54 protein-coding genes, 1 pseudogene and 1 riboswitch (1 of these 56 running past the window's edge) are annotated in these 57,671 nt (G+C 39.7%); of the genes and pseudogenes, 12 read left to right on the top strand and 43 right to left on the bottom strand.

Annotation, left to right across the window (positions count from 1 at the left end; all coding sequences use genetic code 11):
• The 21 genes from AX662_RS06310 to AX662_RS06410 form a co-directional block, all read right to left on the bottom strand.
• Positions 1-279 (bottom strand): hypothetical protein (locus tag AX662_RS06310; protein WP_156430699.1); only part of this gene is annotated, 279 nt, incomplete at its 3' end.
• Between the two features lie 684 nt (positions 280-963).
• Positions 964-1,425 carry a GNAT family N-acetyltransferase gene (locus tag AX662_RS06315; RefSeq protein WP_060971933.1) on the bottom strand — a complete coding sequence of 154 codons (462 nt, stop codon included), beginning with the start codon at positions 1,423-1,425 and terminating at the stop codon, positions 964-966.
• 38 nt (positions 1,426-1,463) lie between these two features.
• Positions 1,464-2,249 (bottom strand): ABC transporter permease, encoded by a 786-nt coding sequence (locus AX662_RS06320; RefSeq protein ID WP_060971934.1) that lies wholly within the window; start codon positions 2,247-2,249, stop codon positions 1,464-1,466.
• A gap of 1 nt (position 2,250) precedes the next feature.
• Positions 2,251-3,069: an ABC transporter permease gene (locus AX662_RS06325; protein ID WP_060971935.1), complete on the bottom strand. Its 819-nt coding sequence runs from the start codon at positions 3,067-3,069 to the stop codon at positions 2,251-2,253.
• A gap of 1 nt (position 3,070) precedes the next feature.
• On the bottom strand, positions 3,071-4,063 hold the full coding sequence (locus AX662_RS06330; RefSeq protein ID WP_060971936.1) for an ABC transporter ATP-binding protein: 993 nt from the start codon (positions 4,061-4,063) through the stop codon (positions 3,071-3,073).
• Positions 4,064-4,481: 418 nt separating this feature from the next.
• Positions 4,482-4,724, bottom strand: coding sequence for a hypothetical protein (locus tag AX662_RS06335; protein WP_060971937.1), 243 nt, complete (start codon positions 4,722-4,724; stop codon positions 4,482-4,484).
• A 117-nt stretch (positions 4,725-4,841) separates the two neighbouring features.
• Positions 4,842-5,111: a hypothetical protein gene (locus AX662_RS06340; protein ID WP_060971938.1), complete on the bottom strand. Its 270-nt coding sequence runs from the start codon at positions 5,109-5,111 to the stop codon at positions 4,842-4,844.
• Positions 5,112-5,321: 210 nt separating this feature from the next.
• On the bottom strand, positions 5,322-6,329 hold the full coding sequence (locus tag AX662_RS06345; protein ID WP_060971939.1) for a helix-turn-helix transcriptional regulator: 1,008 nt from the start codon (positions 6,327-6,329) through the stop codon (positions 5,322-5,324).
• A 232-nt stretch (positions 6,330-6,561) separates the two neighbouring features.
• Entirely contained in the window at positions 6,562-8,646 is a 2,085-nt protein-coding gene (locus tag AX662_RS06350) for a DUF262 domain-containing protein (RefSeq protein WP_060971940.1), read from the bottom strand.
• 2 nt (positions 8,647-8,648) lie between these two features.
• On the bottom strand, positions 8,649-10,187 hold the full coding sequence (locus tag AX662_RS06355; RefSeq protein WP_060971941.1) for a DUF262 domain-containing protein: 1,539 nt from the start codon (positions 10,185-10,187) through the stop codon (positions 8,649-8,651).
• 171 nt (positions 10,188-10,358) lie between these two features.
• Positions 10,359-10,961 carry a response regulator transcription factor gene (locus tag AX662_RS06360; protein WP_060971942.1) on the bottom strand — a complete coding sequence of 201 codons (603 nt, stop codon included), beginning with the start codon at positions 10,959-10,961 and terminating at the stop codon, positions 10,359-10,361.
• Positions 10,958-12,052 carry a sensor histidine kinase gene (locus AX662_RS06365; RefSeq protein ID WP_060971943.1) on the bottom strand — a complete coding sequence of 365 codons (1,095 nt, stop codon included), beginning with the start codon at positions 12,050-12,052 and terminating at the stop codon, positions 10,958-10,960. Before AX662_RS06365 ends, AX662_RS06360 begins: the two co-directional genes overlap by 4 nt.
• Positions 12,045-12,782 (bottom strand): ABC transporter permease, encoded by a 738-nt coding sequence (locus AX662_RS06370; RefSeq protein WP_060971944.1) that lies wholly within the window; start codon positions 12,780-12,782, stop codon positions 12,045-12,047. Before AX662_RS06370 ends, AX662_RS06365 begins: the two co-directional genes overlap by 8 nt.
• On the bottom strand, positions 12,779-13,660 hold the full coding sequence (locus AX662_RS06375) for an ABC transporter ATP-binding protein (protein ID WP_060971945.1): 882 nt from the start codon (positions 13,658-13,660) through the stop codon (positions 12,779-12,781). Before AX662_RS06375 ends, AX662_RS06370 begins: the two co-directional genes overlap by 4 nt.
• Complete coding sequence (locus tag AX662_RS06380; RefSeq protein WP_024009968.1) at positions 13,653-13,832, bottom strand: hypothetical protein; 180 nt, start codon at positions 13,830-13,832, stop codon at positions 13,653-13,655. The genes AX662_RS06375 and AX662_RS06380 overlap by 8 nt, the downstream gene beginning before the upstream one ends.
• A 10-nt stretch (positions 13,833-13,842) precedes the next feature.
• Positions 13,843-14,052, bottom strand: coding sequence for a hypothetical protein (locus AX662_RS06385; RefSeq protein ID WP_014632978.1), 210 nt, complete (start codon positions 14,050-14,052; stop codon positions 13,843-13,845).
• Between the two features lie 219 nt (positions 14,053-14,271).
• Positions 14,272-15,216 (bottom strand): 3-oxoacyl-[acyl-carrier-protein] synthase III C-terminal domain-containing protein, encoded by a 945-nt coding sequence (locus AX662_RS06390; RefSeq protein WP_060971946.1) that lies wholly within the window; start codon positions 15,214-15,216, stop codon positions 14,272-14,274.
• A gap of 14 nt (positions 15,217-15,230) precedes the next feature.
• Complete coding sequence (locus AX662_RS06395; RefSeq protein WP_060971947.1) at positions 15,231-16,493, bottom strand: F390 synthetase-related protein; 1,263 nt, start codon at positions 16,491-16,493, stop codon at positions 15,231-15,233.
• Complete coding sequence (locus AX662_RS06400; protein ID WP_060971948.1) at positions 16,471-17,286, bottom strand: MBL fold metallo-hydrolase; 816 nt, start codon at positions 17,284-17,286, stop codon at positions 16,471-16,473. Before AX662_RS06400 ends, AX662_RS06395 begins: the two co-directional genes overlap by 23 nt.
• Positions 17,261-18,241, bottom strand: coding sequence for an NAD-dependent epimerase/dehydratase family protein (locus AX662_RS06405; RefSeq protein WP_060971949.1), 981 nt, complete (start codon positions 18,239-18,241; stop codon positions 17,261-17,263). Before AX662_RS06405 ends, AX662_RS06400 begins: the two co-directional genes overlap by 26 nt.
• Positions 18,238-19,512, bottom strand: coding sequence for a glycosyltransferase (locus tag AX662_RS06410; RefSeq protein ID WP_060971950.1), 1,275 nt, complete (start codon positions 19,510-19,512; stop codon positions 18,238-18,240). Before AX662_RS06410 ends, AX662_RS06405 begins: the two co-directional genes overlap by 4 nt.
• A 261-nt stretch (positions 19,513-19,773) precedes the next feature.
• Here AX662_RS06410 and AX662_RS06415 point away from each other — a divergent pair, with 261 nt between their 5' ends.
• Genes AX662_RS06415 through AX662_RS06430 form a run of 4 tightly spaced genes read left to right on the top strand, consistent with a single transcriptional unit; the run spans position 19,774 to position 23,581 of the window.
• Positions 19,774-20,550, top strand: a complete 777-nt coding sequence (locus AX662_RS06415) for an SDR family NAD(P)-dependent oxidoreductase (RefSeq protein WP_060971951.1) — start codon at positions 19,774-19,776, stop codon at positions 20,548-20,550.
• Positions 20,547-21,689, top strand: a complete 1,143-nt coding sequence (locus AX662_RS06420) for a glycosyltransferase (RefSeq protein WP_060971952.1) — start codon at positions 20,547-20,549, stop codon at positions 21,687-21,689. The genes AX662_RS06415 and AX662_RS06420 overlap by 4 nt, the downstream gene beginning before the upstream one ends.
• On the top strand, positions 21,682-22,338 hold the full coding sequence (locus tag AX662_RS06425; RefSeq protein ID WP_037600960.1) for a hypothetical protein: 657 nt from the start codon (positions 21,682-21,684) through the stop codon (positions 22,336-22,338). The genes AX662_RS06420 and AX662_RS06425 overlap by 8 nt, the downstream gene beginning before the upstream one ends.
• A complete protein-coding gene (locus AX662_RS06430) occupies positions 22,298-23,581 on the top strand; it encodes a glycosyltransferase (protein ID WP_037600963.1) in 1,284 nt (427 codons plus the stop codon). Before AX662_RS06425 ends, AX662_RS06430 begins: the two co-directional genes overlap by 41 nt.
• 90 nt (positions 23,582-23,671) lie before the next feature.
• On the opposite strand, the gene AX662_RS06435 is transcribed toward AX662_RS06430, so the two are convergent.
• From AX662_RS06435 to AX662_RS06500, 14 genes are all read right to left on the bottom strand, one after another.
• Entirely contained in the window at positions 23,672-24,157 is a 486-nt protein-coding gene (locus AX662_RS06435; protein ID WP_060971953.1) for a hypothetical protein, read from the bottom strand.
• Positions 24,158-24,160: 3 nt separating this feature from the next.
• Positions 24,161-25,516, bottom strand: a complete 1,356-nt coding sequence (locus AX662_RS06440; protein WP_060971954.1) for a J domain-containing protein — start codon at positions 25,514-25,516, stop codon at positions 24,161-24,163.
• A 10-nt stretch (positions 25,517-25,526) separates the two neighbouring features.
• A complete protein-coding gene (locus AX662_RS06445; RefSeq protein ID WP_060971955.1) occupies positions 25,527-27,296 on the bottom strand; it encodes an Hsp70 family protein in 1,770 nt (589 codons plus the stop codon).
• A gap of 345 nt (positions 27,297-27,641) precedes the next feature.
• Positions 27,642-28,580 carry a bile acid:sodium symporter family protein gene (locus tag AX662_RS06450; RefSeq protein WP_037602152.1) on the bottom strand — a complete coding sequence of 313 codons (939 nt, stop codon included), beginning with the start codon at positions 28,578-28,580 and terminating at the stop codon, positions 27,642-27,644.
• A 142-nt stretch (positions 28,581-28,722) separates the two neighbouring features.
• Positions 28,723-29,172, bottom strand: coding sequence for a cytidine deaminase family protein (locus tag AX662_RS06455; RefSeq protein ID WP_004182315.1), 450 nt, complete (start codon positions 29,170-29,172; stop codon positions 28,723-28,725).
• A 10-nt stretch (positions 29,173-29,182) separates the two neighbouring features.
• On the bottom strand, positions 29,183-29,920 hold the full coding sequence (locus AX662_RS06460) for an ABC transporter permease (RefSeq protein WP_004182313.1): 738 nt from the start codon (positions 29,918-29,920) through the stop codon (positions 29,183-29,185).
• The gene (locus tag AX662_RS06465) at positions 29,917-30,798 is read right to left on the bottom strand and encodes an ABC transporter ATP-binding protein (protein WP_004182312.1); all 882 of its coding nucleotides are present in this window, start codon (positions 30,796-30,798) and stop codon (positions 29,917-29,919) included. Before AX662_RS06465 ends, AX662_RS06460 begins: the two co-directional genes overlap by 4 nt.
• A gap of 71 nt (positions 30,799-30,869) precedes the next feature.
• A complete protein-coding gene (locus AX662_RS06470; protein ID WP_004182311.1) occupies positions 30,870-31,547 on the bottom strand; it encodes a hypothetical protein in 678 nt (225 codons plus the stop codon).
• Between the two features lie 136 nt (positions 31,548-31,683).
• Positions 31,684-32,349, bottom strand: a complete 666-nt coding sequence (locus AX662_RS06475; protein WP_004182310.1) for a hypothetical protein — start codon at positions 32,347-32,349, stop codon at positions 31,684-31,686.
• 12 nt (positions 32,350-32,361) lie between these two features.
• A complete protein-coding gene (locus tag AX662_RS06480; protein ID WP_004182309.1) occupies positions 32,362-32,856 on the bottom strand; it encodes a YkgJ family cysteine cluster protein in 495 nt (164 codons plus the stop codon).
• Between the two features lie 84 nt (positions 32,857-32,940).
• Positions 32,941-34,941, bottom strand: coding sequence for an ABC transporter permease (locus AX662_RS06485; protein WP_060971956.1), 2,001 nt, complete (start codon positions 34,939-34,941; stop codon positions 32,941-32,943).
• A 1-nt stretch (position 34,942) separates the two neighbouring features.
• Positions 34,943-35,701, bottom strand: a complete 759-nt coding sequence (locus tag AX662_RS06490; protein ID WP_060971957.1) for an ABC transporter ATP-binding protein — start codon at positions 35,699-35,701, stop codon at positions 34,943-34,945.
• A gap of 144 nt (positions 35,702-35,845) precedes the next feature.
• Positions 35,846-36,820, bottom strand: a complete 975-nt coding sequence (locus AX662_RS06495) for a sensor histidine kinase (RefSeq protein WP_155124408.1) — start codon at positions 36,818-36,820, stop codon at positions 35,846-35,848.
• On the bottom strand, positions 36,810-37,490 hold the full coding sequence (locus AX662_RS06500) for a response regulator transcription factor (RefSeq protein WP_060971958.1): 681 nt from the start codon (positions 37,488-37,490) through the stop codon (positions 36,810-36,812). Before AX662_RS06500 ends, AX662_RS06495 begins: the two co-directional genes overlap by 11 nt.
• A 205-nt stretch (positions 37,491-37,695) precedes the next feature.
• Positions 37,696-37,791, top strand: a riboswitch (purine riboswitch).
• A gap of 147 nt (positions 37,792-37,938) precedes the next feature.
• Here AX662_RS06500 and AX662_RS06505 point away from each other — a divergent pair.
• From AX662_RS06505 to AX662_RS06515, 3 genes are all read left to right on the top strand, one after another.
• The gene (locus AX662_RS06505) at positions 37,939-38,520 is read left to right on the top strand and encodes a xanthine phosphoribosyltransferase (protein ID WP_004182304.1); all 582 of its coding nucleotides are present in this window, start codon (positions 37,939-37,941) and stop codon (positions 38,518-38,520) included.
• A complete protein-coding gene (locus tag AX662_RS06510; protein ID WP_060971959.1) occupies positions 38,520-39,788 on the top strand; it encodes a nucleobase:cation symporter-2 family protein in 1,269 nt (422 codons plus the stop codon). The genes AX662_RS06505 and AX662_RS06510 overlap by 1 nt, the downstream gene beginning before the upstream one ends.
• A gap of 127 nt (positions 39,789-39,915) precedes the next feature.
• Positions 39,916-41,265, top strand: coding sequence for an MATE family efflux transporter (locus AX662_RS06515; protein ID WP_060971960.1), 1,350 nt, complete (start codon positions 39,916-39,918; stop codon positions 41,263-41,265).
• 882 nt (positions 41,266-42,147) lie between these two features.
• On the opposite strand, the gene msrB is transcribed toward AX662_RS06515, so the two are convergent.
• From msrB to manA, 3 genes are all read right to left on the bottom strand, one after another.
• Complete coding sequence (msrB, locus tag AX662_RS06525; RefSeq protein ID WP_021143950.1) at positions 42,148-43,098, bottom strand: peptide-methionine (R)-S-oxide reductase MsrB; 951 nt, start codon at positions 43,096-43,098, stop codon at positions 42,148-42,150.
• 126 nt (positions 43,099-43,224) lie between these two features.
• Entirely contained in the window at positions 43,225-44,553 is a 1,329-nt protein-coding gene (brnQ, locus tag AX662_RS06530) for a branched-chain amino acid transport system II carrier protein (protein ID WP_037601016.1), read from the bottom strand.
• 212 nt (positions 44,554-44,765) lie between these two features.
• Positions 44,766-45,707, bottom strand: a complete 942-nt coding sequence (gene manA / locus AX662_RS06535) for a mannose-6-phosphate isomerase, class I (protein ID WP_013990384.1) — start codon at positions 45,705-45,707, stop codon at positions 44,766-44,768.
• Positions 45,708-46,082: 375 nt separating this feature from the next.
• Here manA and AX662_RS06540 point away from each other — a divergent pair, with 375 nt between their 5' ends.
• The 3 genes from AX662_RS06540 (at position 46,083) to AX662_RS06550 (ending at position 47,425) form a co-directional block, all read left to right on the top strand.
• Positions 46,083-46,535 (top strand): DUF3290 family protein, encoded by a 453-nt coding sequence (locus AX662_RS06540; RefSeq protein ID WP_002885310.1) that lies wholly within the window; start codon positions 46,083-46,085, stop codon positions 46,533-46,535.
• Positions 46,532-47,164, top strand: coding sequence for a DUF421 domain-containing protein (locus AX662_RS06545; protein WP_002885232.1), 633 nt, complete (start codon positions 46,532-46,534; stop codon positions 47,162-47,164). The genes AX662_RS06540 and AX662_RS06545 overlap by 4 nt, the downstream gene beginning before the upstream one ends.
• A gap of 66 nt (positions 47,165-47,230) precedes the next feature.
• Positions 47,231-47,425, top strand: a complete 195-nt coding sequence (locus tag AX662_RS06550; RefSeq protein WP_013990383.1) for a CsbD family protein — start codon at positions 47,231-47,233, stop codon at positions 47,423-47,425.
• A gap of 66 nt (positions 47,426-47,491) precedes the next feature.
• Here AX662_RS06550 and AX662_RS06555 read toward each other — a convergent pair whose 3' ends face one another.
• The 3 genes and pseudogenes from AX662_RS06555 to AX662_RS06565 all read right to left on the bottom strand — a co-directional run bounded on the left by AX662_RS06555 (position 47,492) and on the right by AX662_RS06565 (position 52,158).
• The gene (locus tag AX662_RS06555; protein ID WP_060971961.1) at positions 47,492-50,137 is read right to left on the bottom strand and encodes a carbohydrate-binding domain-containing protein; all 2,646 of its coding nucleotides are present in this window, start codon (positions 50,135-50,137) and stop codon (positions 47,492-47,494) included.
• Between the two features lie 119 nt (positions 50,138-50,256).
• Positions 50,257-50,699: pseudogene (locus tag AX662_RS06560) on the bottom strand (ASCH domain-containing protein).
• Positions 50,700-50,772: 73 nt separating this feature from the next.
• Positions 50,773-52,158, bottom strand: a complete 1,386-nt coding sequence (locus AX662_RS06565; protein ID WP_037601034.1) for an amino acid permease — start codon at positions 52,156-52,158, stop codon at positions 50,773-50,775.
• Between the two features lie 326 nt (positions 52,159-52,484).
• Here AX662_RS06565 and AX662_RS06570 point away from each other — a divergent pair, with 326 nt between their 5' ends.
• Both AX662_RS06570 and AX662_RS06575 read left to right on the top strand, forming a co-directional pair.
• Positions 52,485-55,634, top strand: a complete 3,150-nt coding sequence (locus AX662_RS06570) for a KxYKxGKxW signal peptide domain-containing protein (protein WP_060971962.1) — start codon at positions 52,485-52,487, stop codon at positions 55,632-55,634.
• Between the two features lie 138 nt (positions 55,635-55,772).
• Positions 55,773-56,255 carry a glutathione peroxidase gene (locus AX662_RS06575; protein ID WP_060971963.1) on the top strand — a complete coding sequence of 161 codons (483 nt, stop codon included), beginning with the start codon at positions 55,773-55,775 and terminating at the stop codon, positions 56,253-56,255.
• Between the two features lie 105 nt (positions 56,256-56,360).
• Here the strand turns inward: AX662_RS06575 and AX662_RS06580 are convergent, their stop codons facing one another.
• Both AX662_RS06580 and AX662_RS06585 read right to left on the bottom strand, forming a co-directional pair.
• Positions 56,361-56,621 (bottom strand): SemiSWEET family transporter, encoded by a 261-nt coding sequence (locus AX662_RS06580; RefSeq protein WP_002885327.1) that lies wholly within the window; start codon positions 56,619-56,621, stop codon positions 56,361-56,363.
• A 295-nt stretch (positions 56,622-56,916) separates the two neighbouring features.
• On the bottom strand, positions 56,917-57,671 hold the 3' portion of the coding sequence (locus AX662_RS06585; protein ID WP_060971964.1) for an FtsX-like permease family protein. It continues 391 nt past the right edge of the window; the window shows 755 of its 1,146 coding nt (coding positions 392-1,146); its start codon lies off the right edge, out of view; the stop codon is at positions 56,917-56,919.

The raw sequence follows: 57,671 nt of genomic DNA on the forward strand, positions 1-57,671 counted from the left end.
GCTAGTGTTATTGTCTATCACAGGATTTTTACTAACAACTTCTTTTTCCTCAATAATTGTTGTTTTCTTTTCTTCAGTATCCTTTGAAGTTTCTATAACATTATGAATATCTTCAAGTTTTTCTTTGTTTTCGTTTTGTTTACCTACTACTGTTTCTTTATCAGATATTTTTAAAGAATCTTCAGAACTAGGTGTATCTGCTAGGATTACCTCATTAGGGACATATGCTGCTAAAATAACTGCAGCTGTGGTTAATGACAATACTGTACTTTTTTTCATTTTAATTCCTTACATATTTATTTAACTTCCAATAGATAGTAAACTTTAACTTTGCTAGCATTTGTTATAAAAAGTTTTACTAATACTCTTCGAAGATCGCATCAAACCGCGTCAACGTCGTCTTAGCGTATGTATGGTTACTGACTTCGTCAGTTCTATCTACAACCTCAAAGCAGTGCTTTGAGCAACCTGCGGATAGTTTTCTAGTTTGCTCTTTGATTTTCATCGAGTATAAGTATTATCTAGGAAATAGAGTAGTACATTTATATATAATTGTTAGCTCTCCAGAAAAATAGTATATCATTTAAAAAATTTAAGTCAAGAAAAATTAACCTACATTAATTTATTTTTTAATAAGCGTTAAAAACATAGAGTCAAAAACTTTCGTAGTTAGCTGGGGTACATTATCAGAACATTCACACCATCAAAAATAGTAGCAATCAACTTAAAGCACTAGCAACATCACAAAGTCAAACATCATTAATGAAATATCAGCGCTATTAAACAATATAAAAAACCGCTAAGAATAAGACTTAACGGTTATCTTCTACATATCTATTTTTTCAAATCCTCAGTCGTTTATCTACCTATAACCTAGACTTTACGAGTGCCTTGCTCTACCAACTGAGCTAAATTGGCTAACACTTTTATAGTATGGCACTCTCAATTTTTTGTCAGGAAGTTTTAAACGATTTTCTTTATCAAAATCTGGCAAGGATTCTGGGGATCCCAAAGTTGAGGAAAAATCTCTAATTTTTTAAAACCAACACTTCGATAAAAGACATTTGTTCGATCATAATCTTTATTAGAGCCTTCTGCTACTGTTTTTACCTGTAGGTAGTCTACTTGTTTGCGTGCTTCACTTTCTAAAGTAGCAAGCAATTGACTCCCAATTCCTCTACCTTGATGAGCTTTTTTTACGCCGAGACAATCAATCTCTGCACACTCTTCACTAGAATAGGACAAGCTTACAAATCCAGTCAAATTACTCTCCTGATAGGCTGCCCAAACTTGCAAATCTTTGGCTCCTTCGATGTAGGCTTGCGTGCTTTCAGGTATTCCAAACCATTCTGGCAAATCCTTTAAAACCTCATCAACAACTGCCATTTTTTGATCTTCATCCTTGACTTCTTCAATTGTAAACATCATAAGTTCCTTTCTTGATTTTAGTCTTACTTTACCTCTTACGAACCAGCACTTTCGTAGGCATCCAAGCCCCTATCCCAGAGTTTGAGGGAAATGAAAAAGAAGACAAGGGAAATCAGGATCAAACCACCGATATTAAAGAGCCCATTCTTACCCTGCAAGAAATAACTGGCAGGATAGTAAGCCGTAAAGGCAAATGGCACGATAAAACTGATCAACCAACGAAGGAGCGAATTGTAAATGGAAATCGGGTACTTGGCAAAATCATTGAACATATAAAAAATATAAATCATGGCGCCTGACTGTTTGGTCCAAAAAGCGATACTGGCTGTCGCAATTTTCAAGGAAGTATAAATCAAGGTCGCAAAAGGAATACAGACTAGGAAAAGCAGGAATTTTGGAAGGGTCCAAGCAATGCTTGATACTGTTGTTCCTAATAGAATGCCACCGACCAAAAGTTCGCCTAAAGCATCAATCTGGAAGGTCTCAACGAGGATATGAAAGAGAGGATTGATAGGACGAGTCAGATACTTGTCAAACTCCCCTTTTCGAACTAGGCGTTGACCTAAAGCCCAGAGGTTGTCAAAAAAGAGATGGTCCAAGCCCTTGGGAATCAAGGAAAATCCATAGATAAAGGCAATTTCTTGAAAGGTCCAACCTTCTAGGGATGGGATATGTTGAAAGATAACATTGAGAAACAAGAGGTTCAGACCTTGAGTCAGAAAGACTCCCAAGACACCTACTACAAAATCAACCTTGTATTCCATGATTTGCTTGATGTATTGTCTGATAAAAATCAGATGCATGCGTTGATATTTTTTCATACTAACCTCCTTGAATAGTGATAAATGACTGGACTCGTTTCCAAATCAACTGAGACAAGCCCACCATCACTATAAGCCAGAAGAACTGGAGCAAAAGCGCTTGAAGAATCTGACTGGCATCGTATTTCCCAACAATGATCATAACCGGAGTGTAAATCAAGGATGAAAAAGGCAAGAAGGAGAGAATAGCTGAAACCACCTTTGGAAAGAAAGCCAAGGGAATCAAACTTCCAGACATAAAAGCCACTATGGAAGTCTTGAGTAGATTGGAACCCCAAAGATTTTTAAACACAAAGGCTGAAAATCCAAAGCAGATATTAAAGAAAAAGTTAATCAGATAAGCCAGAGTTAAGCTAAAGAGATAAAGGACAGTTAATCCCAGCACTTCTACAATCCCTTGCCCAGACAGGATTTTCATCAAAACAATGACACTTAAAAATGGCAGTCCAACAGAGATAAAAATCAACCACTTGGAGCCAAGTTCGGTAAAAAGGTAAGAGGCCGCAAAATGAACTGGTCTCAGCAAGCGCATGATAATGGAGCCATCCTTGACCTCCTCCCCAATCATAAAGGAGCTATCAGACCTGGTCAAGAGATTGGTCACAAAACTCATGATGATGTAGAGGGTGATATCTGCCATGCTAAAGCCCTGAATCAAAGGCTCCTGGGAGGAGTCAAAGACAGCCTTCCAGAGATAAAAGGCCACAAAAGCTCCCATGACATCGCCAATCCGATAGAGAATAAAGTTGACTCGATAGGTAATCAACTCCTGAATCCCTGCATTGATAAAGGGTTTATAACGTCTCCACAATTTGACCATCTTAGAGCTCCTTTCGATAGAAGCGACGGATAATATCTTCAATATCTGTATCTACCATCTTCAAATCACGGACTTCAAAATCAGACAGGGTTTGCTTGATAATATCGGCCGACTGGTAGCGGGAACTATCGAATTCAATATTGAGAGTATTTCCTTGTCTATCAATGGACATATCAGGTAAGCCTTCATAATGAGAGACAAAATGACCTTGACCTGGTACCAGTTCAAAGGAGAGAGTCTTCATCTTGCCAAAGGTTTCCTTGAGCTGGCTAACCGTTCCATCAAAAATCTCTTGCCCCTTGTCAATCATAAAAATCCGATCACAGAGTTGCTCAATGTCACTCAGATCGTGAGTGGTCAAGAGAATAGTTGTTTCTTCTTCCTGATTAATCTGAGAAATGGCCCGACGAATGTTGTCCTTGACCGACACATCCAAACCAATGGTCGGCTCATCTAAAAAGAGAACTTTGGGATTGTGAAGCAAGGAAGCCGCAATATCCGCCCGCATCCGTTGACCTAGCGAAAGAGTCCGCACGGGATCCTTGATAAAGTCCTTCAAATCCAAGACTTCATTCAAAAAATCCATGCGCTTGTGGAAGAGCGAATCTGGGACATCGTAAATCTCCTTCAAAACCGTGTAAGTCTCTTGCAGGGCCAAGTCCCACCATAGCTGAGTTCGTTGTCCAAAAACAACCCCAATATCCTTGACATAATCCTGGCGATTATCCTGTGGAATCTTGCCATTAATCCGACAAAAACCAGATGTCGGTTTCAAAATTCCTGTCAGCATTTTAATGGTTGTCGACTTCCCAGCACCATTTGCCCCGATAAAACCTAGAATCTGCCCCTTGGGCACCTCAAAGGTCAAATCCTTGACCGCTTCAAAGGTCTGCTTTTCAGGATGAATAAAGGAACGCAAAGCCCCCTTCAACCCCGGTTCCTTGACTGTCTTCACAAAATTTTTCTGAAGATGTTTCACTTCTATCATTGCCATATCTATCTCCTACAGTAAAAAATCAACAAACCGTGTCCTCTAAACACAAAAAGCCAATTTCTCATCTCCTAAAATCTGCCTTCTTTATCACAGCAGAAGACCTTAGTATTACTCTATTATAAAGCAGTTAAAAAAGGAAACCAAGTGTTATTCTCGAAAAAGAGAAAATAGTTTTGATACTTGAAAAAATCAAAACCACCCGTCTAATTCACTAAACAAAATGACACAATTCAATAATTCATCAAAGCCTCTACATATTCCTGTAGAGGCTCATTTCAACTTCTCTCATTCTTGCTTGTGAATGTTTAGATAGATTATAAGGTACAAAAAAGCCACCATATGGTGACTTAATGATAGACAATCTAAAAAGAATTGGAAATAATTCCTTTTTTGAGTGCTGTAAGTATAAATCCCTACTTTACACACTAAGTTCATTTATCACATCTAACAATAACTCTTTGTCATTCTTCATAATGGCTAACAATGCATCCTCGTCATCTTCCAAAATGGCTAAATATATCTTTCTTCGAGCTTCAAACTTTTCGATTTCTTTTTCAATCTCTTTAATCCGTCGAGTTTCTCTTAATTTCATAGAAAAAAGAATTCCCAAAGCCATAAAAGTTAATACATCAATTGTAGCGAAAAATATGATAAGATTCATGATAATTACTCTCCCTCTAAAATAAATTTTCTTAGTTCTCAACTAATGAATGGATTTCAACACTTCACTCTGAAAAGATGAGTTTTCCTTGTTTATGTTCATTATTAGTGTTAACCATTAACAAACATATGCTCTCGCAAACATATACAAATCATCTAATTCATCATGTTCAGGTCTTGAGGTTGTATGAAATCCTGCACAATAATGACAATAATAAGTACGAATGGTTTGATCCTCACACAACATGACTGCACGAAGTGCTTTGGCATTAGTCTCATAAACTATTTTATTTTTTTTAGCTCCATGACAGTAAACACCTTTTGTTGAGTGTCTGTTCTTCATAAGTTTCATTTTGTTTTTATAGATTATCTTTCTAATTTTAGACATTTTGCTTTCCTCCTTTTGGTAATAAATGCTGTACTTTTGTTTTGCATTATTTCTTTATAACTATATTTTATCACCAGAAACACACAATACAAGTACCTTAAACACATCATTGTCCATCTGTTTTATACTTTCAAACAATACAACAAAAAAAGTACGTATAAAACGTACTTCTGTTTTTTTGTGAAATGCTATTAAAAAAAAGTGTCAATTTTACTTATTTATTTTTTTTAGTTCAAGTATAGTAAATACCCCATTAAATCGATCAATATAACGTTGAAAACTATCTCTGCCATAGGTTTCAATTTCATATATTACCCTAGGAACTGTACTCCTTGTATCTTTCTCGATAACTTTAAGTGCAGGGACATCATCTTCAAGTACTTCCCAAAACTGACCAACATATCTGAATCTAATCCGAAATTTTTCCGTATCTGAAAACATCAAGAAAGTATAATAACGAACATCACTATCTGACAAAATTTGAGTTAATTCCTCAGAACTTAATATTAGTTCTGTATTATACTTCGAACGATGAACAGTTTTAAAACGATCCAGTCTGAAATTACGAAGACTCCTTGTATCTATTCTTAATCTTCCATCCTTTTCTTCAACTTTATATGCCATACAATAAAAATAATGATCATTAAACATAATCGAGACCGGTAACACATCATAATCGGCATCCTTTCCTTGGTATTTCGTATACTTAAAAGAAAGAGGCTTCTGATTTTCAATTGCGTCAAAAATAGCGGATAGATGAGGTAAGATAGATTTACTCTTATTGTCCCTGTAAATCGATAATTCCTTATACTCCTCTAGTTCCCGTTCCGTAAAGTTTCTAATACGCTGACGTTCCCTATCATCAACAGCTCTCTCTACAAAAGTATCAATGATTTCTCTAACTTCCTCAACACGTAGTGCTCTACTTTCTAAAAGAATCTTAGACAAGATGACGGCCTGGTTGTACTTTAAGTTACCATAACCATGGTTATATTCTGCCTCATAGGTTCCTGCAAGTCGAGAATACTTTATTTTCATATCATCTCTAAGTACTTTTAGATTTTCCTTTAATTCCCTTAAATCATCTTTAAAGGTTCGCTCGGCGATATTAAAACGTTTAAGGTAATCAGTTTTATTAACCTTATGCCCCTTTTCCAATTCAGACATAAAATATAAAAGACGACTGGTTTTCCCTTGCAAATTATTTTCTTCTTTCATTATTCGACCTCATGCTTGATTATAACTTATAGAATATAATATCATTATCCTCTACGTTAGTATGCTTTTACTTTCAATACTTATCTAAAAAACTCAAAGTCCCTTTGAAAATTGAAAAATTATCCTAATTCTGTTCGTAATAATATCTAGTCTTTTTTGTACTAGCTTACAATAAAAATAGAGATTTAATACACAAAGGCCAGTGTGAATTTCACTAGCCTTTGTGATAATATTAGTGCAATTTATTATTCAAGTATTCTGCTATATCCAAAAATGATAGCGTAGAATCAAAATGTTCTTCCTCTGCTTCTTCGCCACCTATTAAATTAAGGCTAAAATGATTTCCTCGAAATCTGACTTCATATACTTCATTTATATAGAGTATCCTATTGGTACTTTCAATCCCTTTCTCACTTTCATAACAAGATTGTATTCCTAATTCCTTTAGTTTTTCTTCTAGTGCTATCAAATGAATATCATAATTTTTAGCACTAGAGCTCTTATTGGGAATTAACAACATCTCCTCTGAACGATTAAGCCAGAACGGAGATTTCATTCTATATTGTGAAGGAGTCATTTTACTAAACATGGTTTCATAGTAAGCAATGAAGGCATAACGCCATTCTTGAGGAGCTATATTACTAATATTTTCTTGGATAATACGACGATACTCAACATCTAGCGGCTTGTTCATATCGAGTTCATCAAGTAGTTTTTTGACATACTCATTTCGAGATGAAAATAAACTTTTGAGGCTTGGTGCAGACCCAGAAGACTCATTTGAATTATCCTGATACAGCGTTTTATAATTATTAGCTGTAGTCATTGTATAGTCTCCTAGAGCTAGCAAAGCTGCCCGCATTAATAGACCTTCTTCAGGCTTTGTTTCAGTAAACATTTTTGATATTTTATTCCAATAGATTGAAATAACATCAATCTTTCTGCTTGGCAAATCATCCGCTTCGAAGTAAAAGCAACTTCGAATCTGACCATCAAAATAGGGATGATTTTCAGCAACTTCTATAATCTCTCTATAGGAATCATCTGCAGTTATCAATTTAGCTTTTTCAATCTCTTCGTCAACTTGGTCAATACTGAAACCATTAATTCTATTTCCCTCGGCTAGATATTCTAGCAGGTCTGAAGTATGTTCGATTTGTTCATTAATCCCCTTGATTGCCCGTTCATATGACTCTTGAGAATCTATAACTGAGTTATTAATCAAGTTCCTAAAGATACGATACCAATTTTTATAGCTAGTATCTAATGAATCACCGTGATGTTCTAAGAATGTTGAAATAACGTGAAAATAAACCCTATCCTTCAGTTTTTTGTCGACTATTGAACCTTCTAAGATAGATGAAACCTCAGGCACTTTATTCTGAGAGAGAAAGTCAAGAACAGATACAATTATTTTTATATGACTTATTTCTACAGTTTCAAAGTCGATTTCAAGAGTCCAATTGTCGCGTTTAGAATAATCAAGGCTATCTAAATTATTGATAAGCACAATTTCAAATAAATTTAAAAAGTTGGTGTCAAAGGCATTTTTATCAATATTCCAAATAACATCAGTCCATTTTGTATCAATATTTTGGGAAAATTCCCTTTCTAAATGACTATCTATTTTCTTTATTCTATCAATTAATCTTGCTTTAAAATTTTCAAAGTCAGTTAATGGGCGCCCTCTAGAATTCAGTTTGATATAGAGCTCATCTTCTGAACCAAGTTTATCAATATCTAGAAAATTGAAGACAAGTTTTTGGTTATTAGAATCTGATAAAACTGAAACATAATCAAACCCATAATCAAAAGAATCAGAAATGTCATCTAGTGTTTTCAAGGCACCTTGTACAGTTGGATCTAACTGCCATGAATCTGCAAACCATGGCTGATCTGTTATGATTTCTGAAGAACTTTCTGTTTCTGTAAAGATATTCTTTCTGTTCTCAAATAGACTCTTGAAAAATTGTGTAGAAGACTTTCTAGTTTTATAAGAAAAATTACCTAGAAAGTCACACTCGTCATTATCTCTATAGGCAAAAAGATAAACCAGAAATAAGGTTGTCAGACGTTGTTGCCCATCTAATGGAATAAACTTCCCATTAATTGATTTTCCATAAATAAAATTCAAATCGAGTGGTCCAACGTTTGTGTCAAGTAAGGCAGTATTTATATCCTGGAGTAATTTTTTTCGAACTTCTGTGGTTCTTTTATCCTTTCTTCCTTGTGCATAGTCTCGCTGAATCAATGGAATTACGACTCGATAATTTTCTAACAATGATTTTAAGTTATATTTTACATTAATCTCTTGCATGACTACTCCTCATAATCTCCAAAAAATTGGTTGAATTCCTGTTTTATCGCTTGAATATAACTGTCTTTATCCTTATCAGTCCAGTCGTCAAATCCATCTACCTCATTGCTATAGACTTTCAAGAACACATTGCGCGTACAAACAGGTACAAATTTTCCTTCCGCATCAACCTCAAGAATAATTCTACGCTTTTGGTCAAATGGGCTATTTCCATAAGAGCGATTCGTATTAGAGTCTAGCAAGGTTAAATTAGCTAGACTATCATCAGCCTCAGCAGTCTCATCAGCCGTAGCATGAATATGCTCGATATCCCATTTCTCTTTCTTATAAATATCAAAAGGAAATCGATATTGTTTTTCACTCTTATTAATCAAAGTAACGAGATTAAACAGTAAAAGTAGATCCTTAATTTCTTTTTTCTTACTACTGTAGGAAAAATCTTCGATAGAACCTATATCTTTTTTCAAAGTTTTATAAGCAATTTTTTTTAATTCATAAAAAGCTTCTGACTTTTTCTTCCCTCTTGTAGCCTCAAAGACCTTTTCAATATTCTTATCGTCAACCGATAAGAGATAGCCGATTAAATGGTACCTATTTAGATCCTTGTACCAATTGGTCAAATCTTCAAATTTTAAGTAGACTTCATTCCAGTACTCACTTATAAAAATCGATTTATTTTCAGCATTTTGATATTTTGCGTAGATTGAGTAAAAAGTTGCATAAATATCATTTTGAGGTATTTCTAAAGTTTCATGTTCAAGTAGGTTAAACAAAAGATCTATCCTAGTGACATAATTCTCACTATTTGTAAGAAACTTCCAAAATGATTCCTCTTGAAGTCTATGTTCAATAATATCCCATTCTATTCCCCTTTGAATCCTTTCACTATCATTTTCAGATTCATAATTAGTTTGATCTAACAATAGAGCTTTAATGAGCTCAGCATTAGTCAAAGGAATTTTACCTAAGTTAACTTTGGTAAATAGTTTTATAGGGTCTTCTGTCTCATCAATTTCATACCAAATAAAGAAAACAGCCTCTGTTAAGACTTGATAAATATCGTGTAAAGCATTATCCGAATTAATATCTTCTCGTTCCACCCATTTATCAATAGCAGCAAAAGCTTTACTGATATGATGTGCATCAATATCATAATCCTCGATTTGTTGATAAGTATCAAAATTTAATTCTTTTAAATATTTAGCACTCTGTTCTCTTGTTTCATAAACCAACTCAAAGTAATCATATTGATTACTTCTTCTACGGCCACTACTAAATTCAGCAGACATAAATTTCAAAAAAATAAAGATCGTTGTTAGCCTCTGTTGACCATCAACTACATCATAAGTATTATCTGAAACTTTCTTAACAATCAAGGGCTGCAAACAGTACTTATAATCTCTGTTTTGTTTACTATGTGTATAGAGGTCTTCTAAAAGAGTTGTAACCTCATGTTCAGTCCAGCGATATCCCCTTTGATATGAAGGAACATTAAATTTTAATCCTTTTAGGTCTTCAATTCGTTTTTCAGAAACTACCATTTGATATCTCCTTTTCATCCAAAGGTTGTTATTAGAATTAACAAAATTATTATCTACAATTATAGCACTATTATAAATCAAAATATTGGAAAAAATGCAAAATACTTTCTATATAGAACAGGATAATGAAAAAAGCCACCATATGGTGACTTCATTCTTATCTATTTCTCCTCATCCCAACCAATCTTTTTCCTTGGCAATGCGGACGGCTTCTGTTCGATTGCCTGCATCGAGTTTGGTCAGGATGGCTGTCATGTAATTTCGGACGGTTCCATTTGAGAGAAAGAGGCTTTCTGCGATTTCTTGGTTGGTTGAACCTTGAGCCACCATGGCCAAGACTTCTTGTTCGCGTTGGCTGAGTGGATTATTGTCAAAGGCAACGCCTTCAACTAGCTCTGGCGAGTACTCCTTTTGTCCTGCTAGGACGGTATGGATGGTCGCCATGAGGTCACTGATGGAACGTTCTTTGAGCACGTAGGCATCCACGTGGGCTGCGAGGGCTCGTTTGAAATAGCCTTTTCGTTTGAAGGTGGTCACAATAACAACCTTCGTTTCACTTTGGTTGGCACGGATCCACTCCAGAACATCAAGTCCTGTCTTAATTGGCATTTCAATGTCTAAAATGGCTACGTCGACCGCTTCTTTTTCCAAGAGGGCAATGGCCTCTTGACCATCACTGGCCGCATGGACCTCTTCGACATCGTCTTCCAACATGAGGAGCTGGCAGAGGGCATCCCTCAACATTGACTGGTCTTCGGCAACTAATAATTTCATGCTTTTCCTCCCTCTTTCAAATGCACACGAATGATTGTTGGATGCGATTGAGACAGGATTTCCAAGTCTCCATCTACCAAACTGAGGCGCTCTCTGATACTGTGTAGTTCTTGTCCTGTGACTTCCTCAAAGCCACAACCATCATCCTCAAACTCAAGGACAATACCATGATCACGTCTTAGACGAATCTGACAGCTATCGGCCTGGCTATGTTTGATGACATTATTGGCCAGTTCACGAAGCACCATGGACAAGGTAGACTGACTAACTGGTGACAGGCTGTCTAAGTCAAGGCTACTATCCACGGTCAGGACGATATCAGATAGGTCAAAGAGTCGCTCAAGTTCCAGTAACTCCTCTGCCACCGTTCGGTACTTGAGCTTATTAACAATCTCACGCACCTCGTACATGGAGTCACGGCTAATCTGGTTCAATTCTTCCAGATTCTTTCTAGCAGCTTCATACTGCTCCTTGTCCATCTGTTTTAGAGCCAACTCGGTTTTAAGACTCATCATGGCAAAGGTATGTCCTAAGGTATCGTGCAAATCACGACCGATACGATTGCGTTCATTTTCAGCTGACAGGATATTAATGGTCCGGTTCTGCTCTGCAAGGGCTTCTTCCATCTTTCTCTCCTGACGTATACGGTTTTGAAAATAGTACATTCCCAAAGAAAAAAGAGTAATAGCCAGAGACATGAGGTGGGTGCTCAAATCGTCTGTCAGTTGGAAGGATGATGACGTCAAAATCAAGAGTGTCGCTAGAAAGGATAAGAATCGATAAGAAGATATGCTATCCTCAAAGTGCCAAACGAGAAGATTAACGTTGAAAAAGATAAACCACATCATGCCACCCTGGAAGGTCACTGACATAAAGATAATGTAAGCTAGAGTGTAAAACCACAGAAAGGGAATCCACTTGCTATAGGCTTTTTTCAAATACACTATAAGGAGATAAGCCAGAGTAAAGGCCAGCGTCAGACCTAAAGTCCAAACTGGGAAATCCCCACCAAACACTCCTAAGATCGGGAAGACTAGGAAAATCAGACTAACAAAATAAGCAAAATCATTTTTCTGGTATGTTCTAAACATGGTCACTTTCTCTGTACGATTTGATAAAAAGGGCTAAGCCTGTAGCTATTGTAGCATAGACCAAGATAAAAATGAGTGATTTCCATGAAAATTCCCCTTTTTTCGCAAAATTGACTACCAACTGATTAATATGATAAATGGGTGTCCACTCCGAAATGTGCTGAACCCATTTTGGAAACAAGGTTACTGGCATCCAAGAACCACCAATAATAGCTAGACCAAGAAAGACGATATTTCCGGCGATAGCCATGATTTGTTGAGACTTAATTTGGGCTAGGAGTAAGCCAAAGGATAGAAAGACTAGACTTGACAAGAGTAAAAGAGCACCTGAACCGAGCCAATGTGATAATGGCATCTTAACATCACGCACAAAAGCTCCTACACAGAAAGTTACGATGATAGCAACCATAAAGTTCATAAGAACTCGGAAGATTTTTGATAGGTAGTAGGCCTGAATACTGATTTTTGAATGTTCGATGTAGGTTAACCAGTGCTCCGTTTGATCCTCTCTAAGCATGTAGGGAAAGGTAAAGAAACCAAAGCTGGACATAGAGAATCCTGTCATGGTCAACATATAAGACAAGATAAAGGCTTTTTGTGACTCTGGGTCAGGACTCATTTCCATACCTGAATACAAGAGGAAGAATCCGACAGGCATTCCGATAGACATGATAAAGACGGGCCAACTGCGCCATGTTTTTATCCATTCGATTTTAACTAGTGCTTTCATGACTTGTCCTCCCTTGTGCTATCAAATAGGCTATCTAAAAGTGTCTTGTTTTGAATTTCAATGTCAGAAATGCGACAGCCGTGAGCTTGTAAACTACTCCATACACTTTCAATATCTTTAGTCATAAAGGTTACAACATCACGTTTTTCAGTCACATCATAAATGGCTGCCAGTTTATCAAGATTTGGAGCAAAGCGACTTGCTAAAGTGACTTGTTTTTCCTTTTCCTCGCTACGCATGGCATGTGGCGTAGTATCCCTAATGAGTTTCCCCTGATGAAGGACCAAGATGCGGTCAGCCGTGTGTTCTACTTCTTCGATGTAGTGGGATGAATATAGAATGGTTACACCTGACTTTTTCAGGTCATTGATGATTTCCCAGAAACGTTGGCGTGTCGTAGTATCCATCCCTGCTGTCGGCTCGTCTAAAAAGAGAATGTCAGGCTTGCCAATTAGACAGAGGACAAAGGCAAGAAGACGTTTTTGTCCCCCTGAGAGTTTGTTCGCAAACTGCTGATACTGATCGTCTTTGAATTGTAAGAGTGCTTGAATCTCCACTTTAGATAACCCATTTTCAGAAATATCTTGGAAAAAAGCAATCAGTTCCTTGACTTTTAATTGTGAGGGAATGGTATTTTCTTGAAGGAGGACCGCAATTTGATCTTGCGCTTTCCCCTTTTTACCCTTGATAAAGACTTGACCGCTACTGGCTTTCTTATCGCCAAGAATGCAGGACATTAAGGTCGTTTTACCAGCACCATTGGGACCAATTAAAGCAAGACAATCGCCTTGTCCCACCTCAAAGCTAATATGGTCTAAAATCGTTTTCCCTTTGATTTTTTTAACAAGATTTGTGACTTGAAGAACCGCTTCACTCATGTGTGTGATTTCCTTTCTTTTGGTAGAAGGCTAGAAAAACATAACAAGCTGCAACTGAGACACCCATAACACTGTAGAGAATATCACTGCTGCCATGAAGAAGGACATAAGCAAAGAGGATTGTCCAAGTTGTTGCTAGGAGCATAATGCTTAGTATTTTCAATAATTTCATACTGGGCCTCCTAGTTTTTCAATTCTTTAATAACAAGGTCGATAAAACTTTTAGCCATAGTGATGAGAATGTAGGCTGAGATAGACAAGCCAATAATCATGCCCAAATTTGAGAAGATAGCTTCAAAATTGCCTTTTTCAAAGATGTCAGTAAACATGCTAAGTCCAGCAAAGACAGTTCCGATGACAGCGTAGATAAGGTAAGATGTTTTGATTTTCATGAGATGACCTCTTTCGTTTTTTATTATTTCTAAGTTATGACTAAAGTATATCTTTTTGGTCACTCTCTTTTTAGCACCAGATGTCATGACATGATATGACATTTGTCATGTGACGTAAAGGCAAGAAAAAAAGCTGACCTTTCAGTCAACTCTAACTTAAGTTATAAGCAAAAGAAGTTTCATCCGTCATTTTGACACTACTCGTTTCTAGCCAAGAAATTATAATTTCAAGGCCAACATGTTAACCGTCATACCTGCTGCTGTTCCCAAAAGGTAGACGACATCTCCTTCTTTAACTAAGCCATGATCTAATGAGTAAGCTAAACCAAATGGAACAGATACAGAAACCATATTACCATAGTCAGTAACTATGTTAAGATATTGATCTTCAGCAATACCAAGTTTATCCATTACCAAAGATAAGGCGCGACTAGCTTGATGGGGAATGATGTAGTCCACATCCGCAAGAGCCAAGTGAGTTTTCTCTTGGAATTCTTGGAACATATCAGGAAGCTTATGCGCTGATAAAAGGAGAATCTTCTTGCCCTTCATATCAAACATAAAGTCCGTTTTTGTCTTTTCTGAATATTTTTTAGGATGGTAAGAAGTCAAACCTCCACGGATTTCAGTATCATGAGCACCTTCTGACCAGGTATGTTGTAGACTTGCAATAACCCCTTTGTCTTGAGAACTTGCTTGGAAAATAAAGGCTGCTGCTCCATCACTAAAGAGTTCAAAACTTTCTTTTTGTTTCGGATTGAGACCCAGACTTCCGACCTCACTAGATACAATCAAGACACGATGGTATTCACCAGCTTCAATCAAGTAGGACATTGTTGATAAAGCTGAGATAAAACTTGTACAAGTCGTATTGATATCCATGGCTGGGATGGCAAGTCCTTTTGCCACGCGCTCATGAATCAAGGCTGCAGTACAAGGAATAGGCTGAACACCAACTGCACTGGCTGAGACAAGACAATCAATGTCATCAATTTTCAAATTGGCATTTTCAAGAGCTCGTTGGATAGCCACTTCGGCCAAATCCAACTGTGTTTCTTCATCTTCTACAACACGATAACGTGTTTGATTTTTGAATTGTACGGTTTGTTTTGGAAGACAAACTCCATAACCTGCGATTTCAACATGTCTTTTTACTTCTGTCATTGTCATTCATCCTTTCATAAACGGTGAATACGTTTGAGTTTTCGACTGGTATCCCAATGATAATCGGAAAAATGGATTTCTGGAACCTTAAACTGCTTTTGCTGCGCCAAGAGTTGAAATTGAGCTGTGATAGCTTCTTCTACTTGCTCGTCTCGTTGGCTGAGACAGACTTCAACAATCTTCTCTGAATGTTGCTTGACTTGATAGTCTCCAACATTTTCCACAAAGAGAATACAACGCCTGATAAAATCAGGATAGATTGTCACCTGTCCTCCATCCTGACCTTCAAAGTAGAAGATATCATCGGAGCGACCTTCGACCTTGTCAATCCTTGTATAATGAGAACCACATGGACAAGGTTCAGGATTTTCAACCAAGATATCATTAAGTTTGTAACGGTAAACAGGTTGACTGCTTCGCTTGAAATCCGTTATCACTGGATAAAATCGATGCTCATCCAGATACTCTTTCTCTACAAAAATGATATCCTCATTGAGGTGAAGATATCCTGCAGAACAGGTGCAGGCTAGAAAACCTTCCGTCGCTTGATAAACCTGGTCAATAATGGGTAGCTTAAAAGCACTCGAGATGCGAATTCTATCACTATCCTCTAAAATTTCTGATACAGAGACAATTTTTTGCGGTGAGATAGACAAGTCTCCTGCCTTAAGACGCTTGCTCAACTCTATCAGCATGGAAGCTGGTGCCACAACAATGGTCGGTTGATAATGATTAAGACGTTCAATATGTTCATCGGTATTTTTGAAAATATCGAAGTATTCTAATCGTATCAATGACGTATTGATAGTCTGGTAGAGTTCATTATCTGCTCTAAGGAAAAAGGCAATTCGGTGGCCAAAAAGGTGCCTCTTGGGTAACATCTTAGCTAAAATAGCTGCCGCCCACATGCTTCGCTCTTTCTCGGTCGTGATGAAGAGGCCACGATGTCCCGATGTTCCTGAAGATAAACCAACAGCTACTTCACCTTTAAGTTCCGTGAAGTCACGAGTCTTCTCACTCTCAATAGCCAAGGCTAAAGCCTCATCGCGATCGATGCCTTGAGTGTTTAACTCGTTAAAATGCGTCATCATAAAGGTCTTATCCATATGGTCGAAGTCAGTAGGAACACCATTTTTGAAATAAGGAGACTCCCGTTTTAGAAAATCCATATAGTTAGATAATTGCTTTTTCTGATAAGCTTCTAAAGCTGCTCTCGTTTTGAAGTTGTGAAGCCATCTGGTTTGGATAAAGGTTTTAAGAAAGGTTATTTTTTTCATACAAGATACGCTCTATCCTTTCTACAGGGTCATGACTAACTAGTACTTCCGTCCCATCTTTTAGGATATCCTCTAGTAACTCAGTCCCCTTGATATAATCCGCCATATTATCCTGAACCAAGGACGGAATGAGGTGCATTTGTTTCGTATAAGGTAGCAAATCGACACCCCAGCACAAGTCCGCTGCGATAAAAAGATTATAATCTGGAATATAGAGACAAGCCTGACCCTTGGCATGACCATCAACAGAGGCTACCAAGATACTTCCATCTCCAAATAAATCACAGGTCGGACGATAAGGAAAAGTTGAGTTTTGCTGATCAGCCTTGATTACTTTTACCTGTTTCTCAAAAGACGCTGGCAAGAATTCCTTAAAAATCAAATCCTTCAACTTAGGCTTCTGATAAACCTCATAAACCTCCTGAGTCAGAAGGAAGCTCGCATTAGGAAAGAAGCCAGCCCCTCCCAAATGATCAGGATGCAGGTGGGAAAGCATAACATAAGTAATGTCATCAGGCCTAATCCCCTTCGCCTTCAACAAGTTTGAAATTTGATCCTTTTCTGTCATCTGCACCGGCGTTCCTAAACGATACAAGCCATAGCGAAGCTGGGTCTTAATATCGTAGTGATAACCTGTATCATAAAGCAGATAGCCTTTATCTCTGTGTTTGATTAGAAAGACACCGGCTGGAAAGGTCATCTTTTTATTCTTGACTTTCTTGAACAAAAGACCAGTATAGCTAGTACAATATCCCGCAGGAAAATAATCAATGCTTTCGATAATCTTGGACATATTGTTCAATCCCTTCTGAAATCGTTATTTTAGGCCGATAGCCCAAGTCACGCTCTGCCTTGCTAATATCTAAAGTCTGACTATAGCGCAGCAAGTAATAGGTATAGCGTGTTAGGGCTGGCTCTCCTTTGAGCTTTAGTCTCTTATAAATACACTCCAAACTACTTGAAATAACAGACAAAAGTGGAGCTGGAATTTTGCGATAGCGGATGGGATAGCCCAAACCTCTCAAGGTTTCTTCAATCAAGTTCCTAAATGCTCTGGGTTCTCCATTGGTAATATTATAAACCTCTCCAGCTGCTTGAGGAGTTTCCAAAGCCAGACGAATAGCCAAAGCAACATTTTCCACACAGGTCATATCCATCAGTTGGCGACCATCACCAATCAAAGGAATACCGATCTTCTGACTAAGATTAAGAACACGTGGCAAAATGCTGGTGTCTCCAATCCCAAAAAGTCCTCGAGGTCGCAATATGACACTAGACACATCAGGATAATCTTTAAATAGTTTTTCTGATGCCAATTTACTTCGAATGTAATTGTTAAGCCTATTTTCCTGAGGGGCATCGCTTTCTTTGATATCCAGCTGGTCTCTAGGCGCTGCATAGATACTTGGAGACGACACATATACCAAGCGCTCGATATTAGCCTTACGGCAAGCTTCAAGGACGTATTTAGTCCCTAAGACATTCGTTTGGTAAAAGTCTTCCCAAGGACCCCAAACCGTTGACAAAGCACCGGCATGAACGACCATATCCATTTCCTGACAAGCCTTAGTCAAATCCTCTTGGTTTGTCAAATCTCCTTGAATAAAGGTCACAGAGGCGTTTACCAGAGACTGGCCAATTGCACGATTACGACCAAAAGCTCGGACTTGATAACCGTGCTCAACCAGTTCTTCCACAACATATTTGCCTAAAAAACCTGTAGCCCCCGTTACTAAAACTTTCTTCATTGTTTTTTCTCCTTGTCTGCCAGCAGGCGAGCTATTTCACCCTCCACTACTTCTGTAGGATGATATGACTTGGCAGCATGACTTAAAGCCTCTAACTCAGACCAATCTTTCTTAGCCAACAATGCCTCAAAAGCTTGCCCAATTGCCTTGTCATCCTCTCTTTTGGCAGTCAAAGCCACACCTGCCTCAAGTCCACGAATAGCATAGTCATACTGGTCATAATCGTGAGGAAGTATTAAGGATGGCTTTTTATTTATAATACATTGGAAAAAAATACCTGAACCACCGTGGTGAATGACATAATCCATCTGAGGAATGTATTCATTGTAGGGAAGATAAGAAACCACTGAAACATTATCCATTAATTTTTGGCATTGGAATTCTTGCCCTCCAAGACCTAAAGTTACAAAAAACTGGCACTCTGGATGAGACTTAGCTAACAGCTTCGTTTGGTAAATTAAATTGTCCTTTGCCCAATCCAATTGGGTCCCACAAGTCACAAAGACAATTTTACGATTTGCAAATGGCGACAAATCAAGAGGATAATCCTCACATCGCTCAACTGAACCTCCAGTAGGACCCACCCAGTGGTAATGTTCTGGGAACCCTTTCTTTATCTCCAACTCTTTCATTCCTATTCCTAAAATAGAATACGGTGAATAGATACTCTCTTGTCCCTTATGGTTGTACATTTTAAAACCATAACGCTTTAAACGATTTCGTAATAAAAAAGTGGCGGAATACTTCAAGAAACGAGTCAGTTTTCTGCCTAGCCATTGTTGAATCAATTGATTGCGATTCTTCGGACTTCCCATTCCTCCGAAGAAACAAGGAGGACCATCCGTCGTTTCAATAGCAAATTGTGTGGCCATTGTCGTTATCCACGGAATCCCCATTTGCTCTGCAACAAGTCCACCCGACAAACTGACATAATCGGCAATGACTAAATCAGGTCGGCTTACTTTCCATTCCGATAGTAATTGATCGGAAACAAGATTAATAATATCAAGACTAGCTGATAGTTGACGATAAGCAGAAAAAAGGCCCAATTGCTCCTTATTATTAGCCACCCTTTCAAAGTCCATTTCATGACCTTCAAGAATAGTAACAACCTTAAAGCCTGCTGCCTCAGCTACTGCACGTTTCTGCTGTCCTGTGAATAAACGAATATCATAGCGAGGATTTTTTAATAAAGGCATTAGCAGATTCATGGTTGGATAAAGGTGCCCACTTAATGGAACGATGACCACGTCAATTTTTAGTTTTCCCATAACATTAGCATAGCAAATTTTTTTTGAAAGAACTACTCAAAACCAAATACTATCTAAACTCATTTTCTCTGAATAGATACACTTCTTCAGTAAGATTTTTCATCCATTAATCAATCAAAGCTTGCCACAAATACTTTAACATAAAACTTTTCAATATTTTTTAGCAAGAATCCCCTAACTTACCTCCATCATGACAAACATTCTTTCCAAAGGAATTGAGAGGTAGTTTTCTGTTTCAGTAAAATCTGATAAACTAGAGTTATGCAAACAACTGACTCATTTAGTAAGGCAATTATTTTGGGAGCTACAGGAGGAATTGGACGTCACCTAGCAACTGAACTGGCAAAACATCTTGATTTTCTGGTTCTAGTAGGCCGAAATCCAGACAAATTAGTCCAACTGCAAAATGAATTAGCTGGAAGCAAGGCACAACTTTCAATTAAGGTTTTAAATCTGTGTGATAAGGAAGCACTGGAGAATTTTGGAAAGGCATTAGATGCTGACCTTCTGGTCAATTGTGCAGGACTAGCTAGCTTCTCCATAGGAAGTGATTTAGCCACAGAAAAGGAACAAGAGCTCTGGCAGGTAAACTACCATGCTCCAGTCCAGCTAATGAAATTGCTAGTGCAGAAAAATCGGAAAATCCGGCTAGTCCAACTTTCTTCACTGGCAGCTCTTTTTCCTCATCCCTATCTAGCAGCCTACAGTTCCAGCAAGGCTGCCTTGCAGACCTATACTCTTGCTCTCCAGGAGGAACTAAGTCAATCAGATTCCCCAGCTCAGTTAGGTCTCTATATTCTTGGACCAGTCCAAACAGGTATTTTTCCTCCTAAACTAGTAGAAGCATTGGGAGGTAGTCGTTTTCAGATGAAGCCCGAGAAAGTCGCTCAGCAGTTGATTCGATTCATAGAGAGGGGGACTTCCTATGCTGTTATCGGCCTTCGCTATCGATTGCTAGTTTTGCTAGGTCGTCTGCTTCCCCAAAGATGGATTATTCGTCTCCTTGCAAGGTATTTACGAAAGGGACTTAATAGATGAAATTTATATTTATATTTTTAGGCGTTGCTTATCTTCTCTTATTTCTCATCCGTTGGTTGCTGTCCTTCATCTATTATAAAAAAGACCAGTCTCATATTGCGGACTTCCCAGAAGAGCTTTTTACAGTGGTCCAACCCATCCTCTCTGGGGATCCTCGTTTAGCGAATGATTTGCGGGCTAATCTCCAGCAAACAGAATCAGTGGAGTTCTACTGGTTGATCGACCAGTCTGATACAGAAGCCCAGCGAGTAGCAGATCAGATTTGCCAAGATGCTTCCTTTGCCCAACGCATTCGAATCTTTCTCATTGAAGACGTCCCTCAGGGGATTAATCCCAAGAGTTACAAGATTGAGCAGGTTGTAGAGGAGCTGACCCGGCCTTATCTGATTGTTTTGGACGATGATAGTGTGATTGATTTTTCTAAAATGGGTGAGCTGACTACCTATCTAGGTCAAGAGGTCATTCTGACAGGTATTCCCTATAACCAAGAAAGAAGTAATTTCTGGTCCAAGCTGGTTGCAGCATTCGTTAATGGCAATTCTTTTATTACTTATTTTACCATGGCAGAAGTTGAGGCGAATCACTCCATCAACGGGATGTTTTATATCCTACCGGTAGAACTTGCAAAAGACCAGGGGCTCTTCACAGCGATCAAGGATTATCTATGTGATGATTTAGCCGTGGCCGATTTTTTGAGGAGTAAAGGAGTATCCATTATCCAAACACGGGTCACCTGTAATGTTCGAACCACTATCAAGGACGCCAAGCAATACCTGCTCCAGATGAAGCGATGGCTTCTCTTTAGCTCTATCTATCTCAAAGAACACCTGGATTGGAAGGTCTTTTGCCTCATTGGCTTACCGAGTTTTCTGCCTCTTCCAGGATTCATCCTAAGTCTGTTTTTAGGTTGGCCTTATCTTCTTCTAGCCTTGAGTTTACTACTATTCAAGGCAGGATGGATGCTCCTCTATCGACAAAGTATTCTATCCAATCGCCTACACTTGGATGAAGTCACCTACGAAGTACTGAATGATCTCCTGCTTCCTTGGATGTTTGTCTATGTTCTATTGACTCCTCCTGTGATTAATTGGCGGGGGCGGAAGATTCGTGTAACGGATGGAAAGATTCGTTATGAGTAAGATGAAGTCCTATCTAGACCGTTTGTCTGCTTTGTCTCCTGATCAGACCATGCTAGACTCTGATTGCTTGGTTCTCTTTCTTAGTGGGAGCAGTGATATTACTTGTGCCGGGCTGACAGCTGGGCAACTAGACCTCCTCCATGCAATTTGTCCATCTGGCTATTCAGTGGTAGCCAGTAATTTTCCCTTCAATAAAGATTTTGAACATATAAAGTCTCCACAAGTATCCCTCTTGTCAGCTTCTGCATCCAATATCATCTACTATTGGCATACGATTTTGAACCTTCGTTTCCAAAAGTTGTTACAGGAGCACTTGTCTCCCTTGTTGGAAGCTCAGGAAGTAGTTCTTGTTTGTAAGAGTTCAGGTGTCAATATGCTGACCCAGTGGCTCAGAAGTTTAGGGAATCAGGTCACCCTTCCAAGATTTCGCATAATCGCACTTGGTCCTGTCTCCCAAAAACTCTTAAACAACAAAAAACTAGAGGTACTGGTGATTAAAGGAAAAAAAGATCCATATTCTAAATTCTTGGATTCCCACCAAGCGGATATCCTAGTGGATTCGGATCATTATAGCTATGAATACAAAGAAGATGTGAAAGGAATCATTCATGACTGGATTGAACAAAGTAATAAAGATAGATGTGATTAGCGTACCATTTAGTGGTCATTTATTTCCGACCTTGACACTGGTGAAACCCTTGTTAGAAGACCCTCGTTTTCAAATACGTGTCATCACAGGTTATCAAAAGAAGAAATTAGTTGAAAAAATTGGCTTTGACTGTGTTGCCTTATTTCCAGATCGTCCGACAGTGATGGAAGATATCGCCAATACCTCTAAGCAAGCAAAACCACATATTATGTACCAACAATTAATCGCAAATAGCAAACTAATTCCAGAAGTTATAGACGAAATCAAGCGAATTTGGGAGTCCGATGGAAAACCAGATTTGATTATTGCAGATTTCATTGCAGCTCCTGCTGGTATTTTAGCAGACCGTTTGGGAATACCCTGGATTACGACCATTCCAAGTCCAGTAGCTATTGAGAGTCGCACGACCACTCCTGCTTATTTAGGAGGGTGGAAACCCCATCAGGGAATCCTCTACAAATGTAGAGATGCACTGGGTAGGCAGATTATCCGCATGGCAAAAAGAATTGGCTTTGCACTTGTTAAAAGAAATCTTAAATATTTACAAGATTTCAAACTTTATAGAGAGGATGGTACAGAAACCATCTATTCTCCTTATTCAATTCTGGCTCTGGGAATAAAAGAGTTGGAGTTTAGAGATGATTTTCCACCCCATCTTAAGTGGGTTGGTTATCGCTGTCTTTCTTTTGACAAACTCCCCAAGGAACAAGAACAGTATTTCACGACCTCTAAAAAACGCGTGTTAGTGACTTGCGGCACCCATTTAAAATGGGAAAAAGAAAGAATGGTGAAATTGGCCCAAATACTAAGTCAAGAATATCCTGACTATCATTTTTATGTCACACTAGGTAACCCAAGTGGTTTGCAAAATCCGCCACATCATCTAAATAACAATCTTTTACTTTTTGATTATCTGCCCTACACAGACATTCTAGATAAAATGGACTTTGTGATACATCACGCTGGTTCCGGTATTCTAATGGGATGTATCGAACAAGGCATTCCTAGCCTTATTCTTCCTCAAGATTTTGATCAGTTTGACAACGCCTTACGAGCTGAGTTAGCCCAGGTAGGACTTGTCTCTCGAAAAAAGACAGATTCTGAAGTCTTAGATTTATTCCAAGCATTAATTTCTCAAAAAGATTGGCCTAAATTACACTCTCTAACTCAGATAAGCAAAGCCTATCAACCTACAGAAATACTTTATCAAGAGATTGAAAGACTCTTAAACATAGATAAATAATCTTATTAACAAAAACTTAGGAGAGGACCTAAGTTTTTTTGTAAATTTTAGTCAATATAAAAAGCCAACCCAAGGTCAGCTTCTTACTGTCTAATATCGATCAGCGAGTTCGTAAAAAGTGCGGACGACACGTCCTTTATAATGCACTCTGACTTTCCGTAGCCAAAGGCTATCACCTTTTTCAAGAGTATTAAAGTTAGATTGGCTGACGAAAAAGTTACGTTTAGTGTCACCAACCTTAACCACTAGGAAATGATTAGCCCTTGTTCTTGGTGCTTTGGCAATTCTCTTTCCAATGATGACGCCAACAACCTTAGACCAATCCTCGCTATAATAACCCATCTTGGTTAAGACAAAGAGGAGAAATCTATCTGTTAATATACAGATAATAGCGATAAGCCCAAGCAAAAAAACGATAAAGATTCCCGTCACCAAGCCTAGACTACCACTTTCACGCCCACTTTCAAACCAGAGATGTAAGCCTTTCTGATTTCCAAAATACAAGAGAGCTAGGAAAATACCTGTAAGGAGGAGAGCGAAGACTCTTTCACTATTTCTTAAAATAAAATCTTTCATGTCCTACTCCTTCTCTACCGTAGTGTAGCTTCCATTTTCACTCTTGATAGCAATATCTGATGACATGGCAACTGATAAAGTAATTGGACCACGGACTTGGCCGTCACTATCTCTAAGTTCCCAATTGCTACCGTCATTGCTTGTAGCAAGCCCTTTGTCTTCTTGACCATTTTCATAAACTGGCAAAACATAAACCTCTGTCACGCCTGGTAGTTCTTGATGCTGTCCTGTCTTGCTATCCTCAATCACAAAGGTTGAACTGGCCTGGTCGTAGACCACCTTTTTAGTGTCAGAAATGGGCTTGTCTGACTTTTTAGCCAAATCAGAAATAGCAGATGCTGCTTTATCCACCGTCCCCTGTGAGACCAGTTCATTTCCTGTAAGTCCTGTAATGACTTGTATCTTCTTAGGTTGCGATTTCAGCATTTCTCGGGTGAAAAAGCCATTGGCGAGGAAAAAGATACCACATACCATAATGAGAAAATAGACGACAATAATCTTTTGCCCTGCTCGGGTGGGCTCGGTCACTTCCGTCACTTGACGTATCGGACGTCCCTGCCAAACATCTTGCTTGTATTTCTTATCCAAGAGGTCACAAAGGTAGGCCTCCAACAATGTGAAATCAAACTCCTTAGCTAACGTTTCAAGCCCTTCCAAGGTCTCATATTTCAGACCGCCTCTTTCGAGTATAGCTCCTATAGTCTTAGTCAAACGGTAGGCAAAATCCTGATCACCCAACCAGCCCAAATCAGAGCACTGATTGATATAACCTTTGAGTTTAGAAATAGTAAGAGGATTGCAAAGACAATACTCCTCAACAACTTGAAGAAAACTATCCTGATCCTTAATAGCTAAATCTTCTCTAAGAACAGAGTCCTCGCTAGTCCTTGAATAAGGCTCACTATGATTGAACGTTTCATGAATATCAGATAAGGCTAACTCATCCAACTGTTCCTGTTCTTCCTCAGAGATCACCTGCTGAAAGTCATGTTCTGTCACTTGCTTGTCTTCGACTTCTTCCGTCGCAGAAGCCGTAAGCTCAAGTTCTTCAAAACTTTCTTGATTTTGACTAGACTTACTAGCATCTGCAGCTTGTTTAAAGGAAGCTTCTAGCTGAGAGGCAGATACCAGACCGACCACGCTGCCATCGGCCTGTTTATGGCCTATGACGGCATCCATATCCTCATTTTCAGAATGCGATTTTTGCCAGGCAAGGGCCTCTTGATAAGTCTTTTGCAGGCGTTGGAAATTTTCAGGGTCATCCTCAGGGTGATAGACCTTACTCTGTTTGGCATAGGCTCTCTTGATGTCTTTAAGATTATTGGTTGGTTGAATGCCCAAAATCGACCAAAAATTCATGCGTCACCTCCTATCTCCAGAAATTAGGGTCATCAGACCTATCAAAGGGCTCACCAGTCTCCTCATGGTCAGCTTCTTCTTGACGGAAAATATCCAAATCATCTAGTGACATGATATTTTCAATGCTATCAAGATAAGCTTGGTAGCGTTTCACGATTTCTTTTCGCTTCTTGATATTGTTAATAGCCAACTGATAGCCTTTTTCAAAATCTTCCATTTGCCACAAAAAATGTAATTGCATCTTATAAGGCATTTCCATGACTAAACGATAGGCCCGCTCAGACTGCGTTTTAAAGTCGGCCTCAAAGGACAATTGATCAGAGACAAGCTTGATATTTTCCAGATGCTCACTCTTATCGACCTCTTCGATTTTACTTTGACTACTGATACGATACGTTTTAGTCTCGCCTGTTGACCCCAGTTTAACCTCTATATAGAGCATGGAATTAATATCGTAAGTAAAGGTGGTTTCAAAAAACTCTGTCTTAGTTGCAGTCCCAGGAACATCGATAATAAACTCATCCAAAAAGAGATTTGCCTCAGGGTCGAGCGACTCTCCCTGATAAATCATAAAGCGACACTGTTTCTGTCCCCGACTGGCATAATAATATTTACTTGCAGAGGTCGGAAGGACAGACAGCTTATTAATGACCTTTGAAAAGATATTTTTATCAAAGTCAGAGTCATAGGCACTGATTCCCAATGAGAAAGGACAAATATCTGTAATCACCAAATCTTTGACATTCTCCTGACGCTCTTTGACCGCCAAGTAAGTCCCCAAACCACGCGCAACCAACTCATCCATATCCTTCAGACGCTTAATAGGAAGATTTAGCAGATTCGTAATATAAGATTGAACCAAAGGCATCATGCTAGACCCACCGACCAAGATAAAAGCATCCAGCTCATGTGCCTTGTAGCCACTATCACTCACCGCTCTACCAATGACTTTTTTAACACGGTCAAGAACAGGTTGAATGATGGTCTTAAGCTCTGCCTGATTATATTGTTTCATGTAATACTGGTCATCATAGGTCAAGGACACTGCAGCCACTTTTTCCTTTTGCAACTTGAGTTTACACCGTTCTGCGGACAAAAGGAGACTAGACTTTTGCTTCGTATCTAACTTCTCCAAATCAATCCCTTGAAACTGGCAAAAATCTTCAGCGATAGCCTTATCAAAGTCACTACCTCCCAAGAAGTTATCCCCTGCAATGGAAACGATTGAAATTACATTATCAAAGCAATCAACCACAGAAACATCAAGCGTTCCTCCTCCAAAGTCGAAGACGATGAAAGATTCGTCCTTACCAATCTTGTGACAAGCAATGGCAGCCGCAGAAGGCTCGTTAATCAAACGTTCCACTTTAATCCCCAATCGTTGTCCGATAGCCTTGGTCGCAGAGCGTTGCTTCTCGTTAAAATAAGCCGGCACACTTATAAGTATCTCATCTACCTTTTCACCTAAGTAACTCTCCGCATCTGCTACTAATTGTTTAACCACCAAAGTTGACAAATCCGTTGCCGAAAAAGCTTCCCCATCAAGGTAAAATATTTCATTGGTTCCCATTGAACGTTTAAAGAGTTGGGCCGTATTATCAGGGTCAGTCACTAAGCGTTCCTTCGCAATTTTTCCAACCGTCAAAACATCATCAGACACATGGACCACGCTGGGTGTCAAATATTCTCCAAAACCATTTGGAATCAGCTCAACCTCACCCTCACGATAGGTAACCGCTAGACTATTCGTCGTTCCCAAATCAATACCAATTGTTGCCATAACATTCTCCTAAACTGCTTTTGTCTTTCTATTATAACATAGTCAAGAATGTCCTTTTTAAGTGGTAAATAAACGTTTTTAAATATGCCATGAATTAAGAAGGCCTGCATATAATGACATCACATTCTTTTTGAGAACAAAGTGAGTTTAACTGAGACTTTCCGCTATGATACCCCCCTAAGAACTTAAACTTCAGAGGTTCATAAATATCGAGACCTTATACTCTAAGCTTAGGTATGGAACTTCCTTGACGTTCGCTAACGTCCATCATCACCTAAGGACAGTCTCAGAAAAGATTATTTATTAAAAAATAAAAGCCAACCCAAGGTCAGCTTTTCATTTATCTTAATGACTATTTTTTGAATGGTTCTTCCACCATGATGAGAGGATAGAACCTGAGATATTGTGCCAAATACTGAAGATAGTTGATGGGATGGCAGCTTGTGGCACGAAATATTTCATGGCAAGGGTTGCTCCAAGACTTGAGTCTTGCATCCCCACTTCGAAAGTAATGGCTTTTTGTTGTGGTTCTTCCAAACCAAGGATTTTTGAAAATCCAAAACCAAGGGCATAACCACAAAGGTTATGAAGCATAACAACTGGGATAACAAGGGCTGTCGCTGCTGTGAAAATATTGGCATGGTTGGCAGAAACAACTGCTCCAACAATCAAGAGGATGGCGGCTTGTGAAATCAAAGGCATAATCTTGATGATGGCATCGATTTTCTTACCAAAGATTGAGTGAACGAGCACACCCAAGATAATAGGGACAACCACGATACGCAAGGTACTTAGGAAGAGGCTTTGGGCAGGAACACTCACGTACTGACCAGCCAAGAATGACAAGAGGGTTGGAATCATGAGTGGTGCCAAGAGAGTTGAGAGGGTTTCAATAGAGACATCCAAGGCAACATCCCCACCTGAAAGGAAGGCCATGACACTCGATGAAGTCCCACTTGGACAAGAGCCAACAAGGATAACCCCTGCTGCTGTCGCACCTTTCAGATGGAAAATCATACAAAGCAACCAAGCCAAACCAGGCATGATGACATAGTGAGCTACAGTCCCTAGAACAACTGGAATTGGACGCTTAGCAATACGTTTAAAATCTTCAGTTGTCAAGGTAAGCCCCATACCAAAGAGAATCAAACCAAGCAGATAAGCCGTATTGGGAATGACCCAACTACTAGTTGCGGGAAGGGCATAGTTAAAGGCCGCCCAGAGGATAACAGCTACAGTAAACCATTTGCTGAGCCATTTACTAAAAGATACAAGTGACTCCATAATGAAACCTTCTTTCTATTTTCACAGAATAGTATAGCACTTTCATTTTGAATTCCAAGGTAAATTTCGAATTTTCTGAAATTAATTTCAAAAAAAATAAACCCTCACACTTAAGATGCGAGGATTATTGATTTTATAAACCTTAAGACTTATCTTCTAACTTCTCTTCAAACTGTTGAGTCCGTTCTTCGCCCCACCATAGTGGCAATAATTCGCCCAAAGTAATGGTTTGACGTGTGTCGTAGTCAACCATAAACTCCAAGTTACGATTGTCAGGATGGAGTTCCATTAGAAATTCTCGACAAGCCCCACAAGGCATGCCAGATGGTCCACCATGAGGTGGCTGGTCACGAAAGGCGATAATACGCTTGACCTTAGTTTGACCAGTTTCTTGATACATATTGAAAAGGGCAGCTCTTTCGGCACATAGATGGAAAACACCACACGTTCCTTCCATACAAAAGCCCGTGAAAATTTGCCCATCTCCAGCCTCAACGGCAGCCACAACGTGTCTAGCATAGACAAAGTCTGAGACTTCCTGTGGCTGATACAAGGCTTGAGCCTTTTCATACATTTTCTGCCAGATATCCATTATTTCTCCTTTAACCTCGATCACTTTCCCTTTGAGACTTGATAAAGAGTGCAAGCCCTGTTGCTACTGCAGTATAAGCTACAATAAACAGGAGTGATTTCCATGAAAATTTCCCATTGATAGCAAAATTAACGACCAATTCATTGACATGATAGACAGGTGTCCACTCAGAGATGCTCTGAACCCACTTAGGGAACATGGAAATAGGAACCCATGAACCACTCACTATAGGCAAGACAAGGTAAATAATATTTGCCACAAGAGACATGAATTGTTGAGATTTAATCTGAGCGATAAGTAAACCAAAAGCTAGAAAGAGCAGACCGGACAAAAGTAAGAGAGCACCTGACCCTACCCATCTAAAGAATGGCATCTCTACATCTCGGAAAAAGGCACCTACACAAAAGGTCACAATGATGGCAACCATAAAGTTTAGAAGCACACGAAAGATTTTAGAAAGATAATAAGCTGCAATACTAACCTTTGAGTGCTCGATATAGGTCAACCAGTGTTCAATTCGGTCCTCTTGCAACATATAGGGAAAGGTAAACAAACCAAAACTAGACATGGAGAAGCCAGTCATGGTCAGCATATAAGACAGCAAAAACTCTTTTTGAGCTTCTGGAGTAGGTGCTGAGAAGATACTAGAAAAAAGGAGGAAAAATCCGACAGGTATCCCGATTCCCATGATAAAGACTGGCCAACTTCGCCACGTTTTAATCCATTCAATTTTTAGTAATGCTTTCATGCCTTGTCCTCCCTTGTTGAATCAAATAGGCTATCCAAGAGTGTTTTATTTTGAATTTCAATATCAGAAATTCCACAGCCCGAATTTTCAAGACTTTGCCATACCTTTTCGATATCTTTGGTCATGAAGCTGATGACATCCCTCTTTTCAGTGATTTCATAGATATCTGGCAGTCCATGAACAATGCTAACAAAGCTACTTGGAAGAGTGACCTGCTTCTCCTTCTCTTCGTGTCGCATAGCGTATGGCGTGGTATCTCTGATGAGTTTCCCTTGATGGAGGACTAAGATACGGTCAGCTGTGTGTTCCACCTCTTCGATATAGTGAGAGGAATAGAGGATAGTTGTCCCAGCTTTTTTCAAGTCATTGACAATCTCCCAGAAACGCTGACGAGTGGAGGTATCCATACCCGCTGTCGGTTCATCCAAGAAGAGGATTTTAGGTTTATCAATCAAACAAAGGACAAAAGCCAGAAGACGTCTTTGCCCACCAGAGAGTTTGTCCGCAAACTGCTGATACTGGTCTTCCTTGAATTGTAGGAGTTCCTGAACCTCTTGATTGGTCAAGGGATTATCAGAAATAGATTGGAAGAAGGCAATTAGCTCTTCCACTTTCAAACTATTTGGAATGGTATTTTCCTGAAGGAGAACCGCAATTTTATTTTTTGCCTTACCTGCTTTACCATCAATGAGGACCTGACCATTACTCGGTTTTTTATCACCAAGAATACAGGACATCAAGACAGTCTTACCTGCCCCATTAGGTCCAATCAAGGCCACACAATCGCCCTTGTTTATCTCAAAACTAATCTCCTCTAAAATGGTCTTTCCCTTGATGCGTTTTCCAAGGGATGTGACTTGAATAACCGTTTCATTCATACCTGTGATTTCCTTTCTTTTGTATAGGAGCCATGCTAATTGACGATAGAGCTGATATCATCGGACTTCCCTTAATACTCCACTTCCAACTCCGTACAGAAGAGACTTCCGCTCAGATGAAGCCTAGTTTCAACTTGCTCGATATCAGATTCAAAACGATCCACCTTCACAGATGACAGAGGATGTGAAATTCCAGTGGCATCCATGACACAGTCGTGAGGAAGTCGGATATGAACTTCACCAAACTTAGCATCAAGATGAACAGCTACCTGATCTGACGCAAAGCTGGCCTGACTCAAATCCAACCAAAGCTCACCAAAAGCTAGATTCATATCAATCGTTTCGACTTCTTGAGAATAGATACGATACCTATCCTCAGCCATATAGGTCTTAACAGAAATATGAGGTCCCTCTTGGTCGTTCTTATTAACCTTATAATCTTTAGTGAGCCCTTTCTTTGGACTACGACCATAAAAAAGCTCTAAAGCCAAGCCAATTAGAAAGATACCGCTAAAGAGATTCCACTGTGCAAAATCGAGGTTTAACAAGTCATGAACATAGGGTGATAAGAAGGCCAAACCAAGAAAAATGAGGAGCGGTCGCCTATTCAAGATACCAAAACAAAAGAAGGCCACGAAGAAAACCAGATTATAATTGACCATGATCCAAAAATCTGGAATAAAGGCACTAGCGATAAAACAAGCTGCTAGTAAAAGCAACAAGATGGCCCGAGCATTAAACCGTTTCATAAGGAGACTCCTTTCTAGTAAATGATTGCAAATTTCCAATTATTTTCACTATCAGTATAGCACTATTTGTAAACGTATTCAATGTTATATTAAAAGGATTTGCAAGAAAAAAAGAGCTTTCGCTCTTTCATTATTTTCAATGTTTGACAGTTACCTGTCCAAAGGATACTGAACCTGTTAGAGAAACTGTAGTGCTAGCCAAGTCTCGTTCTCCTAGACTATCGTAGCTTTTCACTCCTGCCAGGCTTGTATGAAGGCCGTGTGCATCCACTTGCCAATCCTTAGGTACTCGAATGATAACCTGAGAAAAATTTGCCTGAACCACAATCTGAGGTCGATCCGTCATAAACTGAGCCTGACGCAAATCCAAAGTCAAACGTCCAAAATCGGCATTGGCATAGACAGTTTCGAGGTTTTGTGAAGTCACCACCTGAACAGACTCTGAAAATAAGGTCTTAGCGAAAATCTCTCGCTCATGTTCTTTAGAAACCTTGTAAGAAAAGTTCTTCTTATAACTTGGCTTGCTCAAACGGTCCACCGCAATTCCCAAGATAAGAATTCCTACAAAGAGAGTCCATTCTGAATAGTCCAATCTAAAGAGGTCATGGATATAGGTCGACAGAAAAGCCATCCCCAAGAAAAAGAGAAATCTCCCCTTAGATTGCCAGCTCAAAAGCACAAAAAGCAAGGCCAAAATCAACTTATAATTAAAGGCCAAATAAAGATCTGGAATAAAGGCTGTCGCGATAAAATAGGTAGCAATGATAAGTAGGGTGATAACACCTGCATTAAAGCGTTTCATAACAAGTCCTTTCTAAATCCTGTCCTTGAGTTTTTCCACAAAAAGGTAGGCTGCTGGACAGAAAAGCGTATTTTTGATAGTCAGATGATTAATCTGATAGATTTTCTTACGATCCGTGTGAGGAAAGGCTGCACAAGCCTTGGGGCGGACATCATAGATGTCACAGAGATTATCAGGTCCCAAAAATGGACAAGGCATAGACTTGAAGACCTTGTCACCATCCTCATCTACTTGCAAGTACATCTCCTCGAATGCAGGTAACTTCATGCGAAAATGCTTGGCAATACGAGTAATGTCCTGCTCTGTGAAGTCTGGGCCTAGTGTCTTACAACAATTGGCACACTGGACACAATCAATCTCCTGAAAGACTTCATTGTGTACCTGCTGAACAATCTTATCTAAATTTTTAGGGGCTTTCTTCTTGAGCTGTGCTAGAAATTTACGGTGCTCCCCCTGCTTTTGACGTGCCAATTCCTCGTAACGTTTGACATCAATAGTCTGTGACATGTGTTTTCTCCGATAATTTATAATTCTGTCATCTATTATAGCATAAAAGAAATAGAGCCTAGCTTGAACTAGACTCTATGTCAATTACATCGATACGATTCGACGATAGGAACGAGACGTTAGGGCAAAAACCAAGACATAGGCTAGGAAGAAGACCCCACAAACAATGATAGTGACCACTAACATAAGACTTGGGTTGAAAACCCCAATAATACGCACAATCAAACTGAGCATATGATAGGCAAAGGCCAAGTGAATAAAGGCAAAAATCAAAGGGAGGAAGAAGACCGTAAGAACTTGCTTACGAATGGTTTGCTTGACTTGAAGGTCGTCCAACCCAATCTTTTGAAGAATAACAAAACGCTCACGATCCTCATAACCTTCAGAAATCTGTTTATAGTAAATTACAAGAACTGTGCCCAGCATAAAGATGATGGATAAAAAGATACCAATAAATAAGGTTCCACCAACAAAGCCATTTAGCATCCCTTCTGTATCATATTGGCTATTAGCAGTGAGGTAAGACTGAGAGACACCAGTAGTTTGTCCAGCTAACTGTTGTGTTTCTTTATCTGTCATTTGGTCTAGCAAATCTGAATTTTTCTTGGCATCATGTGTAGGATCTTTGACGTTAACACCAACATAGGTAGCTTGAGTGGTTGCTGTTCCTTTGACACTTTCTTTAAAATCATCCATATCAGGAACAACAAGATAGTTATACTCAGAAACTATGATTGTAAAGATATTGGGTACTTTACCCTTAATAAAGTCATTAATGTCATCCTGAATCTGGTAGGTTTGACCATTGAAAGACAAACTCTTTTGATCCTTTAATATTTTATTTTTAGTAAATAAACCAACTTGGTTTGAAGCCAAATTGAGGTCTTTACCTGTCAATTGTTTATAAGTAGCTTGTGAGAAGACAAGAAAAATTGATTTTGGCAAAACTTTTCTTTCATTCTCAGGAAAGATGGTTAGCTTATTTTTTTCTTGTTCTTTGATACCAAAGTAGAGGTAAGTTACTTCTGCTTTTTCATTTACCTGATTTCCCGACTGTGCTAAGAAATCATCCATAATCTTCTCTGTGCTTGTTAAATCTACATTCGTCCCTGTAACTGAGTAATCATGTGGAGCAACACTCGCTATATAGTCTTTTTTTCCAGCATAGATACTTGCAGCTCCTACAAGCGTCACCAAAACCATACTTGAGAGGATAGCAATAGTCGCCAGACCAACTGCATTTTTCTTCATCCGAAAGACAAGGTTGGAAATGGAAATCATATTATTAGGCTTGTAATAGTAGCTTTTCTTCTTTTTCAAGAGTTGCAGAACGACTGTTGTCCCGGCATTGAAGAGAAGATAAGTTCCTAGAATAACCAGTAAAACAGCAAGGAAAAAACTCATAATAGCCGTTACTGGATCCTTAACAGAGAGAGCAAGGTAGTAACCATACCCCATAGCCCCAAGCCCCAAAAAGGTTTGAATAACTAGGAAACGTCCCTTTTTTTCACCCTTAAGGCCATCTTTAGTTAATTGTAAAGGATTAAGCCGTAGCAATCGGAAACCATTTATCAAAACCAACAAACTAAAAATACAAGCAAAGATGACAAGAACAATAGGAATTGTCATTACTTGAAAGGTCGAAACCAAACCAGTACTTTCACCGATAAGCCTTTGAAGAAAAGCATAAATGAGTTTATCGAATAGTGCCCCAACACCAATACCTAGAAGCAGAGTCACAAAACCCAAAATCACCGTTTCTTTTAGAATCATACTAAAGAGATGACGTTTCTCTAAGCCTAGCACACTATAGAGACCAAGCTCCTTTGAACGATTTTTCATGACAAAGCTGTTGGCATAAAGAACAATAATTCCAGAAGATAGGGCGACAATTCCAAGTCCCATACCCAAAACCGCCTTGATAGAATCTGCCCCAGTTAAGTCATCCAGATGTGGATTAAGCGTTAAAGATGTAAAAATATAGGTAATGGTAATAGTCAGAATTGTTGCTAAAGCATATGGATAATAAAGCTTACGATTTTTTATGAGATTGGACAAAGCCAGTCTATTGGTCAGAAGAAACATATTAGTTCACCTCACTTGCCATTACTGTAAGTGTATCGGAAATTTCTTGGAACATTTGATGTTCAGACTTATCACCTTTGAAGATTTGATTATATAGAATACCATCCTTAATGAATAGAACACGCTGTGCACGACTGGCAGCCGCTGTCGAGTGAGTTACCATAAGAATGGTCTGACCACTGGCATTGATCGCATCAAAGACATCCAAGAGAGCTGCTGAAGATTTGGAATCCAGGGCACCTGTTGGCTCGTCTGCTAAGAGGATTTCTGGTTTAGTGATGATTGCACGCGCAACCGCAACCCTTTGCTTTTGTCCACCTGAAATTTCATAAGGGTACTTCTCTAGCAAGGAATGAATTCCCAATTGACGACTGATAGCTTCTACTTGTGTCATCATTTGCTTAAGTGGGCGTCGAGAAAGGACCAAAGGTAGTAAGATATTATCTTTAACAGATAGGGTATCCAAAAGGTTAAAATCTTGGAAAACAAACCCTAATTTTTCACGACGAAAACTGGAAGCATCCTTATTTTTGATGGTTGCTGTGTCCATACCATTAAGATAGACACGCCCTGCTGTTGGTTTATCAAGCATGGCAAGGATGTTGAGCAAGGTCGATTTTCCTGAGCCGGATTCACCCATGATTGCAACATAGTCACCCTTTTCAACTGTAAAATGGATATCTTTAAGGGCTTCAACCTGATTTCCTTTGAAACGTGTTTTATAGATTTTTTTAACATGTTGAACATCTAGTAACGCCATAATAAGCTCCTTTATTTAATAGATTTGGAAGAGATTTTAGGAACCTCTTACTTAACTTCTGATACCATTTTATAGAAAAAGCAAGGTCTCAACCATAACCCTTGCTTTCATTTGTGGTCATATTTCTTACACTTTTGTAAGTTATTAATCAATAGCTAACTTCTGCTTTTGAAAATGAATGGAGACTGTGGTTCCTTGGCCTACTTGGGAGCTAATACTAATATCATGTCCAAGCTGATCAGCAATTTTCTTAGAAAGATAGAGACCTAACCCAGAGGACTGCTGAGTCAGTCGACCATTGTAACCTGAAAAGCCACGCTCAAAAACCCGTAGAATATCACTATTTTTAATACCAATCCCAGAATCTTTAAGATGAAGCCCGTTATCTTTGAAGTAAATTTCAATACCACCGCTTTTTGTGTACTTCAAACTATTTGACAAGACCTGCTCTATGATAACCAAGAGCCATTTTTCATCTGAAACGACCTTAACATCTAAGTCATGTAGATTAATAGTCAATCCTTTTTGAATAAAGAAAAGACTATGTTTTCTAACAACTTCTTTAACCAAGGGTTCTAATGTAACCTGCCTCAACTGCAAATCATCATGAAAATTCTCTAAACGCAAATACTGCAAAACCAAATTGGTGTAAGAATCAATCTTGAATACCTCTTGCTCCAAGAGAGCCCTCGTTTTACTATCTGTAACATCCCCTAACAATAATTGACTGGCTGCTATTGGCGTCTTGATTTGATGCACCCAAAGGGTATAGTAGTCCATCAAATCTGTATAGCGCTTGCGCTCCTCCTCAGTCTGAACCATTTGACTCTCCTTAGCATTTTCCAAGGCCTGAGCTAGATAAAACTCTAAAGGACTTGATGGTGTCATTTTCTCATAGAGATAGGCTAAGTTATAAGACTGATAAGAGGTAACCAAGTCCCAAATAACTATGATGACAGCCACAAATGTCAGTATGGTCAAGGCATAATGAAGAATGTCTGCTGCCTCTTCAAATAAAAAGGCAAACAAAACCAAGATGATTCCATTAAAAATAAACAAAAGATAGAAAGGTAGACGAGACCTAATCTGATATTTGACAAATTGACGCTTATCCATCATGACGCAACCCGTAACCGACACCTTTCTTGGTTCCAATAAAGTCCTTCAAACCAACTGCCTCTAACTTCTTACGTAAACGTGCCACATTGACAGACAGGGTATTATCATCAATAAAGAAGTCACTGTTCCAAAGCTCCTTCATGAGGTCTTCCCGACTAACGATATTTCCAGCATGGTCGAAGAGAACTTGTAAAATCTGAAACTCGTTCTTGGTCAAAGAAACGACTTCTCCCTGATAAACCAGATCCATAGCCTTAAGATTCAGAATCACACCCATATATTCCAAAAGACTCTGATCCTTTCCAAACTCATAAGATCGGCGCAAAAGCCCTTGAATTTTTGCCAAGAGAACATTTTGGTCAAAGGGTTTAGTCACAAAGTCGTCCCCACCCATATTGATTGCCATAACGATATCCATGGCCTGATCTCTGGAAGACAAGAACATAATAGGCACCTTGGAGACCTTACGAATTTCCTGACACCAATGATAACCATTAAATAGAGGTAAACCAATGTCCATAAGAACCAAGTGGGGCTCTACTTTTACAAAAATAGATAATACTTCCATGAAATCTTCAACAAGAACAACTTCGTAACCCCACTGTTCTAGCATTTTTTTGACTTGTTGACGGATAACCTCGTCGTCCTCCACTAATAAAATCTTATGCATAACTCTACCTCTTTCATTTCCCACTATTATAACAGAAATGCTATAAGAAACGACCATTCTCAGCAAATCTTACAATAATGTTAGATTGAATTTTCCAACTTTTAAAATAGTGCGTTTTCATAGGAAAAATCCTTTGAGTCTTCAAAGAAAATATAGTATTATAATAGAGTTGATGTTGGTTTATCATCAACCAACGACAGCTTCATCGAACAATGAGAAGATTACTTATTTATGTCACGAATTGGCGTGACGTTTCTACAAGGTGCCGTAACACCTAACAATAAGTAAGTCATAAAGTCATCAAAAGATTTTACCGTCTTTTTGTGATTTTAAAGGCTTGCTTTGCAGGCCTTTTTCTGTTATTCGATTGGTTTGATCTTTGTCAGAGTCTCAATGGAATCTGAGAAAATCAAAATACACTTTAGTTTTATTTTTTATAGGAGGTAATATGAAATTACTGGAAGACCGCATTCTCAAAGATGGGAATGTCCTTGGGGAGAACATCCTCAAAGTTGACTCTTTCCTTACTCACCAAGTGGACTTTGATCTCATGCGTGAGATTGGAAAGGTCTTTGCTGAAAAGTTCAAGGATGCAGGCATCACCAAGGTGGTGACTATCGAGGCATCTGGTATTGCTCCAGCCCTCTATGCTGCTGAGGCTTTGGATGTCCCTATGATCTTTGCTAAGAAGGCTAAAAATATCACCATGAATGAAGGGATCCTCACTGCTGAGGTTTACTCCTTCACTAAGCAGGTGACTAGCACTGTCTCTATCGCAAGCAAGTTCCTCACTCCTGAAGATAAGGTTCTCATCGTTGATGACTTCCTAGCTAACGGCCAAGCTGCCAAAGGCTTGATTCAAATCATCGAAGAAGCTGGCGCACACGTCGAAGCGGTCGGTATCGTTATTGAGAAATCTTTCCAAGATGGTCGTGCCCTTCTGGAAGAAGCTGGCTACCCAGTTGTTTCACTTGCTCGTTTGGATCGTTTTGAAAATGGTCAGGTCGTATTTAAGGAGGCAGACATCTAATGCAAAACAAAGAGAAACATTCGCAGGCGGCGGTCCTAGGACTGCAACACCTACTTGCCATGTACTCGGGATCAATCCTGGTTCCAATCATGATTGCTGGAGCCTTAGGGTATTCAGCTCATGAATTAACCTACTTGATTTCAACCGACATTTTCATGTGTGGTGTAGCAACCTTCCTCCAACTTCAACTTAATAAATACTTCGGTATCGGTCTTCCAGTTGTTCTTGGGGTTGCCTTCCAGTCAGTAGCACCACTTATTATGATTGGTGAGAAACACGGTAGCGGTGCTATGTTTGGTGCCCTTATCGTTTCAGGGATTTATGTTATCCTCGTTTCTGGCGTCTTTTCAAAAGTGGCCAATCTCTTCCCTTCTATCGTTACGGGATCTGTCATCACTACTATTGGTTTGACCCTCATCCCTGTGGCTATCGGAAATATGGGAAATAATGCTGATAAGCCTACTGGTCAAAGCCTCTTCCTTGCAGCTATCACCATTCTCATCATCCTTTTGATTAATATTTTCACTAAAGGATTTATCAAATCCATCTCAATCTTGATTGGTTTGGTTGTCGGTACTGCCATCGCAGCAAGCATGGGCTTGGTTGACTTTTCACCAGTGGCTGCGGCACCTATTGTCCACGTGCCAACACCATTCTACTTCGGGGTACCTAAGTTTGAGTTGTCATCAATCATCATGATGTGTATTATCGCTACAGTGTCTATGGTTGAATCAACTGGAGTTTACTTGGCCCTCTCTGATATTACCAAAGAACCACTCGATAGCACTCGCCTTCGTAACGGTTACCGCGCTGAAGGTTTGGCTGTTCTCCTTGGTGGACTCTTCAACACCTTCCCATACACTGGTTTTTCACAAAACGTTGGTCTTGTGAAATTGTCAGGTATCAAGACTCGCTTGCCAATCTACTATGCAGCTGGTTTCCTTGTTCTTCTTGGACTCCTTCCTAAGTTTGGTGCCTTGGCTCAAATCATCCCAAGCCCAGTCCTTGGTGGCGCTATGCTTGTTATGTTCGGTTTTGTTTCTATCCAAGGGATGCAAATCTTGGCACGTGTTGATTTCGCCAACAACGAACACAACTTCTTGATTGCTGCGGTATCAATCGCTGCAGGGGTTGGTCTTAACGGCAGCAACCTCTTCAACAGCCTACCAAATGCTTTCCAAATGTTCTTCTCAAACGGTATCGTCGTTGCAAGCTTGCTTGCCATCGTCCTCAATGCCATTTTGAACCATAACAAAAAAGAAAAATAACACAAGAACACCTGAGTCGCTTGACTTAGGTGTTTTGTCATGCAATAAAACAGATTGAATCCAAGTCATATCTATAGTACAATGAAAATATAAATGTTTGAAAAATTAATTTAGAAAGGAAAACAGAATGCACGAAACACATTCTCTCCGTGAGCGATTCCTTGTTTTCTTCAAGATTTTTGTGCCCATACTGATTTATCAATTTGCCAACTTTTCGGCAGCCTTTGTGGACACTACCATGACTGGTCAATACGATACCCTACACTTGGCGGGGGTAGCCATGGCAACGAGTTTATGGAGTCCTTTTTTCACCTTTTTAACAGGTATCGTCTCTGCCCTGGTTCCTATTATCGGACACCATCTAGGGGCAGGTCGCAAGGACCGAGTGGCACCTGATTTCTATCAATTTCTTTATATGGCTTTGGGACTATCACTTATCCTCTTTGCCCTCGTTTTTCTGGGGGCACCCTTGGTTTTGAACCATCTAGGTCTGGAGCCTTTGGTCAGAAAAGTCGCCCTTGGTTATTTACGCTTTTTGAGTCTTGGTATCATTCCCCTCCTACTCTTTAGCGTGGTTCGCTCCTTTCTTGATGCACTTGGCCTCACGCGCCTTTCCATGTACCTCATGCTTCTGCTCCTACCTCTCAATGGTTTCTTCAATTTCCTCCTCATCTATGGCATTGCTGGTTTACCAGAGTTAGGGGGAGCTGGAGCTGGGCTTGGAACTTCATTGGCTTACTGGGCCCTTCTCCTTATTTCCATCTCGGTTATCAGAAAGCATAAAAAGATTAAGCCCTACCACATTGAAAAGGTTCAACCCCTTGATAAAGCAGCTCTGCTTGACGCCCTCAAACTAGGTCTCCCTATTGGTGGGACCGTCTTTGCGGAAGTCGCAATCTTTTCTGGTGTTGGTTTGCTTATGTCTAAGTATCCATCCCTTGTGATTGCTAGTCACCAAGCGGCCATGAATTTCTCAAATCTCATGTATGCCTTTCCTCTCAGCATTTCCAGTGCCATGGCTATCATTATTTCCTACGAATTTGGGGCTAGACGCATGGATGCTGTCAAGAGCTACAGCAAGCTGGGACGATTGACAGCTCTAGGATTTTCTATCTTTACCTTGATTTTCCTCTACTTCTTACGCTATGATTTGGCAGAACTCTATGGGCATGAGCCTGAATTTTTGAGGATGACAGCCATTTTCATGACCTATAGCCTCTTCTTCCAAGTGGCAGATGTCTTTGCGGCTCCGCTTCAAGGAATCCTCCGTGGCTACAAGGATACCAAGGTGCCTTTTTATCTCGGTGTCCTAGCCTACTGGGGCATCACCTTCCCAGTTGGCTTCCTTCTTGAAAAAGTCACTGGTCTAGGTCCCTACAGTTACTGGATTGGCTTGATTGCCAGCCTTATCGTCAGTGGTCTCTGTTACCAATGGCGCTTAAATAGAATCGTCAAACGTTACGAATCACAACAGTGATATCCCTGAAGCAGTCTTGTCAGACTGCTTTTTCTATGCTCAAATCTCGATAATACAGAAAAAAACCTCCTGCATATTGAAAACAGATAGACTGTTATCAATACACAGAAAGCTTCTTTTGATGAGTGATTAATTATATTCAGATTTTCCTGACCTATTACCAAACTGGATTCATTAATGAAAACATAGATGTTTAATATTGAAAAAAGTATCACAGAGACCAGCTGGATCAACTAGGGCAAAATAAATCATGACTAAACCACACAGAGCTAGGAAATGATAAAGATAAACTACTTTCTCCCCTGTTTTAGGAAGTAAAAGAAAAGACCAGAACCACAAGACACAAATGGCTATTAATATGATTAGTTTATTCATCCATTCCATAATAATCTCCGTCAAAAAGGTTTAGCACAATAACATAGTCCTTAGGACTATCTGAATGTTATCACAAAATCTAACAAGCGCTGTCATTACTTCTTAAGGAAATATCTTAGTATTCTCTTGCTAGTCTTGTTTTGGTAAGTTAAGACATATAAAATCATATTGGGAGGTTGGGAAGACTCATTATTACGTAAAGTACAATAATGTTTACAGACGCCAAAACCAGCAAAAGCCAAGGAGAAGGACACATTTACACTTGTCAGATTTCTCACTATTATAGTGTACTATTTTTTTATTTGAAACGTAAAACAATTTTGCCTAAATTGTTAAAAAATGTAATGAAAGGTCACTTTTTTGTCCTGAATGGTTAGGTTACATATCATGTTAGGTTTAAAAGGCTTTCATCTTATTTACATCTTCTTCTGTCATGAAAAAAGAGGTTAGAACCAAGGGGAACCAACCTCTTTTTAGTAAGTAATATCATTCCTTCAGAATACCTAATCAATCCACTTGATCAAGCAAGTAAGCATAGCCCTCTTTTGCCATGTCAGCTTTAGGAACAAATCGCGTTGCTACACCATTGATACAGTAGCGTAAACCACCTCTATCACTTGGCCCATCTGGAAAGACATGACCTAGATGAGAATCACCCACACGACTACGTACCTCAATACGATCCATATTGTGCGAATGATCTTCCTTATAGTTGGCTACCTCTGGGCTTATAGGGCGAGAGAAACTTGGCCAACCACAGGCCGAATCAAACTTGTCCTTGGACGAAAAGAGTGGCTCACCAGTCGCCACATCAACATAAATCCCAGGCTCAAACTGATTCCAAAGCGGACTCGTAAAGGCCCGTTCTGTTCCATTCTCCTGAGTCACAGCGTAGGCTTCTGGACTCAAACTTTCCTTAAGCTCCTGCTGATTTGGCTTGTGATAAGCACTAGCATCAATGACAGGACTAGCTGCCTGATTGACATTGATATGACAGTAGCCATTAGGATTTTTCTTGAGATAATCTTGATGATAATCCTCAGCAGGAATAAAGTGTTGGAGGGGCAACAATTCAACCGCCAAAGACTGACCGTATTGCTCAGTCATTTCTTGGAAAACTTGCTCGATAATCGATAAATCATTTGCATCCGTGTAGTAGACACCCGTACGGTACTGAGTTCCCACATCATTGCCCTGTTTGTTTTTACTCAGAGGATTGATGATACGGAAGTAATGTAGCAAAATCTCACGCAAGGACACCTTGCTAGCATCATAGGTCACCTGAACCGTTTCAGCGTGACCCGTCTGACCGATAAGCTCATAGCGAGTCGTCTCGCTACGGCCATTGGCATAACCCGAAACCGCATCAAGCACACCAGGCACACGTGAAAAATACTCCTCAACACCCCAGAAACAGCCACCAGCAAGATAAATCATATGATTATTTAGATTTGACATTTTTAACACTCCCTTCAATAGATACTTTCATCTCCACGCCTTAAGTGTAACGCTTTTGAGAAGATTTCGCACTTATAGTGACTTGAGGGAGAAAAAATCCCATCACATTGTGATAGGATTTTATGTTTATTCCATTTCGAAGCTTTCGCTCTTAATCTTATCTGGTAAGACGAGAGACAAGAGAATACACAAGATGGCTGGTATCAACCATGGCAATGATGCTCCTGACAATGGTAGGAAGTTAATAAGGGCATTTAGTCCTGCAAGCTTGAACTGGCTGCCAAGCACGCTAAGCAAGGCAATCAGCGTTACTACCGCAACTGTAACCTGCATACCAGGTTTAGACAAGGCCACGAACTTGTTGGCAATCACAATCATGACAATCGTAATCGTGATTGGGTAGAGAATCAAAAGCACTGGCACTGAGAAAGCAATGATATTGTTAAGTCCCAAGTTGGCAATCGCAAACCCAATCAAGGTAAAGAGAATGGCGTAAGCCTTGTAGGATACTTTCGGAAATGCCTTGTGGAAGAATTCTCCTGTCGCAACGATAAGTCCTGCAGTTGTTGTGAAACAAGTCACTGTCACCATGATAGCTAGGAAAATCTGAGCAGCTGGTCCAAAGATAGCTTGTGTGGCTTGTGACAAGACGCTAGCACCAATATTGGCATCTTTTGGTAGGCCTGCCACTTGGAGTGGGAAATGATTGCCCAAAAAGGCTAGTCCCAAATACAAAGCACCAAAGAGAAGCGTCACTACAAAACCAACGACCCAAATGGTAGAGATATACTCTTTCTTAGATTTAAAGCCTAGTTGGTTGAGAGTGACTACTGCCACTACACTGAAGGCCACAGAAGCTAAGGCATCCAAGGTGTTGTAGCCTTCCAAGAATCCCTTACCAAATGCAGAAGCTTGATAAGCTTGGCTAGCTACCTGAGGACTGTGAGCACCGTATTTAAGTGCTCCTGCCACAATAACCATAACAATCATAATAGCAAAGACAGGTGTTAAGATACGTCCAATACTATCTAGAATTTTAGATGGGTTCATGGCAATCCAAAGTGCTAAAGCAAAGTAGATTACGGTAAAGACAAAGAGCCAAAGGCTGGTATGTCCACTGCCAATCAAAGGCGAGAAGCCAATCGAAAAGGCTGCTGCTGCCGTTCTAGGAATGGCAAAGAAAGGACCAATAGACAGATAAAGGACTGCCAAATAGACTAGGGCAAACTTAGGCGAGATTTTTTGTGAAATCTCATGAATGTACCCCTTAGGATTTAGGGTCCCAATCACCAGCGTTAGGATGGCAATACCAATACCTGATAGGACAAACCCTGCAATCGCAGGCCAAAAATGACCTCCAGATTCAAAGCCTAGCTGAGGCGGAAAGGTCAGATTTCCGGCTCCAAAGAACATACCAAACAACAATAAAGCTGTAAGGCCTCCTTTTTTTAACATAAGTTTCTCCGATCTAAGACAAACAAGATATCATCTCAAAAAAGATAACTTGTTTATTACTATTTTAGTCAACTTACTTAGTATGACATGATTAGTTTGGAACTTCAAGCTATTCAGACTTATTAGGAAAGGTTTTTAAAATTGCAAATTTTCTGTATCATTGTACGAAAAAACTAGACAAGATTCTTATCTCGTCTAGTTTGATAGTTTAATTAAGGATGACTAACAATCAATTCAAGCTCTCCCTGAATTTCCCAAGCTTGAACATCGCTTGGTAGAATGAAGTGGCTTCCTTTTGCAATTGGATATTCTTGACCATCAACAAGGAGACTTCCTTGACCGTCAAGTACACTAAACAAACTGTAATCTGCAGTCTTTTCAAAATAAGCCTTACCTGAAATCTCCCATTTATAAACGGCGAAGAAATCACTTGCTACTAAAAGCGTTGATTTGAGGTCATCTACTTTTGTTGTGACTGGGCGACTGTTGGCAGGTTCACCAATATTTAGGACATCGATAGATTTTTCCAGATGGAGCTCACGCAGGTTGCCCTGGTCATCCTTACGGTCAAAGTCATACACACGGTAGGTTGTGTCACTTGACTGTTGGGTTTCAAGAACTAAGATACCTGCACCAATAGCATGCATGGTACCACTTGGCACATAGAAGAAATCACCTGCTTTAACTGGAACCTTAGTCAAAAGATTTTCCCAATCCTTACTTTCAATTTGCTGACGCAGTTCTTCTTTTGATTTGGCATTGTGGCCATAAATAATTTCAGCACCTGGTTCAGCAGCAATGATATACCAACACTCTGTTTTACCAAGTTCACCTTCATGTTCAAGTCCATAAGCATCATCTGGATGGACCTGAACTGAAAGCCAATCATTGGCATCCAAAATCTTAGTTAAAAGTGGAAAAACAGGTTCCTGACGATTTCCAAACAATTCACGATGCTCTGCATAAAGAACATCTAAAGTTTGACCGGCATAGCGACCATTTTTAATAGTAGAAACACCATTTGGGTGTGCGGAAATAGCCCAGTACTCTCCTACATGGTCGCTTGGAATGTCGTAGCCAAAGACATCACGCAAATGCGTGCCACCCCAAATCTTCTCCTGCATAACAGATTGTAAAAATAATGGTTCAGACATAAAAACTCCTTATATAAGAATGAATAGACTCAAAATCTATGTCTTAACATAGATGATTACTCACATCATGATAAATGAATCAGTTCCACTTTAAAGCGGATGTTCCAAAAATCACCTATAGCCAGTAAGCTCCATCATCAGCAAATCACAAACAGACTTTGACGAGTAATTACCTCAATTATAAGCATAATTTGTGAAAAATTCAACAAACTTATAAAGAAAAGAACAGAATTAGCAGGCTAACTTTCCGGATCACTAACCTTAATAGACACCTAAAAAAATATGTCCAGTTAAACGTTTTCCTAAATTCATCTATTTGAATTACACAAATTTTTAACCTATAATGTTATTGATATTATGAAAGGAAATCTCTCAATGAAATTCTATTCCTATGACTATGTGCTAAGTCAGATTAGCCAACAAAACTGGGTTATGGTTGCCATTACTGCAGGACTTATTTTAGTGACCGGTGTATTTGCTTTTAAAGCCTTCAAAGAACGCCATGATACTAAGTTTCGTGAACTCTCTATTATTTCTATTTTAACCTTAGTTGCCGTGGTTCTAATTGCTATCAGTAATTTCCAAAGCAATCAATCTAACAACGACCAATTTAGAGCATCTCTTCACTTTATCGAGGTTGTGTCTAAAAATCTTGACGTTGATAAGAGCAAGGTTTATGTCAATACTTCTACTACTACAGATGGCGCTATCCTCAAAGTTGGAAACAAGTACTATCGTGCCATCTCAGGTTCAGAACCTGACAGCTACTTGCTAGAACAAATAAAACTTTACAAGTCTGACGTTGAACTCGTGGAGGTTAAAAAATGACATCTTTTTATCTTACTGTTGCAATTAAACTAGCTTTGGGGCTTATTTCACTCGTCTTTGTTATCAATTTAACAGGTAAAGGAAACCTAGCACCTAGCTCAGCTACTGACCAAGTACAGAACTTTGTTCTTGGTGCAATCCTCGGTGGTACAATTTATAGTAGTACCGTTTCAATCCTCCAATATATCGTGATTTTGATTATTTGGACGATTTTGATTTTACTTCTAAAATGGCTAATTACCAATATTCTCTTTATCAAACATTTGATTGACGGTAAACCAACTGTCATCATCAAACATGGTCAACTAGATCCTGAAGCTTGTCGCTCTAAAGGACTTTCAGCCTCTGATGTCGCTTTAAAATTACGTTCCCAAGGAATTTTTCAACTTAAAGAGGTTAAACGTGCAGTTATTGAACAGAACGGCCAATTGATTGTGGTTCGTGCGGGTGATGAAAATCCGAAATACCCAATCGTTACTGATGGGGTCATTCAAACAGAAATTCTTGATACTATTGGTAAAACGGAGGATTGGTTAAATGAAGAGCTTCAAAAAATGGGATATGACAACATTTCAGATATCTTCATCGCTGAATATGATAAAGGAAAGATTAATGTTGTCACTTATTAAACAAAATACTTGCATTACCGTTTAATATTGTCTACAATGGTCTCATCATAAAAAGGAGGTTCTATCATGGGAATCGAAGATAAATTGAATCAAGCTAAAGGTGCTCTTAAAGAGGGTGCTGGTAAACTGACTGGCGACAAAAAGACTGAAATTGAAGGTGCTGTTGAAAAAGTTGTAGCAAAAGCAAAAGACGGTCTCGAAGATGTTAAAGAAGGCATTGAAGGTGCTGTTGAAGGCCTTAAAAATAGCTTTAAAAAATAAGACAAAAAAGAAGTTTTCAAGCCATTTGGCAAGAGAACTTCTTTTTATATGTTTTCTAAACTGAAATTACTTACGAGAATGCTTGCTTCCTTTAAGTGCAAATGATGTTGTCATAAGTACAGCTCCTAATGCACCTAATCCCAAGCTACTCACATCACCAGTATCTGGTAACGTTGATTGGTTTGCTTGGCTACTTTGTGAACTTTTAGCAGACTGATTAGCCTTAGAGCTTGTCTGACTATTTTGTTTTTGAGCAAAATCAGTCTGAACATTTGTTTTTGTAGCTTCCTTTTGGTTGGAAACTTCTCTTAGCTGACCTTTTGATTCCGCTTGGGAACTTTGATTTTGAGTAAGAATCTTATTCAATTTCTCAGCAGTCTCATGAGCTTGTTGTTGGGCACTGCTTGATGTATTGGTCATTGTTTGTGTCGATTGCTCTTTTGTAGGCTGGTTAGCGAGAGAGGTATTTGATTTAAGCGATGCTCCTTCAAAGCTTGAAGGATTTGATGTTGACGTACTTTGATTTGATAAGGCTGTGTTTGTTGCTGTCAGTGCTGAAGCATTGGTAGCTGGTTGATTAGCACTATTGCCTGTCGTAGTGCTAGTATTTGTTGAGCTTGAGCTACTTGTTTGACTAGCAAAGTTTGGTGGGGTTGGACGTCCTGTATTAGTCGTTTGACTTGTTGAACTTGTAGTACTTGTGCTAGACGTATTCTCAGAACTTATTGAACCAGATTGGCCCCATGGTGTGTTAATGCTACCAGTATTAGTTGAGCTTCCGCCATAGCTAGTCGGTCCCCCATAGCCTCCGAAATTATCAGACATTGAGGTATTGTCAAAGCTTCCACCTGGGAATCCACCCATTCCACCTGCACCAGGACCGTTGTTTGTGCCTTCTTCAGTAGCTGTTGCAGTGGCACTTGAACCACTTGAGGTCGTGATGGTATAGGTTTCACCCGAAGTTAGACTCTCGGTACTAAAGACTACATTTCCAAATGAAGACGTCGCTGTCGTTGTGGCAACAACATTTCCAGAGCTATCAGTGACTGTGATGGTGTCCCCTGCACTACCTGAAATGTTGGCCATGATATAAGATTGGCTCGAACCCGTTGTAAAGGCCTGAGCCATTCCTTGGTTACCAATAGCCCATACAGTACCACCCGAGATAATACCTGTCCCATCATAGTCGATAGCGGCATTATCTGCACTTGTCTGAGCGACATAGAGAGAACCACTTTTAACTGTCACATTCCCGTTACTGTCAATACCATCACCGTCTGCTAGGATTGTAACCGTTGCACCGTCAATATTGATGGCAACTTCATTTTCCAAATCAGAAGTCGAGTTGGTTAGGCTTGAAGTGTCTGCACTGTCCTTGGTCGTCCACTCAGTGGCGTTAATACCGTCATCTCCAGCAGTGATGTCAACGGTTCCACCTGTCAAATTGATATAACGTCCTTCAAGGCCTTCGTCACCTGCCACGACTGTTACTTTAGAATTGCCTTCAATGGTCAATTCATCCGTAACCGTGATACCTTTATCAGTCGCATTAATGGTTACCGTTGAGTCGGTAATTGTCAAATCACCACTATTCACATCTGTTTCGTCTTCGACTTGAATACCATCATCAGTTGCTGTGATGTTGACTATGGCATTTTTAATGGTTACAGCTGTCGTCGCATTGATGCCATCCTTGGCCTCAGAAGTCAAATCAAGCGTTACAGAGTCAACCGTTACACTGTCAGCCTTAATGGCGTGCTTTTCAGTACTTGAAAGGGTCAAGCTACTTCCAGTACCGCTGGTGATAGTCAAAGCTCCCGCTGCTTCGATGGCATTAGCAGAAGTCGAAGAAATGGAACTGTCTGAAAGGACATTCACCGTCAATTCTGCTGAGGAATTAGAAGTGATTGACGAATCTGTTAAGGTCACTCCATCCAAGTAGATTGTCACCGGATCCGTCACGCTACCAGACACAATAATAGTATAACTTGAGCCATTACCTGTTAGTGTATATGAACCTGATTGATTAATGGTAACGGTAGTGCCATCAACTGTTACTGTGCTACTATCACTCGTTACCACAGTTGTCCCATTAAAGGTAATCGTGGTCGTCGTGCTTTCTGAATCATCACTGCTAGACTCAGTTGTTGTTGTCTCAGATGTAGTATCTGAAGCATTGTTGGTTAAAACTGAAGCTGTCTCTGAAGCAGTCGCTTCAGTGGAGCTTGTGCTTGTATGAGTGCTACTGTTTTCATCTGTAGTAGTTGTAGCCGTTTCTGAAGTTTCATTAGTTGTTGTTGCAGCAGTTTCAGAAGAACTTGCTTCTGAAGTTGAGGATGTGCTTGACTGATTAGATATTTCACTACTTGACGATGTATCTGTTGTGTCGGATGTTGAACTTGTTGCTGACGAAGCCGTGTCGGAAGTTGTAGTTGTAGTACTTGTATCAGTGTCTGTACTTGTTTCAGTAGTATTTGACGCATCTTCTGTCTGCACACTTTCTTCAATCAAATCAGCAGTGGTTTCACCCGTCGTAACCGTTGATAGTGTTGATTCGGTGCTAGTCTCATCGGCTGAAGCCTTATTTTCATTTAAGACGACCGAGCTACCAAAAATTAAGCTCGCTACTAGGACTGAACCTGCAGTTTTCCATTTTGATGATTTTTTAATGGCGTAACGTTCTTGTGTTTGTTTCGTATCTTTGTATGTCATATGTTGGACCTCTTTCTTACTTTTGAGATGCCTCTATTAAACACAAGAAACCTAAGACAAGACTTAAAGAAAGGTTAATCTTTCCTTAAAGTAAAAAAATCCCAAAAACTTTGGAACTTTCATTCTATAGGATAAACTACTCTAAATTCTTCTAACACAACTAGACTGTCCTGACTAAAATGTAGTCCAACCTCATGCAACCATTTGCTAAAGAGGTCTCATGAAGCTCTCGCCAATAGGTTAACCTACGGTCTCCTTCACCTTCCTTGTAGGCATGGTCTTCAGAAACCTCTTTAAATGGGATGACCTCAACTTTCGTCGTTTCAATAATACAAATAGCATTCTCCTTACTATCAAGAATGACGCTCAGTTCATTTTCCTTGGGCAATGGTTCATTCCCCACTGCATACAAGTCAAAAGCTGAGCTGGTTGCTGTCTTTTGCCCCATCAATACGAGTTCTGCCAAATAATCTGCTTCCACGCCAAAAGCCCAGGCATCAATCTTATCTCCGATTGACTGATTTAAAATCTTATAGGCTTGCCACATCTGGTCTGATTTCATCAATCTACTCCTGCTTTTACTTTCCTTTCATTATACCAAAAAACGCTAGGCCTTCTGACCTAACGTTTTCATCTTAATACTTAGAATGTTTGTAACCGTAAAAGGCATAGATAACTGAACCGATTAGCACTGCCAAGCCAAAGGCTAACCATGTCTGCCAACTGTACTGACTCATAAAGGAGAGACAGACAATAATTGAAATAATAGGCAAGACCGGAACAAATGGAACCTTAAATTCGTCCTTTTGTGGCAACCCCTTATCCTTACGAAGAATAATGAGGGCAATAGCCAAGAGAACCAAGTAAGCCAAGGTCGCAATGTTAACCAAGGATGCCATATTGGCCAAGGAGAATATACCTGCTGAGATAGCTGACAAAACGCCTGTCAAAAGTGTCGCATGATGTGGAACCTTATTAGTCTTTGAAACCTTTTGGAAGGTTTGGGGAAGGAAACCATCACGCGCCAGGCTATAAACCATACGGCTAAGGGCATAGGCCATTGAAATACATACCGTAATCAAGGTCATAATAGCAACGACAGAGACGTAGTTGGCTGCCCAAGAAATACCGATATAGCGAAGGGCATAAGCCACGGCATCGTCGACATTCAACTTGGTATAGTGAACCACTCCTGTCAAGACGAGAGAAACCACTGCATAAAGTGAAGCCACAATAATCAAGGCAAGAACGATACCTCGAGGAACGTTCTTTTGCGGCTCTTTAATCTCGTCTACGGTCATAGAGATAGACTCGAAACCAAGGAATCCAAAGAACATGAGAGAGGCACCAGCCATAATCCCAGTTTTTCCTCCATAAATCTGACCAAACCCAAATGGTGCAAAATCTGCCCAGTTGCTAGGATTCAAATGGAAGAGGCCCACTAAGATAAAGACCGCCAAGGCTGAAAACTTGAGCACTACCAAGAGGGAGTTCAAACGAAGGGCCTGCTTGGAATTCATGAGAAGAAGAGCCGTCACCAAGACCAAGACCAAGACTGGCAAAAGATCAATGTAAGTACCTTGACTGGGATTGAAAGGTCCACTGATAGCTTGAGGCAACTTAAGACCAAAGCTAGCAAGTAGCCCCTTGAGGTAAGCACCCCAACCAGAGGCAACACTGGATACGGCATTCATAAAGACAATCATGGTCAACCAGCCACCCATCCAGGCAGGATACTCCCCCCAGACAGCATAGAGGTAACCATAGACACCACCGGCTGATGGGTAACGTGAGGCAAACTCGGCAAAGAAAATCGCTGACATCCCAACACACACTGCTGAAATCAAGACTGAAATAATCAGGGCAGGACCAGCCAGAGTCGATGCCGCGGTACCAGTAATCGTAAAGATTCCTGTACCAACCATGGCACCGATTCCCAGCAGGACCACATCCCTAAGGGTCAGATGTCGTTTCATCTCAGTCTGAGCGAGACCGACATCCTTTTTACGAAAAATACTCATTTTTATACTCCATTTTTTGCGAAATACCGAACTATTATACCATATTTCTTGGTCTAAATGGACCTTTTTCTGTATTTTTATACTTTTATTGGGGAATGCTATGTTGAAGATGGGGACTTCCAGTGCTTACTTTTTAATTTTCCATACATCTCGATTAAAAGAAGCTTGCTAAAGTAGTCCTTTAGCATTCTTTTTTGTTTCTCAAATCCTTATCTGGAAAGAATTTTCAATTTTTAGAAAAAAACATGAAAATCTTATGAATGCGTTTGATTCTTCTAATGAAAGATGTTAGAATGGGGTCATTAAAAAGGAAAAGGGGAACTTTTATGGAAAATAAAGTTCATTTTAAACTTCATAAAGTGAAAAAACAATGGGTTACCATTGCCGTGTCTGGTTTGGCACTTGGTGCCTCATTGATTGGAGTTGGTGTCTCTGCCGACGAACAAGCTACAAATCAAGTTACCTCAGCTAGCACACCTGAAAGTGTCAGCCAGGATCCTGATCATTTCGTCACAGAAACAACTGTAGCTACAGCAAAAGCTGATCAAGTCGCAACCAATAGTGCAACTGATACAACTGCTACTGTCACAACTGATAAACAACCAGTCCTTAAAGAAGACCAAGCAAGCAGCACTTACAATTTGTCTAGTGGCGAAACGAGAACTGCTACTTCAACTTCAGAAACAGCTAGCACAGTCACTGAAGTAAACAGTCAAGCACCAGAATCTGTTGAAACTACTGTCGTTTCTGGCGGTCAATTCAAGAGCGATGCTGAGGGCAACTGGTACTATCTCAAAGATGGGAAAAATTTGACTGGTGCCCAAAACGTTGACCATTTCGACCTTTATTTCCACGAGGATGGCAAGCAAGCCAAGGGTGAGATTATCACAGAAAATGGACAATCTTTCTACTATGACAAAGCCAATGGACGTAAGGTAACCAATACCTCTATCAACATCGATGGTCAAGCCTACAATGCTGATGCCCAAGGTCGTTTGACAGCAGTTCTACCTGAAACGAACAAACGCAACCAGTTTATTGAAGACAACAACCACAACTGGTATTACCTCGGCAAAGATGGGAAACCCGTCACTGGTGCTCAGAATATCGATGGCTTTAACCTCTACTTCCACGAAGATGGTCGACAAGCTAAAAACGAAATCGTCACTATTAATGGTGATAGCTACTATTTCGATAAAGACAATGGACGTCGCGTAACAGGTCTACAAGCTCTTAACAACGTCAACCATAAATACTTTGGCTTTTACTACTTCGACAAAGATGGCAAGATGGTCAAAGATGACTTCATCACTGAAAATGGAAATCTTTACTACTTTGATGCTACTGGTAATCAACCTAATTTTGTCTTTGTTTCGGATAAAGCTGGAAACTGGTATTACATCAATGACTTCAAGGCAACTAAAGGCTTCTCAGCCCCATTTGGTTTCCAAACCGAATTTCTAGACCGTAGCCAGGCTCACTACAAGACAAGTGTTCAAAACCTGAACGGACAACAGTATTACTTTGACCCTAAGACTGGTATTATGGTAACCAACCGTTATGTTTCTGACGATAAAGGGAATTGGTATTACTTTGGTAAAGATGGTAAAGCGCTTCATGGCTTTCAAACTGTAGACGGTAGCCTTCACTACTTCAATGACAATGGTCAACAAATCAAAGGGGACTTCCTTTACTACGGTAACGATATCTACTATTTCGATAAAGATAATGGAAATCCAGTAACTAACCAATTTATCAATAGAGACAACTCTTGGTACTACTTCGGAGCTGATGGTAAAGCCGTGTCTGGTTTCCAAACCATTAACGGACAGAACCTTTATTTCCACGAATATGGTGTACAAGCCAAGGGACAACTGGTTACTGTTGGTGGCAAAACCTACTACTTCGATCCAAATACAGGTGACAAGTGGGTTAATCGCTCACTTACCTTAAACGGTACGGTCTATAACTTTGATAGCAATGGTGTGGCGACTACTAAAGCTGACCAAACCACAAATCGAAATCAATTTGTTCAAGGTACTGATCAAGAATGGTACTACTACGATGCTAATGGCAAAAAGGTCACTGGTTTCCAAACTATTAACAAGGACCTCTACTACTTCAACGATAAGGGCCAACAAGTCCGAGGAAAGATTTTCAACCTAGGTGATAACCACTACTTCGCCAACAAAGACACCGGTGCTGTCCTACGTAATGCCTTCTACCATGATAAATCTACTGGGCGTTACGGTGACTTCTCTGAAAACATCTACTACGCTGGCAATGATGGTGCCTTCAAGACAGGCTGGTTTGAAGTTGATGGCAACCGTTATTATGGTAGCGACTATTCTGATGACGACACACCTAAAGGAAACCTCTACACAGGAGTTATCAACTCTCAACTCTTTAGCCCAGATGGAAAACTCTTGACAAACGGTCTCTATCCTGAGTTCAAGCGTACTGGTGAGAATTCGTATGAACTTGAAGGTGTCTATGTTACAGATGCCGACGGTAATATCAAAGAAGGTCCTTATCAATATGATGGTAAGATTCTTGGATCTAAATATAGTAACGTCCGCCAATCACAATGGTCAACTATTGACGAATGGGACATTCTTAATGGTCACCTCTACCATTTCGACTCAACACCAATGACCTTCACAGCACCAAATGGTCAAAAAGTGACCACAAACGTTGCCATTGCAACAACTAACAAGGCCCTTACTTATCGCGGTATAACCTTTAATTTTGATGCCAAGGGTATTGATGCGACAAAAGAAAAAGCCATCCACTTTGACCAATTGCAGACGGATCGTAGCGGCACAAGTTATCTCTATGAAAATGGTCAAAAAGTCACTGGCCTGAAGACCTTTGATGACGTCAGTTACTATTTCTATGAAGATGGCCGTCAAGCCAAAGGCACAGAGGTCACAATCAATGGTAAGACTTACCAATTTGACCAATTGACTGGTATCATGACTCGTAACTCCTTTTCAAAATCATACAACTACGAAGGTTCTCCACGCTTTCCATTCTACCCAACACGCTACTATGGCAATGACGGAGCTGCTCTGACAGGTTGGCAAACCATCAACGGCAAGAACTACTACTTCCGAGCTAGCGGAAACCTTGAAACAGGACGTTTTGTCATCGGGGACAGAGCCTATAACGCTGATGACAATGGCGTAGTTACTGACCGCAAGGGTGAACCTGCCTACCGCAATCGTATCGTCTACGATAAGGGCGACAACTATTATTACAATGATAAAGGTGAGAAAGTGACCGGCTTCCAAGAAGTTGACGGCAAGGTCCTCTACTTCGACGCTGAAGGCAAACAAGTCCTAGGACGCTTTGTCACAGTTGATAATTACACCTACTATTTCGACCCTAAAACAGGTGAAAGATACACTAACCGCTCTGTCCTCATCGACGGTAAACTCTATACCTTCGATAAAGATGGACATGTGGTGTCTTAAGATGAGATGAAACCTGAAACCGAGACGAAAGTCTTGGTTTTTTTGGTGGGGAAATGCTAAAAGCTCTACTGTAAGAGTACATTTCTTATGTCTCTATTTTTGCTATAATAGTCTCAAACAAATAAAAGGAGATTTTCTATGACATCCTTATACGATTTTACAGTTTCAGATCAAGCTGACCAACCCGTGTCTCTCAAAGACTATAAGGGCAAGGTCGTCTTAATCGTCAATACAGCAACAGGATGTGGTTTGACGCCACAATATCAGGGCTTGCAGGAACTTTATGACAAATACAAAGACCAAGGATTCGAGATTCTTGATTTTCCTTGTAATCAGTTTATGGGACAGGCACCTGGTAGTGCTGAAGAAATCAATACCTTCTGCACCCTCAATTACCATACGACCTTCCCTCGTTTTGCCAAAATCAAGGTCAATGGTAAGGAAGCAGAGCCACTTTTTAAGTGGCTTAAAAAAGAAAAATCTGGACCCCTTGGGGCTAGAATTGAATGGAACTTTGCTAAGTTTCTGATTAACCGTGAGGGACAAGTCGTCGAACGCTTTTCTTCCAAAACTGATCCACTAAAAATGGAAGATGCTATCAAGGTTCTTCTTAATAACTAAAAATAAAACGAGAGTGAAACTAAAACGACAATCTTTGACTGTCGCTAGTTCTGCTCTCGTTTTATGCGTTAAGAAAAATAGTATAGAAAGAAATTTTGCTTTATTTTAGAACAAAGCTGTCAATGCTGTAATTAAACCAAAGATAATACCTGGTGCATTGGCCGCAGCAAGGGGAAGGTCACGTTCTTTTTTAAAGAGACCATAGTAAACCCAAAGGCTACAGTTGACTGCAGCTACCAATGGTTGGATAAAGTTTCCTTTATGACCAGACAAATTGTCCATGATTTGTGGTACGTATGATACATACATCATAACTGACATGAAGGTTGCCACCCAACCAAGGGTTTTCATTTGTTTATCTGACATTCGAGACTCCTCTTTCATAAAATTCTTTTTGCCTTGTACATCTAGAAATATTTCAAGACATGTTTTAAAGCACTAAAATTAAAACAGTGTCTATCATACGCTTTAACAATAGAGAATGCAAGAATTTCGGGACAATGTTAAGAAGATGTAAACTATCACAAGATTGTGATAGTGCATTTAGTCTCTTATGTAGCGTTTTCATAGTAGAAAAAGACCTCTTAAAGAGGTCTAAAGTCAATCAATCTACTATTTTTTCTCATCAAAAAGCACTGATATTAAGGATTACTGTCATAAATCATTCAGCTAAGAGCACTTCTTTGATGGTTTGCTTTTGGAGTTTTCTGTTGGATAGATAAAACAGGCTTTCATAAACCACAGCAAAGCCAAGCAAGGTCCAGAAGCAAACATTCCAATCAAAGCTATGCTCAATCTTTTCAGGAACTGTATCTTTGATTACACCAATCAAGATTTCCATGATGCCATATTGATAAACCGTCCCAAGAACAAATCCTATATAGGCCCAAAAACGATAGGGAGCGAGAATATGACCTTGGCATTCACGATCGGTGTAGCCAAAAGCCTTCATAAGAGCCAAGGTTTCACGACTTTCTGAGACGACAATCCCCAATGACAAAAAGAGAATCGAGAAAGAAAGGATCAAGCCAATCATGATCATCATGGTTTGGATGATATCATCTGTGTAATCCCTGAGGCCAAAGGACAATTGAACCATGGCCGCAAAACACATGGAGCCAAAGACTACAAAAAACAAGATCGATTTTCTCCCCCATATCAGTGACGAGGACAGCTCTTTTAGGAAGGATTTGTCTTTCTTGGGAGCCCTCTTTCTCCTTTTGACCTTGATCGGACTTGGAGACTTTTTCAATAAGCGAAGAGCCGGTGTTTGTAGTTGTCTTCTAGCATACCCAATCGCGAGAAGCATAAAGAAGGTCGTTGGCAGGATCACCAAAGCAAGCAAGAGCTGCCAGTGAAAATGAATGGTGATTTCTGGCAAAATCCCCTTCTCATTACGGAAGTCATAAAAATGTC

The organism is Streptococcus sp. CCH5-D3 (genome assembly GCF_001556435.1).
Taxonomy (GTDB): Bacteria; Bacillota; Bacilli; order Lactobacillales; family Streptococcaceae; genus Streptococcus.

Coding starts and splice junctions, on each gene's coding strand:
- AX662_RS06335 (WP_060971937.1), bottom strand. CDS start 4,724: ATGAATCTTATCATATTTTTCGCTACAATTGATGTATTAACTTTTATG.
- AX662_RS06510 (WP_060971959.1), top strand. CDS start 38,520: ATGCAAAACAAAGAGAAACATTCGCAGGCGGCGGTCCTAGGACTGCAA.
- brnQ (WP_037601016.1), bottom strand. CDS start 44,553: ATGTTAAAAAAAGGAGGCCTTACAGCTTTATTGTTGTTTGGTATGTTC.
- AX662_RS06540 (WP_002885310.1), top strand. CDS start 46,083: ATGAAATTCTATTCCTATGACTATGTGCTAAGTCAGATTAGCCAACAA.
- AX662_RS06320 (WP_060971934.1), bottom strand. CDS start 2,249: ATGAAAAAATATCAACGCATGCATCTGATTTTTATCAGACAATACATC.
- msrB (WP_021143950.1), bottom strand. CDS start 43,098: ATGTCAAATCTAAATAATCATATGATTTATCTTGCTGGTGGCTGTTTC.
- AX662_RS06400 (WP_060971948.1), bottom strand. CDS start 17,286: ATGTCCAAGATTATCGAAAGCATTGATTATTTTCCTGCGGGATATTGT.
- AX662_RS06370 (WP_060971944.1), bottom strand. CDS start 12,782: ATGAAAGCACTAGTTAAAATCGAATGGATAAAAACATGGCGCAGTTGG.
- AX662_RS06375 (WP_060971945.1), bottom strand. CDS start 13,660: ATGAGTGAAGCGGTTCTTCAAGTCACAAATCTTGTTAAAAAAATCAAA.
- AX662_RS06330 (WP_060971936.1), bottom strand. CDS start 4,063: ATGGCAATGATAGAAGTGAAACATCTTCAGAAAAATTTTGTGAAGACA.
- AX662_RS06565 (WP_037601034.1), bottom strand. CDS start 52,158: ATGAGTATTTTTCGTAAAAAGGATGTCGGTCTCGCTCAGACTGAGATG.
- AX662_RS06440 (WP_060971954.1), bottom strand. CDS start 25,516: ATGAATTTTTGGTCGATTTTGGGCATTCAACCAACCAATAATCTTAAA.
- AX662_RS06360 (WP_060971942.1), bottom strand. CDS start 10,961: ATGAAATTATTAGTTGCCGAAGACCAGTCAATGTTGAGGGATGCCCTC.
- AX662_RS06385 (WP_014632978.1), bottom strand. CDS start 14,052: ATGAAAATCAAAACATCTTACCTTATCTACGCTGTCATCGGAACTGTC.
- AX662_RS06570 (WP_060971962.1), top strand. CDS start 52,485: ATGGAAAATAAAGTTCATTTTAAACTTCATAAAGTGAAAAAACAATGG.
- AX662_RS06495 (WP_155124408.1), bottom strand. CDS start 36,820: ATGATGGATAAGCGTCAATTTGTCAAATATCAGATTAGGTCTCGTCTA.
- AX662_RS06325 (WP_060971935.1), bottom strand. CDS start 3,069: ATGGTCAAATTGTGGAGACGTTATAAACCCTTTATCAATGCAGGGATT.
- AX662_RS06450 (WP_037602152.1), bottom strand. CDS start 28,580: ATGGAGTCACTTGTATCTTTTAGTAAATGGCTCAGCAAATGGTTTACT.
- AX662_RS06500 (WP_060971958.1), bottom strand. CDS start 37,490: ATGCATAAGATTTTATTAGTGGAGGACGACGAGGTTATCCGTCAACAA.
- AX662_RS06365 (WP_060971943.1), bottom strand. CDS start 12,052: ATGTTTAGAACATACCAGAAAAATGATTTTGCTTATTTTGTTAGTCTG.
- AX662_RS06430 (WP_037600963.1), top strand. CDS start 22,298: ATGACTGGATTGAACAAAGTAATAAAGATAGATGTGATTAGCGTACCA.
- AX662_RS06460 (WP_004182313.1), bottom strand. CDS start 29,920: ATGAAAGCATTACTAAAAATTGAATGGATTAAAACGTGGCGAAGTTGG.
- AX662_RS06480 (WP_004182309.1), bottom strand. CDS start 32,856: ATGTCACAGACTATTGATGTCAAACGTTACGAGGAATTGGCACGTCAA.
- AX662_RS06515 (WP_060971960.1), top strand. CDS start 39,916: ATGCACGAAACACATTCTCTCCGTGAGCGATTCCTTGTTTTCTTCAAG.
- AX662_RS06505 (WP_004182304.1), top strand. CDS start 37,939: ATGAAATTACTGGAAGACCGCATTCTCAAAGATGGGAATGTCCTTGGG.
- AX662_RS06550 (WP_013990383.1), top strand. CDS start 47,231: ATGGGAATCGAAGATAAATTGAATCAAGCTAAAGGTGCTCTTAAAGAG.
- AX662_RS06580 (WP_002885327.1), bottom strand. CDS start 56,621: ATGTCAGATAAACAAATGAAAACCCTTGGTTGGGTGGCAACCTTCATG.
- AX662_RS06355 (WP_060971941.1), bottom strand. CDS start 10,187: ATGGTAGTTTCTGAAAAACGAATTGAAGACCTAAAAGGATTAAAATTT.
- AX662_RS06465 (WP_004182312.1), bottom strand. CDS start 30,798: ATGAATGAAACGGTTATTCAAGTCACATCCCTTGGAAAACGCATCAAG.
- AX662_RS06350 (WP_060971940.1), bottom strand. CDS start 8,646: ATGCAAGAGATTAATGTAAAATATAACTTAAAATCATTGTTAGAAAAT.
- AX662_RS06340 (WP_060971938.1), bottom strand. CDS start 5,111: ATGTCTAAAATTAGAAAGATAATCTATAAAAACAAAATGAAACTTATG.
- AX662_RS06395 (WP_060971947.1), bottom strand. CDS start 16,493: ATGAAAAAAATAACCTTTCTTAAAACCTTTATCCAAACCAGATGGCTT.
- AX662_RS06555 (WP_060971961.1), bottom strand. CDS start 50,137: ATGACATACAAAGATACGAAACAAACACAAGAACGTTACGCCATTAAA.
- AX662_RS06445 (WP_060971955.1), bottom strand. CDS start 27,296: ATGGCAACAATTGGTATTGATTTGGGAACGACGAATAGTCTAGCGGTT.
- manA (WP_013990384.1), bottom strand. CDS start 45,707: ATGTCTGAACCATTATTTTTACAATCTGTTATGCAGGAGAAGATTTGG.
- AX662_RS06315 (WP_060971933.1), bottom strand. CDS start 1,425: ATGTTTACAATTGAAGAAGTCAAGGATGAAGATCAAAAAATGGCAGTT.
- AX662_RS06410 (WP_060971950.1), bottom strand. CDS start 19,512: ATGGGAAAACTAAAAATTGACGTGGTCATCGTTCCATTAAGTGGGCAC.
- AX662_RS06345 (WP_060971939.1), bottom strand. CDS start 6,329: ATGAAAGAAGAAAATAATTTGCAAGGGAAAACCAGTCGTCTTTTATAT.
- AX662_RS06415 (WP_060971951.1), top strand. CDS start 19,774: ATGCAAACAACTGACTCATTTAGTAAGGCAATTATTTTGGGAGCTACA.
- AX662_RS06425 (WP_037600960.1), top strand. CDS start 21,682: ATGAGTAAGATGAAGTCCTATCTAGACCGTTTGTCTGCTTTGTCTCCT.
- AX662_RS06545 (WP_002885232.1), top strand. CDS start 46,532: ATGACATCTTTTTATCTTACTGTTGCAATTAAACTAGCTTTGGGGCTT.
- AX662_RS06390 (WP_060971946.1), bottom strand. CDS start 15,216: ATGACAGAAGTAAAAAGACATGTTGAAATCGCAGGTTATGGAGTTTGT.
- AX662_RS06575 (WP_060971963.1), top strand. CDS start 55,773: ATGACATCCTTATACGATTTTACAGTTTCAGATCAAGCTGACCAACCC.
- AX662_RS06435 (WP_060971953.1), bottom strand. CDS start 24,157: ATGAAAGATTTTATTTTAAGAAATAGTGAAAGAGTCTTCGCTCTCCTC.
- AX662_RS06380 (WP_024009968.1), bottom strand. CDS start 13,832: ATGAAATTATTGAAAATACTAAGCATTATGCTCCTAGCAACAACTTGG.
- AX662_RS06470 (WP_004182311.1), bottom strand. CDS start 31,547: ATGAAACGGTTTAATGCTCGGGCCATCTTGTTGCTTTTACTAGCAGCT.
- AX662_RS06485 (WP_060971956.1), bottom strand. CDS start 34,941: ATGTTTCTTCTGACCAATAGACTGGCTTTGTCCAATCTCATAAAAAAT.
- AX662_RS06405 (WP_060971949.1), bottom strand. CDS start 18,241: ATGAAGAAAGTTTTAGTAACGGGGGCTACAGGTTTTTTAGGCAAATAT.
- AX662_RS06490 (WP_060971957.1), bottom strand. CDS start 35,701: ATGGCGTTACTAGATGTTCAACATGTTAAAAAAATCTATAAAACACGT.
- AX662_RS06455 (WP_004182315.1), bottom strand. CDS start 29,172: ATGGATATCTGGCAGAAAATGTATGAAAAGGCTCAAGCCTTGTATCAG.
- AX662_RS06475 (WP_004182310.1), bottom strand. CDS start 32,349: ATGAAACGCTTTAATGCAGGTGTTATCACCCTACTTATCATTGCTACC.
- AX662_RS06420 (WP_060971952.1), top strand. CDS start 20,547: ATGAAATTTATATTTATATTTTTAGGCGTTGCTTATCTTCTCTTATTT.